A 46,517-nucleotide genomic window follows, 5' to 3' on the forward strand; every position below is an offset into this window, starting at 1 on the left:
GGCGCCAGGACCATCGACGACCTCTGGAAAACCGTTGGCTCTATCTGCAATCTGTATGACCCCGGCGAGTGTCGCAACTACTTCACCGCCGCCGGCTATGCGCTTGATTAAACGCTCGATGCTCTAGCGGCTTTCAACGCCCTTCCTACCGTTTGCTTCGAGCGCAGGTTCGAGCATGTCGAGAACCGAAGTCGAGAAGGGGTTTCCACAAACTACCAAGTTCTCGACCGTCGCTTCTCGACAAGCTCGAAGCTGCTCGAACCGAACGGAGTGAGTGGGGGAGAGGGGACGCAGAAGGGGCGGGGCAAAGCCGTCGTCAGCTCCGCAGCCGCTCGATCGCCTGGGCGAGGACCACGTACAGCTTGCCCATGTCCGACGATAGCAGCGTCACGCCCATCGGCGATCCGTCGCGCAGGCCCAGAATCTGGCGCAGCATCGCTTCGAAATCGTGGATGTAGCGATTGACCTGATCGCGGAAGCCATCGTCCTGATCGTAGAGTGTCGCAATCTCACGGGCCTGTGCGCTGTCGATCAGGCGGACGGCGCGGCGGGTAAAGACCCCGCGATCGCCCTTCAGATACGCCGCCCACGCGGTGTCCGACACGTCGGTCGACAGCGAACGGGCGATGTCGATCGCGGCGGAGTTCATCGCCTCGATCAGGAGCGATACGCGGCGGGAGAACTGGTCGCTGTCGGCGGCCTCGCGTTCGGCACGCGCGGTGGCGATGCGGTCGTCCAGTTGCTTGCTGGTATCGGCAATGTCGAGCATCTGGCGCGACAGTCGCTCCGATGCCTGAATGGCCGAGGCGACCGCGTGATTGGCGATGGTCGACAGCTCGGCGACCTGCGCGGTCACCGCTTGATCGACCGCATTGGCCAGCGCCCGGGCGCCCTGCGTCTCGAGGTCGCGCGCCGCGTCGGGCAGCACCTTCGACAGGGTATCGCGCGCCTGCTGGCTGGCGGCTTCGGCGGTGTCGCGGATGCGCAGCATCGCTTCGGACAGGCGCGGGGCGGCATCCTCGGCAAAGCGGATCGTGGTGGCGATGGTATCGTCAACGACGGTGCGCACGCCCTCGATCCGCTCGGCGCCGCGATCGAGCGTGTCGAGCAACGACTGCTGCACGGTCGACAGCGTGTCGCGCTGCATCTCGACTACGCCGGCGATCGCCTCGATCGCGTCGTGCGTGCTTTCGGCCGCGGTGACGAGTGCCAGCAATTCGGGCTTCGATCCGGCGACGACCGCACGGCTGTCGGCAATGCGGGCATCGAGCCGGTCGAGCGCGCCCGGCAGCGTCTCGTCCATCTCGCGCGCGGCGGCATCCAGCGCGGTCAGCACGTCCTCGGCCGTCGCGATCACGCGGCGGGCGGTGTCGTCGCCATTGGCCAGCGCCTCGGCCAGCGCCTCGGCGACCTGGGTCAGCGCACCGACCGATCCGGCGACCGCCTGTGCGCGTTCGACGCCGGTGGTACGCAGCCGGTCGAACCGGTCGTCGACACCGGCCAGCCCGTCGTTGAGCAGCGCCAGCAGCGCCTCGCTGTCGCGACGGCGGTCGTCGAGCTGGCCGGCGAGGGTACGGATCGCCGTGTCGATCTGGGCGACGCGGGTGGCGAGCAGGTCGGCACCTTCGCGGCCGGCGCGTTCGATCGCCGAGCCATTGGCCTCGATCATGGCGATCGTCGCGTCGCCCTGTGCAGTGATCGCCTTGCGCGATTCGTCGATCGCGGCGGCGGCGCGTTCGAGCACCGCGTCGATCGCACCGGACATGGTGCCGATCACGCTTTCGAGACGGGCGCCGGCGCTCTCGCTGGTCGCCTCCATCCGGTTCATGTGCGCCGCCAGCCGCTGCGCGGCACCGCCGGCCAGTTCGTCGGCCTCGCGTGAGCGCTGGGCGACGACCGCCAGTTGCGCATCGAGCGCGGCGACGCGTTCGCTTGCGGTCAGGCCGGTGGTGTCGAGCAGCGCCGCCATCTCCGCCGTTTCGGCATGGGCACGCGGCAGCGAGGCCAGGACGGTCGCCAGCCGCTGTTCGGTAACGGCGCTCATCCGGTCGAGCGTGGCGGTCGTCTCGCCGATCGCCGTCACCTGATGCCGCATGTCAGTGGCGATGCCGCGCAACCGGTCGGTCGCGGCGTCGCCGAGCATCATCAGCGACGCGCTCTGGTCGACCACCTCGGCGCGCGATTCGGCCAGCGTCCGGCGAACCGATTCGAGTACCTGTTCGAGCGCCAGCGCCTCGCTACGCATCGACTGCGCCGTTGCGGCGAAGCGACGCGCCTCGCTGCGGCTGTTCCAACGCAGCAGCAGCCACAATATGCCGAGCAGCATCGGCGGCACGCACAGCGCGGCGATGAACGACGCCATGCCCACCGGGCCCAGCGCAGGCAGCGACGGCGCGCTCCACGCCAGCATCCCGCCGATCCATGCCGTTACGGCGACCCCGGCCAGTACCGGCGCGATCCAGTTACGGCGCAGCGGTTCGGGTTCGACGACCGCCTCGGCCAGCCAATGCTGTTCGTCGTGCAGATAGTCTTCGGCCGCGATCTGATCGTCGGCCTCGCGGCGGTGCTGATGCAGCCCGGTGATCGAACCCCCGTTCATGGCCCGGGGTCTATCACGATCGAATGGCAAGCGACAGCGCCGTAACGATCCGTTAACCCCGTTCGCGCTAACCGGGTGCCATGGCTTATGATCCCGGTGCGATCGATGCGACGCTGGCGGCTGCGGTAGGCGACGAACCGCAGCTGATCGCCGAACTGCGCGGCGCGTTCGTCGACAGTGCGCGACGGGTGCTGGCGACGATGGAAACGGCCGAGGCCGAACAATGGACCGGCGGGGCGTTCCGGCTGAAGGGACTGGCGGCGAGCTTCGGCGCGGTGCGGCTGATGGCGCTGGCGGCGGAAGCGGCGGCGGCCCCGGCGGGCGATCAGGCGACCTTGCGCAAGCTGCACCGCGCGGTCGACCGCTTCTGATCCTATCGCCGACGCGACAGTTCGCGCATGGCGTCGTCCAGTCCGGCCAGCGTCAGCGGATACATCCGGTCGGCGAACAGGTCGCGCACCAGCCGCGTCGACTGCGTCCACTCCCAATGCTGCTGCGGCACCGGATTGATCCACGCCGCCGAACGCCAGTGCGCCGTCATGCGTTGCAGCCAGACGGCGCCGGCCTCATCGTTATGATGCTCGACCGATCCGCCGGGCTGGACGATTTCATACGGGCTCATCGCCGCATCGCCGACCACGACCAGCCGATAATCGGCGCCATAGGTTCGCAGCAATTCGGTCGTCGCGATGCGTTCGGCGAAGCGGCGGCGATTGTCACGCCAGACGCCTTCGTAGATGCAGTTGTGGAAATAGAAGAATTCAAGCTGCCGGAATTCGGCGGTGGCGGCGGAGAACAGTTCCTCCACCCGCTCGACGAACGGGTCCATCGATCCACCGACGTCGAGGAACAGCAGCAGCTTCACCGCATTGCGCCGCTCCGGCCGCATCGCGATGTCCAGCCAGCCGCGCCGGGCGGTGCCGGCGATGGTCGCGTCGAGGTCCAGTTCATCGGCCAGCCCGTCGCGCGCGAAGCGGCGCAGCCGGCGGAGCGCAACCTTCAGGTTGCGGGTGCCGAGTTCGCGATTGCTGTCGAGGTTGCGGAACTCGCGTGCTTCCCAGACCTTTACCGCGCGCTTGTGGCGGCTCTCTCCGCCGATGCGAATCCCTTCCGGATTGTAGCCGCCATGGCCGAACGGGCTGGTGCCACCGGTACCGATCCATTTCGATCCGCCATGATGCGCCGAGTCCTGTTCGGCCAGCCGCTCGCGCAAGCGGTCCATCAACTGGTTCCAGTCGCCCGCAGCGGCGATCTCGGCCATTTCTTCCGGCGACAGATAACGTTCGGCGACGGCGCGCAGCCAGTCGGCAGGAATCCGCGCAGGCTCGACGCCAGCGGCGGCAGCGATCCCGCCAAAGACTTTGCCGAACGCACGATCGAACCGGTCGACCATCGCCTCGTCCTTGACGAAGGTGGCGCGGGCAAGGTGATAGAAGGCATCGAGCGACGGTTCGATGACGCCGCGATCGATCGCCTCGATCAGCATCAGGTGTTCGCGGATGCTGACCGGCAGTCCGACCCGGCGCAGGGCTTCGACGAACGAATGGAACATGGGAGCCGGTCTAGCGCAGTGCGGCGTACAGGCGCCAGTGCGTTCCCGACAGTCCCGCCGGGTCGCCATGTGCGATCATGCGATAGCCTTGTCCGCATCGGGTCAGCGGCGCGGGGAAGGGAGCGTCGCCATCGCGCTCGACGAAGTGGAAGCGGGCCGGCGGGCATGGGCCGTCGGCAAGGGTCAGGGCATAATGCTGTGACCGGGCGGCCGCGGTCAGGATCGCGGTCGAGCGCGGATGGTCGACCGATACGCTTGCTCCGCGCGGCGCGACGCGGGCCAGTACGGCGACGGCACGGCCGGGATCGCCGCGCAGGTTCGCGATGACCTGTGCGTCGTGCAGCACCGCGCAGAGCAGGAAAACGGCGGCGATCCCCCCGGCGATCCAGCGCCAGACGCCGCCGCGCGCCCATGCGGTCGGCAGGGCGATAGCGGCGCATAGCAGGAGCGGGGGGACGGCGACGGCATAATAGCGGACACCGCCGCTATTGGGCAGCGCGAGCAGGCCGATGGCGATCGGCAGCAGTACGACGGTCAGGAATGCCAGCGTCCACAACCGGTCGCGCCCGATCCGTGCCATCGCCGCGATCGGCAGCAGGAGCAGCGGCGCGCCGAGACTCCAGCGCCAGAGCTGGTCGAGGGCCATGCCCCATTTGCGCCAGTCGTGCGCCTCGCGATTGCCGAACTGGAAGCCGGTAGCGCTGTTCGCCGCCGCGGCCCAGGCGAGCGCGACCAGCAGCGCCGCGATGATCGCGGCGAGTGCGAACACGCGGATCGTCGCGACCGGGCTGCGGGTCCGGTCGAGCAACGCCCATAGCCCAAGGGCGACGAGGCCGAACAGCATCGTCGCCTGTGCAAGGCAGCCGAACAATGCGGCAAGCGCCAGCGCGGTCGCCGGCGACGCTCCATCCTCCGCCAGCCAGCGGTCGACCAGTCCGATCGCGACGACGAAGGCGAGCAGCATCGGCGCATAGCCGCGTGCTTCCGCGCCGTAGATCAGCAGGAAGGGCGAAATGGCGAACGCCACCGCTGCAACGACGGATGCCGCCCGATTGCGCCGTGCGGCGATCGTCGCCGCGACCGGGATCGTCGCGGTACCACTGACGATCGACAATGCGCGTTGCAGCATCGGCGGCGCGTCGGGACCGATCCATTGCAGCCACAGCGTGTTCAGATGGTGGTTGTTGTCGTGGTTGACGTGCAGCAGCACCCCCGCAGGCGTCACGCTGTCATGCGCGAAGATCGCCGACCACGCCTCGTCCAGCCACAGGCCGCCGCGCGCGGCAAGGCAGCGCAGCACCAGTCCAGCCAGCGTGATGATCGCGACGATCGCCCAAGGCGTGCCGCGTGCCCCCGTCCCCATCGCGCCGGTCTAGCCGAGGGAAGCCGACGCGGCCAAGCGCCTAGCGCGCGTAGGCGTCGATCAGCGATCCGACATAGTCGGGCGCGGCGCTGCTGAGTTGGGCGGCCGGGCGTGGGCCATAGATGAAGCCGTGGGTCGGATATTCCGAACTGCCCAGCCCCTGCGAGTCGCGATACCAGACCTTGACCCGCGTCCAGTCGCCCGCGCGCGATACGTCGAACACGGTCACGTCCTGCTCGACCCCGCCGCGCACGCCGTTGATCCGCGACCAGTTTGCGTGGGTGACCATCGCCACGCGCGGTTCGACCACGCGGCTGATTACCAGCACATGGCCAAGCGGCAGGCGCGACGTCTTTTCGAAAGCCAGTACCGCGCCGACCCGCGGCGTATGCCCGCGCGGATAGCGGCCATCGGCCTGGCCCCACCAGGTCCAGGCGTCGCCGTAGATCTGCACCCCCGAGGCGGCCCGCGCGAAGGGGACGCACTGCCCGACATAATCTAGCAGCGACCGCGCCCCGAGCGGGAAGCTGGCGGCACCGGCGAAGAGGAGGAGCAACAGGCCCCGGACAAGCGAACCGAACATGAGGCCGATTGTGGCGACCGATCGTCGCCAACCGGTTGGCGAATACGGCTAACGACCGGTTTGCGCCGGGGTTTGCCGTGTACGCAGAACGGCTTGCCGCGCGTCAGCCGTTCCGGCGGTGGAGGAAGGCGAGCCGTTCGAACAGCATCACGTCGGCCTCGTTCTTCAGCAGCGCGCCGTGCAGCGGCGGTATCGCCTTCGCCGGATCATGCGACGCCAGCACCTCCAGCGGCATGTCGTCATGGAGCAGCAGCTTGAGCCAGTCGATCAACTCGCTGGTCGACGGCTTCTTCTTCAGCCCCGGCGTGTCGCGCACCGCGAAGAACAGGTCGAGCGCGCGGTTGACCAGCAACGTCTGGATCCCCGGAAAATGCACGTCGAGGATTGCCTGCATCGTCGCGCGGTCGGGGAAGCGGATATAGTGAAAGAAACAACGGCGCAGGAACGCGTCGGGCAGTTCCTTTTCGTTGTTCGACGTGATGACCACGATCGGCCGTTCGCGGGCGGTCACCCGTTCGCCGGTTTCGTAGACGTCGAACGCCATGCGATCGAGCTCGTGCAGCAGGTCGTTGGGAAATTCGATATCCGCCTTGTCGACCTCGTCGATCAGCAGCACGGGCAGCGTCGGACTGGCGAATGCATCCCACAATTTGCCGCGCCGGATATAGTTGGCGATGTCGTGGACGCGCGGATCGCCGAGCTGACCGTCGCGCAGCCGCGCCACGGCATCATATTCGTACAGCCCCTGCTGTGCCCGGGTGGTTGATTTGACGTTCCATTCGATCAGCGGCGCACCGACCGCCCGCGCGATCTCCTGCGCCAGCACGGTCTTGCCGGTGCCGGGCTCGCCCTTCACCAGGAGCGGCCGGCGCAGCGTCACCGCGGCATTGACCGCGACCTTCAGGTCGTCGGTCGCGACATATCCATCGGTTCCCTCGAAGCGCATTGCCGTTTTGGTCGTCATGGTTGCGACGATAGGCGGGGACGGCACGGTACGCTAGCCGCGGCTTTCCGCGCGGGCGACCAGCAGGTCCCACAGCCCGCGATGCTGCGCCAGCAACTGCTGCAACCCGAAGGTCATCGCGCGTTCGACCGGGGCCTCGGCGGCGATGGCGTCGACCAGCCGCAGGGTATGGGCAGGGGAGGGCAGGGCATTGGGCAGCGTTTCCAGTCCCAGCCGGACAGCGGCGGCGTCGAGCGGGCGGCGGATCGATGGCCAGTCGAGCGTGACGCCGATCGCCGCACCCAGCGCGCAGCCCGGCCGGACCGAGCGCGATAGCAGGTCGATGGCATGACGCTGCGCCGCCAGCGCGGCTTCGGCGGCGGCCTGTCCCGGCGTGCCGGGCGGCGGGCCGGCGGCGGCCGACACGCGGATCAGATAGGCCCGCTCGTCGGCAAAGGCGGCCGCCGCCTGTTGCAGCCAGTCGCCGGCCGCCGGATGCGGATCGCAGCGCGCGGCATGGTCGACGACGCCCGGATGGCGGCCATGCAGCGAGCAGAGCTGGTGCAACGCGTCGGCGACATCGCGAAGCAGCGCGTCGGCCCGTGCCAGCCGGATCGGCGCATCGTGCCCTGCGCTGCCGTCGGCCAGAACGATCCGCGACAGCCGTTCCGCCGCGCCGCAACCATCCGTCTTCGCAATCGCCACTATCAACCGCCGGCTCCCATGATCGTGCCCGGGCGCCGCCCGTTCGATCATCGGTATGACGGCAATAGATAACCCAAGCGCGTAGGAACAGGGTTGCCGCGGATTTAACCGCGATGACCAAGCAGTTACGCGGTTCGAAACCGTCCCGAAACGAACCGCCCCGGTGCTTTGGTAAGCACCGGGGCGGGCTGGATCACTGGTCGAGGAAGGAGCGCATCTTGCGGCTGCGGCTCGGATGTTTGAGCTTTCGCAACGCCTTCGCCTCGATCTGGCGGATACGTTCGCGCGTCACGCTGAACTGTTGGCCGACCTCTTCCAGCGTGTGATCGGTGTTCATGCCGATGCCGAAGCGCATGCGCAGCACCCGTTCCTCGCGCGGAGTCAGGCTGGCGAGGACGCGGGTGACCGTTTCCTTCAAATTCGCCTGGATCGCGGCGTCGACCGGGATGATCGCGTTCTTGTCCTCGATGAAGTCGCCCAGATGCGAATCCTCCTCGTCGCCGATCGGCGTTTCGAGGCTGATCGGCTCCTTGGCGATCTTCATCACCTTGCGAACCTTCTCCAGCGGCATGGAAAGGCGTTCGGCCATTTCCTCCGGCGTCGGTTCGCGGCCCTGTTCGTGCAGGAACTGGCGGCTGGTGCGGACCAGCTTGTTGATCGTCTCGATCATGTGGACCGGGATACGAATGGTCCGCGCCTGATCGGCGATCGAGCGGGTGATCGCCTGCCGGATCCACCACGTCGCATAGGTGCTGAACTTGTAGCCGCGGCGATACTCGAACTTGTCGACCGCCTTCATCAGGCCGATGTTGCCCTCCTGGATCAGGTCGAGGAACTGCAGCCCGCGGTTGGTGTACTTCTTGGCGATCGAGATGACGAGCCGCAGGTTCGCCTCGACCATTTCCTTCTTGGCGATCCGCGCCTCGCGCTCGCCCTTCTGCACCATGTTGACGATGCGGCGGAACTCGCCCAGCGCCATGCCGGTCTGCTGCGCGATCTCGGCGATTTCGGTGCGGATACGGTCGACGGCGGCGCCTTCGTTCTCGACGAACGCCTTCCACTTCTTGTCGATCGTCGCGACCGACGACAGCCATTGTTCGTCCAGCTCATGGTCGACATAGCTGTCGAGGAACGCCTTGCGCGGTACCTTGTGGCGCTCGGCCAGACGCAGCATCTGACCGCCCAGCGCGGTCAGGCGCCGGTTATAGGCATAGAGCTGGTCGACGAGATACTCGATCTTCGCCTGATGGAACTGGACGCTCTCGACCTCGGCGGTCAGGTCCTCGCGCAGCTTCTGGTACTTGCGTTCCTCGGCAGTACTCAGGCCATCCCCGGTCGCCATGGCGTCGAGCCGCTGCGACTGCATCTTCGAGAATTTCTTGAAGATGGCAGTGATGCTGGCAAACTTCTCCAAAGCCTGCGGCTTGAGCTGTTCTTCCATCTGCGCAAGGCTGAGGGTGTTGTCCTCGTCATCGTCGTCGCTGGGACGCGGAGCACGGCGTTCGCCGCCTTCCTCGTCCTCGTCGACCGACGCTTCCTCGGGCTCTTCCTCTTCCTTGAACGCCGGACCGGCATTCTTGGCGGAAATCTCGCCATTGTCGTCGGCATCCTCGTCGTCGGACAACGACTCAGGCGCCGGGTCCTTCGACAGCATTGCGTCGAGATCGAGAATCTCGCGCAGCTGCATCGTGCCTTCGTTGAGCGCGGTCGACCAGCCGATGATCGCGTTGAACGTGATCGGCGATTCGCACAGGCCGAAAATCATCGTGTCGCGACCGGCCTCGATCCGCTTGGCGATGGCGATCTCGCCCTCGCGGCTCAGCAGCTCGACCGCGCCCATCTCGCGCAGGTACATCCGCACCGGATCGTCGGTGCGGTCGACCGTTTCCTTCTTCTTTACGGGCTCGAACGCGGCGGCGGCATCGTCCTGGTCGGTCGTGGTCTCGTCGTCGCCGTCCTCGTCCTGCTTGGCGCGCTCGTCGCCTTCGCCGTCCTCGCCCGCGTCCTCGTTCTCGACGACGTTGACGCCCATGTCGTTCAGCGCCGACATGATGTCCTCGATCTGCTCCGAGGTCATCTGATCCTGCGGCAGCATCTCGTTCAGCTGGTCAACGGTGATGTAGCCGCGCTTCTTCGCACGGGCGACCAGCTTCTTGATCGACCCTTCGTTCAGGTCGATCAGCGGCGCGTCGCCGGTATCGATCGTGTCGTCGCCGCCACCATTCGCCTTGGCCATCAATAACCCTCAAACAAAATCACGCAGCGCGTCGTTCGCGCCATTTTACCCGTCGTCTTCGTCCGAGCCCGCGCGTTTTGCAAGCCAAGAGCGTGCAATGATCGGGGCGACAATGGATTCGGGGCAATTCTATGGCGGCGATATGGGTAGCACCCGGACGGGGATCAAGCGGCCTCGTCCAGTTCCTCCATCCAGTCGCGGATACGCGCATGGACCGCCGCATGGTCCGAACGCGCCTGCTGATAGGCGGCGAAGGTATGTTCGGTCGTGTCCTGCCGACAGCGTTCCGCTGCCGCGTTTTCGGCACGGCGGCATGCCTGTTCGTCGACCAGGATCTGGATCACGCGCAGCAGGTCGGTTTCGGCGACCGCGGGCTCGACACCACGCATCCAGAAGCTGAAGGCGAGGTCGGTTTCCTTGTTCCGCCGCGCCATGTCGACCAGCTGCCGGTCGGCCGCGATCGTGTCCGTCAGCAGGCTCTCGGTCAGGTCGCTGCGATAGATGGCAAGGTCGATCAGGTGGTTGCGCCAGCGCATCAGCTGCTGGTTCGTGATCGGCAACTGCGCGATCAGCTCGCAGTGGCGGGTCAGCACGTCGACATGCTGCATCAGCCCCATGAGCACCGCGCGCTGGAAGGCGAAGACGAGATCGACCTCCTTGACGTCCGCCGCCGCCGCCATGTCGTTGGCGACGATGCGCAGGCGGCGGTCCTTCGCACCGAACAGCGCGAAGAACTGGTCCTTGAAGGTGCGGAAATATTCGCGGCGGATGCCTTCGTGCGTGATCGTCCCGGCGAGGCGGGCGAGTTCGTGTTCGAACGCGGCGCGTTCGTCGGGGCCGGCGCCCGGCGGCAACGTCGCCAGTTCCAGCCGCCACAGGAAATCGGACAGCGATTCGCGGCGGGCCAGCAAGTCCTCGAACGCCTGCGGCCCTTCGGCGCGTACCAGATCGTCGGGGTCCATGCCGTCGGGAATGGTGACGATCGCGATGCTCTTGCCCGGTTGCAGCAGCGGCAGCGCGCGTTCGGCGGCGCGGCGCGCGGCCTTGATTCCCGCCGCGTCGCCGTCGAAGCACAGGATGGGCACGTCGGCCATCCGCCACAGCCGTTCGAGCTGATGCTCGGTCAGCGCGGTGCCGAGCGGGGCCACGACCTCGTCGAAACCGGCCTGCGCCAGCGCGATGACGTCCATATAGCCTTCGACCGCGATGACCCGCTTCGCCTTGCGCGCGGCGGTCTGTGCCCGATCGATGTTGTAGAGGGTGCGCCCCTTGTCGAACAATGGGGTCTCGGGCGAGTTCAGATACTTGGGCTCGCCATCGCCGAGGATGCGGCCGCCGAAGGCGATGGTGCGGCCGCGGGCGTCGCGGATGGGGATCATCAACCGTCCGCGGAACCGGTCGTAGGGGTCCTTGCCCTCGACCGAGATCAGCATGCCCGATTCGACCAGCATCGGATCGCCATAGGACGCCAACGCCGCCTTCAACCGGCCGCGCGCATCGGGGGCGAAGCCCATGCCGAACGCGCGCGCCGTTTCGGGCTTGATCCCGCGTTTCGCCAGCGCGTCGCGGGCAATGCCGCCTTCGTCGCCCAGCCGGTCGGCGAACCATGTCTGCGCATCCGCCATCAACTCGTGCAGGCCCTTGGCGCGCTCGGCCTGCCGGGCGGAGCGCGCGTCCTGTGCGGGCATTTCCATGCCGGCGGCGGCGGCCAGTTCCTTAACCGCGTCGATGAAGGGCAGGCCACGCTGGTCGGTCATCCAGCGGATGGCATCGCCATGCGCGCCGCAGCCGAAGCAGTGGTAGAAGCCCTTGTCGTCATTGACCCAGAAGCTGGGCGTCTTCTCGGTATGGAACGGGCAGCAGGCCTTGTGCTCGTTGCCCGAGCGCTGGAGCTTGACCGACTTGCCGACCAGCGCCGACAGCGTCGTGCGGGTGCGCAACTCGTCGAGGAACTGGGGGGATAGGGTCATGGCTTCCTGTGTCTCGGGCGCCCGCTACCGGCCGGTCAGCTTAGCGCCGACTTCACCGCGGCGCTAGCCTTGCTCATGTCGAGTTCGCTGCCGTGGCGGCTCTTCAGTTCGGCCATGACGCGGCCCATGTCCTTCATGCCCGAGGCACCCAGATCGGCCTTGATCGCCTCGATCGCGGCGGCGGTGTGCGCATCGTCCATCTGGGCGGGCAGGAAGCGTTCGATGACGGTCACTTCGCGTGCCTCGGCGGCGGCGAGTTCGGGGCGGTTGCCCTTTTCGTACATCTCGATCGATTCCCGGCGCTGCTTGACCATCTTCTGCAGAACTTCGACCACCAGCGCGTCGTCGCTGTCGGGCGCCTTGCCGGTGCGCGCCTCGATATCACGGTTCTTGATCGACGACTGGATCAGGCGGATCGTGGCGGTCGTTTCCTTGTCCCCGCCCTTCATGGCGGTGACCAGCGCGTCCTTGATGGTGTCGCGAATCATGGCGGTTCCGATATCGTTCGTTTGGAGAAGCGAATGGTCATAGCCGCAATCGGCGGGCGATCACAGGATTGACGCAAGCGTCCCATGCCACTAGCCGCCACGGCTTAGCGACATCATCAGATTTACCCAGGAGTGCCCGCCCATCATGGCCGACGCCAAGCCATTCGCCATGCCCGACGGAGCTACGGGTGTTCTGGTCCTTGCCAATGGCGACGTGCTGTGGGGCCGTGGCTTCGGTGCGCAAGGCGCGGCGGTGGGCGAGGTGTGCTTCCACACCGCCATGACCGGCTATCAGGAAATCATGACCGATCCGTCCTTCGCCGGACAGATCATCAACTTCACCTTTCCCCACATCGGCAACACCGGCACCAACGTCGACGATGTCGAGGCCAACGACCCCCATGCGCTGGGCATGATCGTCCGCGAGGACGTGACCGCACCGTCCAACTTCCGCTCCAGCGAGCATCTGGACGCATGGATGGCGCGGCACAACCGGATCGGGCTGGCGGGGATCGATACGCGGGCGCTGACGCGCCGCGTCCGGCAGGGCGGGGCGCCGAACGGGGTGATCGCGCACTCGGCAAGCGGCGAGTTCGATATCCCGGCGTTGCTGGAGCGGGCGCAGGCGTGGCCGGGGCTGGAGGGCATGGATCTGGCCCGGACCGTGTCGTGCGAGACGCATTACGGATGGCAGGGTGGCGCATGGCATCTGGGCAAGGGCTATGACGACAGCACTGGCGCCGAAATTGGCGAAGCTGCCGCGCAAGCTCCATCGCGTCCGCGCGTCGTAGCGATCGATTATGGCAGCAAACGCAATATCTTCCGCAACCTTGTTCACGCGGGTGCCGAAGTAACCGTGCTACCCGCCACCGCGACCTATGACGAGGTCATGGCGGCGAACCCCGACGGCATCTTCCTGTCGAACGGTCCGGGCGATCCCGCCGCGACCGGCGAATATGCGGTGCCGGTGATCCGCAAGCTGCTGGAGACCGGCAAGCCGCTGTTCGGCATCTGTCTGGGCCACCAACTCCTCGGACTCGCGGTGGGAGCGACCACGACCAAGATGCATCAGGGGCATCGCGGCGCGAACCATCCGGTCAAGCGGCTGTCGGACGGCGCGGTCGAGATCACCAGCATGAACCACGGCTTCGCAGTCGAGCGCGACAGCCTGCCGGCGAATGTCCGCGAGACGCATGTGTCGCTGTTCGACGGGTCGAACGCCGGCATCGAAGTTGACGGTGGCCGCGCGTTTTCGGTCCAGTATCACCCCGAGGCATCGCCGGGACCGCAGGACAGCTTCTACCTGTTCGAGCGGTTCGTGGGGATGATGCGGTGAAAGTAGTACTTTCGCTCATGTTGGCTTTCGGGACTGTTGCTTGCTCTCGTGAAGAGACTGCGGACGAAATTTACGAACGGCGTCTCGCCGAGATCCGTAGTAATGCGATGCACGAACGAATTGCAGAAATGGAAGCTCGTGAGAGCGGTAGATTGCCGGTTAATACGGATCAACGGAATGACCCTGAGCACTTGATTTCAACACTATCTACGCAGCAGGCAGAAGATATTGCTCTAGCAGTAAATTTGTCTGGAAACCTGTGCGGAAGGTTCGTTGGTGCAGTACCTGCCGGATCAATGATCTTAGTGGAATGTCAAGAATACCGGAAAAAGCCCGGTCATTACGTCCGCTATTGGGTGCGCGGGTTGGGTGAAAATCAGAATATGCAGATTGAGAAAGCTTTCGTCCTGGACGGAAAAAGCTGGACCTCCGTAAATACGCGAGCAAAGTAACATGCCAAAACGCACTGACATTTCGTCCATCCTCGTCATCGGCGCGGGGCCGATCGTCATCGGGCAGGCTTGCGAGTTCGATTATTCGGGCGTGCAGGCGATCAAGGCGTTGAAGGAGGAGGGCTATCGCATCGTCCTCGTCAATTCCAACCCCGCGACGATCATGACCGATCCGGAACTGGCCGACGCGACCTATGTCGAGCCGATCACGCCCGCGATCGTCGCCAAGATCATCGAGAAGGAGCGGCCCGACGCCGTCCTGCCGACGATGGGCGGGCAGACCGCCCTGAACACCGCGCTGGCGCTGGCCAACGACGGCACGCTCGAAAAGTTCGGCGTGACGATGATCGGTGCGGACGCCGAGGCGATCGACAAGGCCGAGGACCGTCAGAAGTTCAAGGTCGCGATGGACAGGATCGGCCTCGAATCCGCGCGCAGCCATATCGCGCACAGCGAGGCGGAGGCGCTGGCGGGGCTGGCGCATGTCGGGCTGCCCGCGATCATCCGCCCGTCGTTCACGCTGGGCGGGACCGGTGGCGGTGTCGCTTATAATCGCGACGAATTCCTGAAGATCGTCCGTGAAGGGCTGGACGCGTCGCCGACCACCGAGGTGCTGATCGAGGAATCGCTGCTCGGGTGGAAGGAATATGAGATGGAGGTCGTCCGCGATCGCGCGGACAATGCCATCATCGTGTGTTCGATCGAGAATATCGATCCGATGGGGGTCCATACCGGCGATTCGATCACCGTCGCGCCGGCGCTGACGCTGACCGACAAGGAATATCAGATCATGCGTAACGCATCGATCGCGGTCCTGCGCGAAATCGGTGTGGAAACAGGGGGTTCGAACGTACAGTTCGCGGTCAATCCGAAGGACGGCCGCCTGATCGTCATCGAGATGAACCCGCGCGTGTCGCGTTCATCCGCGCTGGCGTCGAAGGCGACGGGCTTCCCGATCGCGAAGGTCGCCGCCAAGCTGGCGGTGGGATATACGCTGGACGAGATCGACAACGACATCACCGGCGCGACGCCGGCATCGTTCGAACCGACGATCGACTATGTCGTCACCAAGATCCCGCGCTTCGCCTTCGAAAAGTTCAAGGGGTCGCAGGCGGTGCTGTCGACCGCGATGAAGTCGGTCGGCGAGGTCATGGCGATTGGCCGCAACATCCACGAATCGATGCAGAAGGCGCTGCGGGGGCTGGAGACGGGCCTGTCGGGCTTCAACAATGTCGAGCGGCTGGCCGGGGCGCCGCGCGCCGAGATCGAGGCGGCGCTGGCCGTCGCGACGCCGGACCGGCTGCTGGTGGCCGCGCAGGCGCTGCGCGAAGGCTTCACCGTCGCCGAAGTCCACGCGATCGCCAAATATGATCCCTGGTTCCTCGAACGGATCGCGGAGATCGTCGCGGCGGAGACCGAAGTCTGCACCAACGGCCTGCCCCAGGACGCGGCCGGCATGCGCAAGCTCAAGTCGATGGGCTTTTCCGACAAGCGGCTGGCGTGGCTGGCGCTGCAATCGGCCAATCTGCGCGGCATGGAGCGCGGCATCGCCCGTGGATCGGGCCTGATTCACGAGGTCGTCAAGATGATGACCGGCGGCGTGACCGAGGACGAGGTGCGCCAGCATCGGCACAAGCTGGGCGTGCGGCCGGTGTTCAAGCGGATCGACACCTGCGCCGCCGAGTTCGAGGCGAAGACGCCCTACATGTATTCGACCTACGAGGCGCCGACCTTCGGCGAGCCCGAGGACGAGAGCGTGCCGTCGGACCGGCGCAAGATCGTCATCCTGGGCGGCGGACCGAACCGGATCGGGCAGGGGATCGAATTCGATTACTGCTGCTGCCATGCCTGCTTCGCGCTGAGTGACGCCGGCTATGAAACGATCATGGTCAACTGCAACCCGGAGACGGTCAGCACCGATTACGACACGTCCGACCGGCTGTATTTCGAGCCGCTGACCGCCGAGGACGTGCTGGAAATCCTGCATGTCGAGGCGTCGAAGGGCGAACTGGTCGGGGTGATCGTGCAGTTCGGCGGGCAGACGCCGCTGAACCTTGCCCGCGCGCTGGAGGCTGCGGGTATCCCGATCCTCGGCACCACGCCGGATTCGATCGACCTCGCCGAGGATCGCGAGCGCTTCGCTGATCTGGTCACTTCGCTGGGGCTGTTGCAGCCGGCCAATGGCCTGGCGCGTAGCCGCGACGAGGCGGCGGTGATCGCCGAGCGGATCGGCTATCCGGTGCTGATGCGGCCCAGCTATGTGCTGGGCGGGCGGGCGATGGAGATCGTCGATTCGCTGCAGCAGCTCGACGACTATATCCAGACCGCGGTGCAGGTGTCGGGGGACAGCCCGGTGCTGATCGACCAGTATCTGCGCGACGCGATCGAGGTCGATGTCGATGCGATCGCCGATGGCGACGACGTCGTCGTGGCGGGCGTGTTGCAGCATATCGAGGAAGCGGGCGTCCATTCGGGCGACAGCGCATGTTCGATGCCGCCGCATTCGCTGTCGGCCGAAACGATCGCCGAGATCGAGCGGCAGACGGTGGCGCTGGCAAGGGCGCTGAACGTCAAGGGCCTGATGAACATCCAGTTCGCGGTCAAGGACGGCAATGTCTACCTGATCGAGGTCAATCCGCGCGCCAGCCGCACGGTGCCGTTCGTCGCCAAGGCGATCGGCACGCCCGTCGCCAAGATCGCGGCGCGGGTGATGGCGGGCGAGAAGCTGGCCACGCTGCCGGTGATCGACCGCAACATCGGCCATGTCGCGGTGAAGGAGGCGGTATTCCCATGGGGGCGCTTTCCCGGGGTCGATCCGGTGCTGTCACCCGAAATGAAGTCGACCGGCGAAGTCATGGGAATCGATAGCGATTTTGCCACCGCGTTCGCTAAGGCGCAGCTGGGCGCCAGCATCGTCCTGCCCGAGAGCGGCACGGTGTTCGTATCGGTGAAGCATGGCGACAAGCCGGTCATCCTGCCGGGCGTACAGCTGCTGGTGGAGATGGGGTTCCGGATCGTCGCGACCAGCGGGACCGCCGATTACCTTGCGGAGAACGGCGTGCCGGTCGAGCGGGTGAACAAGGTGGCGCAGGGGCGGCCGCATATCGTCGACCGGATCTTCGACGGCGACATCGCGATGATCTTCAACACGACCGAGGGGTGGCAGTCGCTCAAGGATTCGGAATCGATCCGCGCGTCGGCCCAGTTGCAGAAGGTGCCGTATTTCACGACGGCCCCGGCCAGCGTCGCGGTGGCGCAGGCCATTCAGGCGCTGGCGGCCCGGTCCCTTGAAGTGCGGCCGTTGCAGTCCTATTATTCGCAATCGCACAACTGATCCCCATCAGCATCATGTTGCGAGCGGGCGGACCGGTGGTCCGTCCGTTCGAAGGGGGCAATGACAAAAGGGACGCGCGGCGCGATGGCGACGGTCGAAAAGATGCCGATGTTGCAGGAGGGCTATGACCGCCTGACGGTGCACCTCAAGCAACTGAAGGTCGAACGACCGCAGATCATCGACGCGATCGAGGAAGCCCGCGCGCACGGCGATCTGTCGGAAAACGCCGAATATCATGCGGCGAAGGAACGGCAGGGCCAGATCGAGGCGTCGATCGCCGATATCGAGGACAAGCTGTCGCGTGCGCAGGTGATCGACCCGCGCGACCTGTCGGGCGACAAGGTCGTGTTCGGCGCGACCGTCACGCTGCTCGACGAGGACGACAAGACGGTGGTCTACCAGATCGTCGGCCAGACCGAGGCGGACGCGAAGTCGGGCCGCATTTCGTACAATTCGCCGATGGGCCGTGCGCTGATCGGGCGCAAGGTCGACGACGATGTCGAGGTGACGGTGCCGTCGGGCGACCGATACTACCAGATATCGAAGATCGAATTCATCTAGGAACCCTCCATGTTCGAACGGCGTCCGTCCCCCGCGATCCTCGCGATCGGCGGACTGATCGCGCTTGTCGGCGCGGTGCTGATCCTGACGGGTTGGGTCGATCTGGCCGCCGGGCTGGGCGGGTTCATTCCGCTGCGCGTCGGGGCCGATGCGGGCGGACCGGACGTGCCGGTCTGGCTGACGCCGCTTACCGCCATGCTGATCCATGACGGGTGGCTGCATCTGGGCTTCAACCTCCTGACCCTCGCCATCGTCGGTACGCCGACGCAGCGCGCGGTGGGACTGCGCGGGGTGCTGGTGCTGCTGCTGGTCGGGGCCTATGCGGCGGTCGCGGCGCAGTGGGCGGTCGACCCGACCTCGCCCGTGCCGATGATCGGGGCGAGCGGGGCGATCTCGGCGCTGATCGGTGCCTATGCGCTGTTGTTCGGCAGCGGACGGGCCAGGGCGATCGGGCCGGTGCCTGCGCATGTCGTCCATGCAGTATGGCTGGGGGTGAGCTGGACGTTGTTCAACATGGCGATCGGTTGGGCGAGCGCCGGGGGCGGCATGCCGATCGCGGGGGCGGCGCATGCCGGCGGGTTTGTCGCGGGTATGGTGCTGCTGCGGCCGCTGTTGCGGTGGCGCTGGGGCGGGGGGCGAGTCGCCGCGGAGTAGGGCGTCTCAGCCTTTTTTATTCCGATCCGTTTGCTTCGAGCGTAGGTTCGAGCCTGTCGAGAACCGTAGTCGAGAAGTGGGTGCCCCAAACGGGACGTTCTCGACGAACGCTTCCCGACTTTCGCTCGAAGCTGCTCGAACCCAACGGGTTGGGCGTGGTCTTTACGCCGCCGGCAGTTCAGGTTCGAGCAGGCGGTGCAGGTGCACCACGACATATTTCATCTCGGCGTCGTCGACCGTCCGCTGGGCGGCGGCGCGCCATGCCTTTTCGGCGCTGGCATAGTCGCCGAACACGCCGACGACGTCGATCGCCTTCAGGTCGGCGAAATCGAGGGTGCGCGGATCGGTGACGCGGCCGCCGAAGACGAGGTGGAGTTTGCTCATGATCGTTCCCGCAGTGCAAAAAAAGATACGCCCCGTCGCATAGCGGACGGAGCGTACCCTTCAACCCTTAAACTGGTTGCGGCGCGGCGATCAGCCCTTGATCGCGCTCTTGCCGCTGTCGGTGGCGGCCTGCACGACGTTGCTGAACACGGTGCGCAGCTGTTCCTTCGCGCCGTCCTTGCTGGGCAGCGCGGCGGTCAGTTGTTCCTTGCCCACGTCACGCGCGGTAGCGGCGGCGGCCGTCGCGGCGGCCGACAGCTTCTTGCCGAGCGGGGCCAGCGCCTTCGTTTCCTGCGCGGTGCGCGGCAGCAGCGCGCCGAGAACGGCGCCCAGCGCAAGGCCGCCGGCCAGCACGGCGAGCGGGCTGGTCTCGATCGTGTCCGACGCAGCCCGGGCGGCATCGTGCGCAGCATCCGAGGCGCGCTTGGCGGCGTCGTGGGCCGCATCGCTGGTCGCGTGGGCGGCGGTCGACGCCTTGTCCCTGATCGTGTCGATCGTGCCGGGGTTGGTGGTGGTCGCCGTCGGGGCGTTCTTGAGTTCGCTCATGATGCTATTCCTTGTTCGGGACGGTCGGGGGCAAGGGCGATGGGGGCGGGGCGTCGCGGTGGAACAGTCGCGCGATCCGCTTGCGGGCGAGCAGCGCGACGATGCCGGTGGCGATGCCGGCGGCGACGCCGGGCCGTTCGCGGACAAGTGCGACACCGTCCTCCGCCTTGTCGCGCAGGTCGTCGGCGACGCCCGACGCGATCGTGGCAGGCGACAGGCGGTGCTTCGCCTCGGCGATACTGGCTTTCAGCCGGGCGCGTTTGACCAGCACGTCGGCCTGCGCGGCGGCAAGGGTGGGCGGGATCATGATCTGTCTCCCAGCGGCGCGAAGACGCGCTTGAACCCGCTGGCCGCCAGCTTGCCGAGTATGCCGGCGATCCCGAACGCGACGACGACGACCAGCAGCGTGGCCCAGCCCGGACCCATGACCGGCCGCAGCGACAGGATCGCGCCGACCAGCAACGCGGTGACCGCCGACAGGGCGATCACCACCGCGCCGACCGCGAGGCCGGCGGCGATGCCCGCCTGCGACCCGCGCGTACCGGCCACCGTCTTCCACAACGTCACCTCCGCCCGGGCATAGGCCCTGGCATCGTCGACGACGCGGGTAACGACCGTTCCCAGCCCCTCATCCCCCATGGTCGGGGTCAGCCCTTGGTCGACGGGATGGCGGGATCGGTGTCGACCCCGGCCTTCACGACGCGGGCCAGCACGAAACCGAGCGCGGCGGCGGTGCCGATCGCGATCGCCGGGCTCTTGCGCACGAATTCGCGTGCGTCGGCCAGCAGGTCTTCGACCTCCTTGCCGCGCAGGCCGTCCGAGAAGCCCGAGATCGCCTGCGCCGCCGAACGGGCGTACTGGCCATACTGCTCGCCCAGCTTTTCATCGACGGTTCCGGCGGCGTCGTCCATCAGCTTGGAGAATTCGTCGAGCGCGCTGGTCGCCCGCGCCTTGCCCTCGTCGACCAACCCGCGAGCCTTGTCGGTCGCCTTTGCCGACAGCCTCGACGCTTCGTCCTTCAGCGTCTGCTTCGCGCCGACCGCGGTTTCGGTCGCGCTGTCGGTCGTCGTGCCCACGGTTCCGGCGGTGGTGCCGGTCACGGGGGCGAGATCGGTGTCGAGGACGACCCCGGTGTCGTTAGTCGTCGGCGAGGTGCCGGGCCGATTGAAGTCGGTCATGACGAATCCTTTCTTCGTTTCGGTAGGAAAACCATGCGGCATCGACGCGGTTCCGTCGGGCGGAGAGGATTTGCGAGGGGCTGCCCGAATGGATAGAGGGACCGCGATCAGGCCGTTCCCACGGCGATAGAAGGAGTCGTTACGTGACCGCAATCATTCAGGTGCATGGCCGCCAGATTCTCGACAGCCGCGGCAACCCGACCGTCGAGGTCGATGTGCTGCTGGAAGATGGCAGCTTCGGCCGTGCCGCGGTCCCGTCGGGCGCGTCGACCGGCGCACACGAAGCGGTCGAGAAGCGCGATGGCGACAAGTCGGTCTATCTGGGCAAGGGCGTGCTGGGCGCGGTCGAGGCGGTGAACGGCGACATCGCCGAAGCGGTGCTGGGCATGGATGCCGAGGACCAGAGCGACATCGACGAGGCGATGATCCAGCTCGACGGGACCGAGAACAAGGGACGTCTGGGCGCGAACGCGATCCTCGGCGTCAGCCTGGCGGTGGCCAAGGCGGCGGCGGATGCCCGCGGCCTGCCGCTGTACCGCTATGTCGGCGGCGTGTCGGCACATCTGCTGCCCGTGCCGATGATGAACATCATCAATGGCGGCGAACATGCCGACAACCCGATCGATTTCCAGGAATTCATGGTGATGCCGGTCGGCGCCGACAGCATCGCCGAGGCGGTCCGCTGTGGTTCGGAAATCTTCCACACGCTCAAGAAGGGCCTGTCGGAAAAGGGCCTGTCGACGTCGGTCGGCGACGAGGGCGGCTTCGCCCCGGCGCTGAACAGCACGATCGACGCGCTTGACTTCATCATGCAGAGCATCGAGCGCGCCGGGTACAAGCCGGGTGAGGACGTGATGCTGGCGCTGGATTGCGCGGCGACCGAATTCTTCAAGGGCGGCCGGTACGAGATGGTCGGCGAGGGCAAGTCGCTTTCCCCGCACGAAATGGCAGATTACCTCGCCGACCTCGCGGCGCGCTACCCGATCCTGTCGATCGAGGACGGCATGGGCGAGGACGATTTCGAAGGCTGGAAGGCGCTGACCGACAAGATCGGCGACAAGGTCCAGCTGGTCGGCGACGACCTGTTCGTCACCAACCCGAAGCGGCTGGCGATGGGTCTGGAGCAGGGCCTCGCCAATTCGCTGCTGGTGAAGGTCAACCAGATCGGCACGCTCAGCGAAACGCTGGAGGCGGTGAACCTCGCGCAGCGCAACCGCTATACCGCGGTCATGTCGCACCGTTCAGGCGAAACCGAGGACGCGACGATCGCCGATCTGGCGGTCGCCACGAACTGCGGCCAGATCAAGACCGGGTCGCTGGCCCGTTCGGACCGGCTCGCCAAGTACAACCAGCTGATCCGCATCGAGGAAGAGCTGGCCGGCGCGGCACGCTATGCGGGGCGGTCGATCCTGCGTTGATTCACGTGCGGGAACGGGGCATTTTGCGCCCCGTTCCCGAACTTGCGATGAGAACGCGGTCGATGCGCATCTGCAATATTCTCTCCCGCAAATGCCTGCCGCTCGACGGGTTCGACGCGGCGGTCGCATTCTACGAGAAATTGATCGGGCAGGATGCGCGACGGCGGTTCGATTATCCCGAAATGCAGCTGAAGCTGGCGCAGGTCGGCAATCTGCTGCTGATCGGTGGCAGCAAGGCTGCACTGGCGCCGTTCGTCGCCACCGAGATGACGTTCCTGGTCGAGGATATCGCCGCCTGGCAGCGCCATCTGCCGACGATCGGCGCCACGGTCGTCGAGCCGGTCAAGGCGGTGCCCTCAGGGCACAACATGCTCGTCCGACACGGGGATGGCATGCTGGTCGAATATGTCGAACATCGCGACAAGCATCCCGACGACCGGATGCAGCGGGAATAGCCGCCGTCCGGATCAGAACAGCCGCCCGCCGTCCGGCACGCGCTGATCGGGCGCGAACAGCACGACCGCGCCGGCCTCGTCCGGAAAGCCCAGCGTCAGCACCTCCGACACGAACTTCCCGATCTGGCGCGGCGGGAAGTTGACCACCGCCGCGACCTGTCGCCCGACCAGCGTTGCGCAATCATAAAGTTCTGTGATCTGTGCGCTGGATCGCTTCACGCCGATGACCGGGCCAAAATCGATCGTCAGCTTGATCGCGGGCTTGCGTGCCTGCGGATAGGGTTCGGCCGACAGGATCGTGCCGACGCGGATGTCGACCTGCAGGAAGGTGTCGAAGTCGGTCGGCGCGGTCGTCTGCGCCGGGTCGTGGAGAAGGTGCATATCGGCTCCGGTCGGTGTCGAGACGGCTTGCGTGGGACGGGGCGATCCCCGACATACGCGGACATGCCGCGTTCTTCTCCCCTGCGCCAGATGCTCAAGCGTGCCGGATGGCCCGCGCTGGTGATCCTAGTGATGGGATTCTTCGCCTATCACGCCGTGCTGGGGCCGAACGGGGTGCTGGCGTATCGCGAATATCAGCGCAAGCTGACGACGCGGAAGGCGCAATATGCCTGCCTCGAAAAGGTGCGTGCCGACCTGCGCAACCGGGTGGAGTTGCTCGACCCGCGCCATGCCGATCCGGACATGGTCGACGAACTGGTCCGGCGGAAGCTGAACGTCGCGCATCCGGATGAATTCATCGTGCCGATCACCGGCGAGGCGGCGGCGCGATCGCGCTGCGGAATCCGGCTGGACGACTGATTCCGGTACGGAAGGCGGTCCCGGTTGGTTGCGCGGGCCGGCAAATCGCGCCATAGGCGGCGCTCCTAACCCATCCTTTCAGGAACGAGGCATCCGAACCGTGGCAAAAGCACCGGCGCAAGGCCGCACCAGCGAACCCGTCATTCCCAATCGCGAACGGCCGGGGGAGCCACAGCGGTACGAAGCGTCGAAAGAGGAACTGCTTTCCTTCTACAAGGAAATGCTGCTGATCCGTCGTTTCGAAGAGAAGGCGGGGCAGTTGTACGGCCTCGGCCTGATCGGTGGTTTCTGCCACCTGTATATCGGTCAGGAAGCGGTCGCGGTCGGCCTGCAGTCGGCGCTGGAATCCGGCAAGGATTCGGTCATCACCGGCTACCGCGACCACGGCCACATGCTGGCCTATGGCATCGATCCCAAGGTCATCATGGCCGAACTGACCGGGCGCGAGGCCGGCATCAGCCGCGGCAAGGGCGGGTCGATGCACATGTTCTCGACCGAGCATAAATTCTATGGCGGCCACGGCATCGTCGGCGCGCAGGTGTCGCTGGGCGCGGGCCTCGCGTTCGGGCACAAGTATGCGAACGATGGCGGCGTGTGCATGGCCTATTTCGGCGATGGCGCCGCGAACCAGGGTCAGGTGTACGAATCGTTCAACATGGCCGAGCTGTGGAAGCTCCCGATCATCTTCGTGATCGAGAACAACCAGTACGCCATGGGCACCAGCGTCAACCGCGCCTCGGCCGAGGACCAGCTGTACAAGCGCGGCGAGAGCTTCCGCATTCCCGGCATCCAGGTCGACGGCATGGACGTGCTGGCATGCCGCGGTGCCGCCGAAACGGCGCTCGAATGGGTGCGCAGCGGCAAGGGGCCGATCATCCTCGAGATGAAGACCTATCGCTATCGCGGGCATTCGATGTCGGACCCGGCCAAGTATCGCAGCCGCGATGAAGTACAGGCGGTGCGCGACAAGTCCGACCCGATCGAGGGGCTGAAGCGCGAGCTGGAAGCCGCCGGCGTGACGGAAGCCGATCTGAAGACCATCGAGCAGGACATCCGCAAGGTGGTGAACGACGCGGCGAACTTCGCCGAGAGCGCGCCCGAACCGAACCCGGAAGAACTGTACACCGACGTGCTGGTGGAGAGCTACTGAGATGCCGATCGAACTGAAGATGCCGGCGCTGTCGCCCACGATGGAAGAAGGCACGCTGGCCAAGTGGCTCGTCAAGGAAGGCGACACGGTCAAGTCGGGCGACATCATGGCCGAGATCGAGACCGACAAGGCGACGATGGAATTCGAGGCGGTCGACGAGGGCACGATCGCCCGGATCGTCGTCGCCGAGGGCACCGATAACGTGAAGGTCGGCGCGGTGATCGCGATCATCGCTGCGGAGGGCGAGGACGTCGACGCCGCCAGATCGGCGCAGCCGACCGAGGCGCGTGCCGGCGAAGCGGCCGCCGCACAGCCCAAGGCCGACGAGAAGAACGACGACAAGGCGCCGCCGGCCCCCGAAGGCACATCGCAGCAGCATGCCGAGACCGGCGCCCGCCAGCTGTTCGACGCCGCCGACCAGGAAGGCGAGACCAGCCCGGAAATCCCGGAAGGGACCGAGATGGTCAAGACCACGGTCCGCGACGCGCTGCGCGACGCGATGGCCGAGGAAATGCGGGCCGACGACCGCGTGTTCGTGATGGGCGAGGAAGTCGCCGAATATCAGGGCGCGTACAAGGTCACTCAAGGGTTGCTGGCCGAATTCGGCGACCGTCGCGTCATCGACACGCCGATCACCGAGTACGGCTTTGCCGGCATCGGCACCGGCGCGGCGATGGGCGGGTTGCGGCCGGTCATCGAGTTCATGACGTTCAACTTCGCCATGCAGGCGATCGACCACATCATCAATTCGGCGGCCAAGACCAATTACATGTCGGGCGGCCAGATGCGTTGCCCGATCGTGTTCCGCGGTCCCAACGGCGCGGCCAGCCGAGTTGGCGCGCAGCATTCGCAGAACTATGGTCCGTGGTACGCCAGCGTTCCCGGCCTGATCGTGATCGCGCCCTATGATGCGGCCGATGCGAAGGGGCTGCTGAAGGCGGCGATCCGTTCGACCGATCCGGTCGTCTTCCTTGAAAACGAGCTTATGTACGGCCGGTCGTTCGACGTGCCCAAGCTCGACGATTTCGTCCTGCCGATCGGCAAGGCGCGGATCATGAAGCCGGGCAAGGACGTGACGATCGTCAGCTACTCGATCGGCGTAGGCCTTGCGCTCGAGGCCGCCGAGAAGCTGGCCGGCGAAGGCATCGACGCGGAGGTCATCGACCTGCGCACGCTGCGTCCGCTCGACACCAGAACTGTGCTGAAGTCGCTGAAGAAGACCAACCGGCTGGTCGTGGTCGAGGAAGGTTGGCCGACCTGCTCGATCGCGTCGGAAATCGCCGCGGTGGTGATGGAGCAGGGCTTCGACGACCTCGACGCGCCGGTGCTGCGCGTCACCAACGAGGACGTGCCGCTGCCCTATGCCGCCAACCTCGAAAAGCTGGCGCTGATTACCAGCGACAAGGTGGTCGAGGCGGTGAAGAAGGTGACCTACAAGTAGGCACCTGTCCGGACGGGCAAACGGAACGGGGCCGGTATCGCGTGATGGCGATGCCGGCCCCTTCTGCGTTCGGGTGGTGGTGCGTCGCCGCTCAGGTCGTGTAGCGATCGCAGGTCATGCGCTCGGGCGCCTGCGGCGTGGGATCGGTCACCCCGGTCGACAGCTCGCGATTGTCGCGCACGATGTAGGAGGCGGTCTGCCGCAGCCGCTTCTGCCCGAGGAAATAGGGCGAGATCAGGGGCTGATAGTCGTAGTTCACCTCGACGAAGATCACCGCCGAGTTGGCCGGGGCGGTGACGGGCTGCGTCGGGTCGCCCATCCCGCGGAACGCCCCGCCCGCCGCCCCGCCAGCGCCCTGTACGCCGTAGCTGGAATCATAGTTCAGCCCCTGCTTCAGTCCGACGCAACGCTGCCAGTGGATCCATTGCGCGCCGTTCTTCACCTCGAGGCTGGAGATGGTGACACGGCCGTTGGTCGTCAGCGCGAGGTTCGCCGTCTGGCGGCGGAGCCCCTCGATCACTTCGTTGATGTCGACCTCGCGCAGTTGCTGCGTCGCCATGGTGGTGTCGACGCCGACGCGCGAAATGTTGTCGGCCAGCGTCAGCGTGGCCTGGCTCAGGCGCAACTGCTGCACGCCGAAATTGGACAGCTCGATCGCGTACAGCCCGATCGGCAGGACGATCGGCAGCGAGAGCGCGAACTCCATCATCGCCACGGCGCGGCGCTCGCGCAGCAGGGCGCGGAAGGGGAAGGGGTGCCGCATCATCCGCACCGCGTCTCGGGCGCGCTGGACGCCTGCGACCCATAGGGCTGGTTCTTCAGCCGGGTACTGGCGCTGATGAACTGCTTGTCGGGCAGGCCCATCATCGCGGTCAGCGGAAACAGCCGGGGATAGGTGACCGTCATCGTATAGACGGTGATGTCGTTGGCGCCGCCCTGTCCGCTGCTGCCCGGATCGGCGTCCCACCGGATGTTGTTGTTGACGTCGGTATAGCATTCGCCCGGATCATACCGGTTGTTGTGGTTCGCATCGTCGAACGGTTCCGCGCTGATGGTCGAATAGCTGCGGTAATATTTGCGGTCGCTCTGCCATTGGAGGTTCCGGGCGATCGGGCGCACCTGCGCGATGACCGCCGCATCGAGCGTCGCGGTGGCCGCGGTCGACGCGTTCCCTTCCAGCGTTCCGCGCCGTCCCGCCGCCTGCACCGCGCCGGTCAGCACCGCCTGCATATAGGCGCGGTAGCACAGGTCGAACAGACCCATGAGCAACAGCATCATCACCGGCGCGACGAGCGCGAATTCGACCAGCGTCGCACCGCGGGCGTCGCGGGCGAACCGCTTCACCGCGACACCCGCAGCTTGGCGATCTGGGCGGCGATATTGCTGAAGGCATTGTTGAGCTGGGCGGTATTGCTCGCCTCGAACGCGCGGCCGTCCGACGCGCAATTGCTGAGCATCGGCGACAGGGTAGTGCCGAAGGCAATGACCCAGACGGTGATGTTCTTGCGACGCGCGACGTCGCACAGCGCGGACAGGCGATTGGCGACGATCGTGTTCTGTTGCGTGTCGGTCGGCATCCCGCTGGTCCGGCGCTGATCGAGCGCCGACAAGCCATAGGCTTCGTAGACCTGACGGCTGGTATCGGTCTGGCCATCGGTCATGAAGATCAGGTGGCGCGAGATCTGGCTGCCGCCGGGTGCCACGTTGTCGCTGGCGAACAGCCCGGTCGGCGACATGAGGCGCAGTCCCCACAGAAAGCCGATGTCATGGTGCGTGGCACCGCCGACCGTCAGGGTATTCACGAAGCTGACCAGATTGCCGCGATTGACCATCTGCATTCGCTGTGCCGGGCTGGGGCAATATGCCAGGCGGTTGCCGTTGGCGTTGTAATCGCCGATGTTCGTGTAGTTCGCACTCGTCGTTATGGTCTGGGTCTGCCAGTTGTTTATGTCTTGCCGGGCATAGACCAGCTCCGGCAGCCACGGTTTCCACTGGGTCGCCGGGTCCGAGGTCGGAATCATGTCGACGTCAAGGTCGTACGCCGCTGTCGGAATGGTGGGATAGGTGTCCTGCTTGACGGTCTGTCGTTCTTCGATGCACGCGGAAACGGCGTTCCACGATACGTCGCGGAACTTGTGGTTGTCGCCAACCTGTACGCTGATCTTGCCGCCGCTGACCGTTTGCCCGTTGCCCTTCAACGGCCGGACATCATATTCCACCGGACGATATTGCCAGTTGTAGACAGTAGTGGTGGTGGTGGTCTTCTTGCCCTTGTTCGGGTTTCGCTTGTAATAATCGGTCCGGGTCTGGACGACATTGTCATACCAGTTTTCGTAGATGGTGCAGACACCATTCGAAATGCTTGCCCAATAGGTGCTGCCGTTCGCGCGTGCCGTGGTGTATTGGGTATATTCGTTGTTGGGCGCGGGCTGCCACGGATCGCTTTTCCACTGTTCCCCGTAGGTGTTGGCAGGCGCCACACAGTTTTCGTTCGATCCCCGCCAGTTGCGCTGGCCCGAGTTCCCGCTCTGCCGTGTCCATCCGCTCCATTTGTACCAGACATAGTCGGCATTGTCGGTCGTCGTGGAAGTGGACGTGGTCGTGCCATCGGGAATACGCGACTGGTAGGTCCATTTGTCGGCGACCCATTCGGGCTTGAGCAGCAGCCCGACATTGACGTTGGACGAATACGGGACCGCGCCATAGCGGACCTGCGTCCCCGACTTCTTGGCGGATTCCACCGTGTCGTAGAAATTGATGACGGCATTGCGCAGCCCGGTGATCTTGTTCGCGCTGTCCCCCGGGTTGGTGTCGGCCATCGATCCGGTGGTATCGAGCACGAACATGATGTCGAGATTCGGAATCTCGAGCTTGGCTTCGCACGCGACCGAGACGGTCACCGGCGCGAAGCCGGCCATCTTCATCAACGTCATCGGCACCGTTGCGCTGGCGGTACCCGCCACCTGGTTTTCGACCGTCCGTACGGGAACGAAGGACGGGGACTGCGATCCCATCATGCCGGTCTTGAAGTTGTTCGCGAAGAACGCCTGCGCTTGTCGCTGCGCGTTCGTGTTGAAATCGGTGCCGTCCATGAACTTGCGGCCGGCCAGCACGCCCGCATCACAGGCCTGTTGCAGACGCACCTTCACATAATAGACGCGCGCGGTGTCGATCGCCGATCCGGCCATGCCGACCAGCGGGATGAGCGCGATCGCCATCATCGCCAGCGTGTTGCCGCGGCGGTCGCGGGCCAGCCGGCCGAGGATGCCCCCCGGCTGTCTTTCCGCAACCACGCCCGTCGATCCGTTCATTCCCGCCTGTCCCCAGTCGCGCCGGGGCGGACCCCGCGCATTTCACAGGCTTTCATGCACCATCGGGGTTGACGGATGTTTAAGAGGCGGGCTCACCGGGCCGATGCAAAATGACTCGGAACGTACGCTGGCCCTGGCCTATGCCCCCGATGACGGGCGCCGTGCCGCGCTGGCGGCGCTGCTGATGCTCGACGCCGCGCTGGGGGAGGTCGTCGCATCCACCACGCAGCCCGCGCTGGGCCAAATCCGTCTGGCATGGTGGCGTGAACAACTCGTCAAGCTCGATACCCACGCGCCGCCGGCGATGTCCGAGCTGGTGACGCTGGCCGACAGGGTGCTGCCACGCGGGGTACGCGGGACGGAACTGGCGGAGATGGTTGCCGGCTGGGACGTGCTGATCGAGGAGGAGGCGCTGGACGATGTCGCGCTCGGGCGGTTCGCGGCGGAACGGGGCGGGCGGCTGTTCACGCTCGCCGCGCGGGTGCTGGGCGGCGAGCCGATGCGGGCGGAGCGGCCGGGGCGCGGCTGGGCGCTGGCCGACCTGTCGCACCGCGTGGAGGATGCGACGGCGCGCGGGCGGGCCGAGGCGATGGCACGCGACGCGCTGGCCGGCCCGCTGACAGGCGTGGCGAAACCGCTGGGGCTGATGGCGCTGTCGGCGCGGATGGACCTGGCGGGGGTGCCGGCGGGCGGGCCGAAGCGGGCGGCGCGGCTGTTGTGGTTCGGGCTTGCCGGGCGCTGAGCCTTGCGGTGTAACGTTGCGGGCAGGTGACGGGGGACAGGGCGATGGGGCGATTCTTGGCAGGCGTAGGGGCGGCACTGGCGCTGGTCGCCGCCGGATTGTTCCTGTTCCGCAGCAACGCGGCGACCGAAACGCTGCCGCCGCCGCCCGCGGCCGTCGCCGCGGCGCCCGGGCAAGCTGGCGAAGCCGATCCGGGCGATCCGCCGGCGGCGACCGCGCGAACCCGCGAGCAGAAGCGGTTCGACCGTTATGACAAGGATCGCGACGGGCGCGTCACCCGCGACGAATATCTGGCGTCGCGACGCAAGGCCTATGCGAAGCTCGACACCAATGGCGACGGGCGGCTGAGCTTCGACGAATGGGCGGCCAAGACGACCACGAAGTTCGCGACCGCCGACAAGGGCCGCGACGGTGCGCTGGACGCGGCCGAGTTCGCGACGACCGCGGTCAGGCGCAAGCAGCCGAGGCGGGTCGAGTGTCCGCCCGCGACCACTTCGGCGGAGGAAATTTGACGTTCACGTCAACGTAAACTAGCGTTTGCGGTATGGTGGTTACCCTGACCGACAGCGCCGAGTCGAGCGAGACCGATCGTTTCTCGATCACCGACCTGTGCAACGACTTCGGCGTCACCGCGCGGGCGCTGCGCTTCTACGAGGACGAAGGCCTGATCGCGCCCGAACGCCGCGGGCTGGCGCGCATCTATTCGCAGCGCGACCGGGTGCGGCTGGCGTGGATCCTGCGCGGCAAGCGGGTGGGGTTCAGCCTCGCCGATATCCGCGAGATGATCGACCTGTACGACATCGGCGACGGTCGCGTCGTGCAGCGGCAGGTGACGGTGCAGAAATGCCGCGACCGCATCGCCTTCCTCGAAAACCAGCGCCGCGACATCGACGCGGCGATCGCCGAACTCGGCGACTTCGTATCCACGATCGAAGCGCTCCCCCATTCCACCGCCCCGACAGAGGGCGCGTCCCCGGAGAAGGATTGACCCGATGCCCAGCTATACCCCGCCCGTCCGCGACACCCGTTTCATCCTCGACCATGTCCTGAAGATCGGCGACCATGCCGCGCTGCCGGGCTTTGCCAATGCGACCCCCGACACGGTCGAGGCGGTGCTGGAAGAGGGTGGCCGCTTCGTGGCGGAGGTGCTGTTCCCGCTGAACGCGTCGGGCGACCAGCAGGGCTGCACCCGTCATGCCGATGGCAGCGTGACGACCCCCGACGGGTTCAAGGACGCGTACCGCCAGTTCGTCGAAGCGGGCTGGGGCACGCTGTCGGCGCCCGAGCAGTTCGGCGGGCAGGCGATGCCGCATGTCGTGGCGACCGCGTTCGAGGAATATCTGATCTCCGCCAACATGGCGTTTGCGATGTATCCGGGCCTTACCCACGGCGCGATCGCCGCGCTGCTGGTGAAGGGTTCGCCCGAGCAGCAGCAACGGTACGTCCCGAAGATGGTGTCGGGCGAATGGGGCGGCACCATGAACCTGACCGAGTCGCAATGCGGCACCGACCTCGGCCTCATCAAGACGCGCGCGGTGCCCAACGACGACGGGTCATGGGCGATCACGGGCACGAAGATATTCATCTCGTCGGGCGAGCATGACCTGACCGACAACATCATTCACCTCGTCCTCGCCAAGACGCCGGGCGCGCCGGAAAGCTCGAAGGGGATTTCGCTGTTCGTCGTGCCGAAGTTCCTGGTGAACGACGACGGATCGCTGGGCGACCGGAACCCGGTGACCTGCGGCTCGATCGAGCACAAGATGGGCATCCACGCCAATTCGACCTGCGTCCTGAACTATGACGGGGCGAAGGGCTGGCTGGTCGGCGACGAGATGAAGGGGCTGGCGGCGATGTTCATCATGATGAACGCGGCGCGGCTGGGCGTGGGGTTGCAGGGGCTGGGCGTGGCGGAAACCGCATATCAGAATGCGGTGATCTATGCCGGCGACCGGCGGCAGGGACGGGCGCTGACCGGACCGGCGGAACCGGAGGAAAAGGCCGATGCGCTGTTCGTCCATCCCGACGTCCGCCGGATGCTGATGGAGGGCAAGGCGCTGACCGAGGGCCTCCGTGCGCTGTGCCTGTGGGGTGCGTTGCAGGTCGACCTCGCGCATATGAGCACCGATGCGGCCGAGCGAGAGCTGGCCGACGACCTCGTCTCGCTGCTGACCCCGGTCATCAAGGGCTATGGCACCGACAAGGGTTATGACATCGCGACCAACGCGCAGCAGGTCTATGGCGGGCACGGCTACATCGCCGAATGGGGCATGGAGCAATATGTCCGCGATGCCCGGATCGCGATGATCTACGAAGGCACCAACGGCGTGCAGGCGATGGACCTCGTCGGGCGCAAGCTGGCGCAGAACGGCGGCCGCGCGGTCCAGCACTTCTTCCGCATCGTCGGCGAGGAGATCGCCACCGCCAAGGGTTCGGACGCGACGCGCGACTTCGCCGAACGGCTGGAGCGGGGCCTCAAGGACCTGCAGGCGGCGACGATGTGGTTCATGGGCAACGGCATGCAGAATCCCGACCATGTCGGCGCGGGCGCGCATTCGTACATGCACGTCATGGGCATCGTCGCGACGGGTCTGATGTGGCTGCGCATGCTGACCGCGGCGGAAGCGCTGGCGGCGTCGGGCAAGGGCGATCCGAAATTCGTCGAGGGCAAGCGGGTGACCGCACGCTTCTATGCCGAGCGGGTCCTTCCGGACACCGGGGCGCTCCGGCGCAAGATCGAGGGCGGGGCCGATGCGGTAATGGCGCTCGATCCGGCGCTGTTCGCGCGGGGCTGAGGGTTCGGCGTGGCATATCGCCAAATTGGGCGAGATGCCACACCGACTACCGCGTCACCCCAGCCTGCGCCGGGGTGACGCTATTGGTCGAATCCGCCCCTACTTCTCGCGCTTCTTGCGATGCGTTTCGAGGTCGAGCACAGCCGAGTCCGCGCCTTCGGGCATCAGGCCCAGGCGGCGGGCGACTTCCTGATAGGCCTCGACCTCGCCGCCGAGGTCGCGGCGGAATCGGTCCTTGTCGAGCTTTTCGTTGGTGGTCATGTCCCACAGGCGGCAACCGTCCGGGCTGATTTCGTCCGCAAGGATGATGCGGCTGAAGTCGTTGTCCCAGATGCGGCCGAATTCGAGTTTGAAGTCAACCAGCCGGATGTTGATCCCGGCGAACAGTCCCGACAGGAAGTCGTTCACCCGGATCGCCATGTCGGCCATCTCGTGTAATTCGTCCTGCGCCGCCCAGCCGAAGCACAGGATATGTTCGTCCGACACCATCGGATCGCCGAGTGCGTCGTCCTTGTAATAATATTCGATGATCGTGCGGGGCAGCTGCTGCCCTTCCTCGATCCCCAGCCGCTTGCTGATCGAACCGGCGGCGACGTTGCGTACCACGACCTCGATCGGCACGATCTCCACCTGCCGGATCAGCTGCTCGCGCATGTTGAGGCGGCGGATGAAGTGCGTCGGCACGCCGATATTGCCGAGCATGGTGAAGACATGCTCGGAAATCCGGTTGTTCAACACGCCCTTGCCGTTGATCGTACCCTTTTTCTGGGCGTTGAAGGCGGTAGCGTCGTCCTTGAAATACTGGATGAGCGTGCCAGGCTCCGGACCCTCGTACAGGATCTTTGCCTTGCCTTCGTAGATCTGGCGGCGGCGAGCCATGCGATTCCCTTCGAAAACGGCGTGGGGTCCCGACGCGTGGTCCGGCCCGTGCGGAAAGCCGCCGCATAGCGGATGGGGCGGCCCCACGCAATCAGGTGGCGGGGGCGACCTGTCCCGGCAGGAAGCGGCGGGCACGGCGCCATGCCCAAAGTCCCAGCAGCACCAGCAGCACCAGCAGCAACGGCGGCAGCGCGAGGCCGAACAGCGCCAACGCGGTGCCGATCGTCCAGCGCGCCGAGGCCAGCGACAGGTCAGCGGCGCGGGTGAAGGGGGATGCCGGATCGAAGCCGCGGATCGCCTCGCCCGAGCGATATTCGAACGTCACCGGCGTCGCGGCCAGCGCCGCGCGCTGTTCGGCGATCGCGGCCGCGGCGTCGCGTTCCGATCCCGTCGCGGACGCGCGCTGCCGTTCGAGTTCGGCGCGTGCCTCCCGCGTGGTGGCGTTGCTGCGCGCGTCGATCGCGGCGCGATCGGCGACCGCGGCGTCGCGCGCCTGCGCCAGCTGGTCGATCTTTGCCCCCGCATCCTCGCCGGTGATCTCGGAATCGAGCAGCATGCCCTCCGCCGCCTCGACCCCGCGAATGCCGTCGCGGCCGAAGGTGCGGGCGAGGTCGGGGGCGAGCGAGAAGCCGAGCAGCGCCGAGATGTCGTTATCCTCGCTGCGGGTATAGCGCATCGCCGTGATCCGGCAGCGCGCGATGCCCAGTCGTTCGCACGCCGCGGCATGGGCCTCCTGCACCGCCGCGATCCGTCCGGCGGGCAGGCGAAAGCCGTAGCGATAGGTGAAGGCGACGCCCGGGGCGGCGGTGACGTCGACGCCGGGGGCGGTCGGTTCCCCATGATCGCCGGGCGCCTTGCTGCATCCGGCAAGGAGCAGCACCGTCAGAACGAAAGCCCGGTTACGCATACGCCACCTCTGCCTTAATTGAGGCTGAAATGTGGCGCAAATGGGGCAGATCGTCAAGCGTGTGGCAGAGCGGGCGGTCGAGCAGCTGGAACGAGAGCCTTACGCACCAGTTCGACCGCCTTGGTCCAGGCGGGCGTGCCGGGCGAGATCAGTTCGACATGGCCGGTATTGCCGACCGCGTGCAGCGCCACCCGGTCGCCGGCGGCGCGGGCCGCGGCGGCATAGGCGGGGGCCATGCGTGCCGGTACGATCCGGTCCTCGCGTCCGTTCAGCAGGTCGGCGGGCACGCCGATCGGCAGCAGGCGGGGGACCGAGGTGTCGGCGAAGCGATCCGGGCCGTCGCCGACGAGCCGTGCGATCACGTCGGTGCCGCACCCATTGTCCGGGCTCGCCGCGACCGCCGCGAGGTCGGGCAGGCCACCCAGACTGACGACATGGGCGATCGGCAGGGGATCGGGCGTGACGAGCGGGCTGGCGGCGGGCAGGCGGGGCCGCGCCGCCAGCCACAGCGCGAGATGGCCGCCCGCCGAATGACCGACCGCGACGATCCGCGACAGGTCGAGGCGAAGGTCGTCGGCATGGACGCGCAACAGGTCGCTCGCGGCGGCGGCGTCGCGGAACGTGCCGGGATAGCCGCCGCCGTCGCGGTCGACCCCGCGATACTCGATGTTCCACACCGCGATCCCGGCGTCGCGCAGGTCGGCGCAGGCCCAGTCCATCAGCCGGCGGTCGGCGATCGAACTCTGCCAGCACCCGCCATGCACCATCAATACCGTCGGCCAGCGGTCCGCCGGCTGCCCTGACGGCAGCCACAGGTCGACGGTCTGCAACCGGTCCGGTCCGTAGGCGAAGCCGCGATCGGGTTCGGGGCGCGGCCGGCCGGTCAGGTCCGGCCATTGCATCGGGACCCGGGGCGAGGGGGTCTGGCGGGGTGGTGTCATGCCGCCATCCTTGCAACATTCCGGACGGACACGACAATCGGGTGTAATATCGTATAATCAATTTGTGCGCTTTCCGTGCGCGGGGTAAGGACGGAACGGGGATGGCAAGGCTACCGGTCGGTGGCCCCGAGGGGGTATGACGTGGGACGCATTCGTACGATCGAACGAGACAAGCTGCTGGACTCCGCCGAGGCGGTAACGATGGAGAAGGGACCTGCCGGACTGACCATCGCCGCGGTGGCCGAGCAGATGGGCATTACCAACGGCGGCGTGCAATACAGCTTTCGCAGCAAGGAATCGCTGATCGCGGCGATGTTCGAACGATGGCAGCAGGATTATGCCGCGCACATGATCGATCTGGGCGCAACGGCGGACGATGACGCTTCGCGGGTCCGGGCGCATATCGCCTATGCCGCCGACTATGACAACCGCTCGCGGCGTCGTGCCCCCAGCCTGCTGGTGTCGCTGCTCAATTCGCCGCAGCACATGCTCCAGATCCGCAGGTGGTATCGCAACCGGGTCGATGCGATCGACCTGTCGACGCCCGAGGGGCGCTGGCTGCGCCTCGCCTTTCTGGCGATGGAGGGAGCGTTCCTGATGCGGCTGTTCGGGCTGATCGAGATGGAGGATGCCGAATGGCAGTCGATCGTCGCCGACGTCCTCGAACTGTGCGACGGCAAGCTGCCGTGCGCGGCGGGACAGGGGTTGCAGGCGGCCTGATCCCGGTTCGTTCCAATTCGCCTCTCGCGGGGGGCGGCAACCCCTGCTATCGCATCGCCGATGGCAAGTGATCTGACCGACCCGATAACGCCGATCGGCGTGTTCGATGCACCGTTCGACAGCGCGTTGTCCGAACGATACCTCGTCTACGCGCTGTCGACGATCACCGCGCGGTCGTTGCCCGATGTGCGCGACGGGTTGAAGCCAGTACATCGTCGCCTGCTGTGGGCGATGCGGTTGCTCAAGCTCGACCCGGCGTCGGGGTACAAGAAATGCGCGCGCGTCGTCGGCGACGTGATCGGCAAATACCATCCGCATGGCGACCAGTCGGTCTATGACGCGATGGTCCGGTTGGCGCAGGACTTCGCGCTGCGCTATCCGCTGGTCGACGGGCAGGGCAATTTCGGCAACATCGACGGCGATAACGCCGCGGCGTACCGCTATACCGAGGCGCGGCTGACGCAGGTCGCGATCGACCTGATGGCCGGCCTCGACGAGGATGCGACCGATTTCCGCCCGACCTATAATGGCGAGGAGCAGGAGCCCGAGCTGTTCCCCGGCATGTTCCCGAACCTGCTGGCCAACGGCGCCAGCGGGATCGCGGTCGGCATGGCGACCAGCGTGCCGCCGCACAACGCCGCCGAACTGTTCGATGCCGCGATCGTGCTGGTCGATCAGCCCGAGGCGGACGACGCGGCGGTGCTGGCGCATGTCCGCGGCCCCGATTTCCCGACGGGGGGCATCGTCGTCGATCCCCCCGCCGCGATCCGGGAAGCCTATGCCACCGGCCGCGGCGGGTTTCGCGTGCGCGCGCGGCACGAGATCGAGCGCGAGAAGGGCGGCGGCTGGCAGATCGTCGTGACGCAAATCCCGTACGGGGTGCAGAAGGGCAAGCTGATCGAACAGATCGCCGCCCTCATCAACGACAGGAAGCTGCCGATCCTGACCGACGTCCGCGACGAATCGGATGCCGAGATCCGCATCGTCCTCGAACCGCGCAGCCGTACCGTGGACGCGGGCGTGCTGATGGACGGACTATTCCGGCTGACCGATCTGGAAACGCGGGTGCCGCTGAACCTCAACGTGCTCGACAAGGATCGCACGCCGCGGGTCATGTCGCTGCGCGAGGCGCTGAAGGCGTGGGTCGACCATCAGTTCGTCGTGCTGCGCCGGCGCAGCGAGCATCGGCTGGCGAAGATCGCCGACCGGATCGAACTGCTCGACGGCTATCTGGCTGCCTATCTCAATCTCGACCGGGTGATCGCGATCATCCGCACCGAGGACGAGCCGAAGCCGGTGTTGATCGCCGAATTCGACCTGACCGACCGGCAGGCGGAGGCGATCCTGAACATGCGGCTGCGCAGTTTGCGCAAGCTGGAGGAAATGGAAATCCGCGGCGAGCGGTCGAAGCTGGAGAAGGAGCAGGCCGACCTGACGCTGCTGCTGTCGAGCGAGGCACGGCAGCGGACGCGGATGAAGCGCGACCTGACGAAGATGCGCGACCGCTATGGCAGCGAAACGACGCTCGGCCGGCGGCGCACCACGATCGAGGAAGCCGCCCCCGCGCGCGAGATTCCGGCGGAGGCGATGATCGAGCGCGAGCCGCTGACCGTCATCCTGTCGCAGCGCGGCTGGGTGCGGGCGCTGCGCGGGCATGTCGACCTCGCCTCTGCCGACACCGCACGGTTCAAGGAAGGCGACGGCCCCGCCTTCGCCTTTCACGGGCACACCACCGACAAGCTGTTGCTGACGACCGATGGCGGGCGATTCTATACGCTGGGCGCGGACAAGCTGCCCGGCGGGCGCGGCTTCGGCGAGCCGGTGCGGGCGATGATCGACCTCGACGGCGATGCGCGGATCGTCGGCCTGTGGCGCGCGGCGTCGTCGGACCGGCTGCTGCTGGCGGCTACCGACGGACGGGGTTTTGCGGTGCGCGTGGCGGATGTGCTGGCGGAGACGCGCAAGGGCAAGCAGGTGATGTCGCCGCGTCCAGGCGCGAAGCTGAAAGTCGTGCGGCCGATCGGCGCGCAGGACGATTACGTCGCGTCGATCGGCGACAACCGGAAACTGGTGCTGTTTCCCTTGAGCGAACTGGCCGAGATGGCACGCGGGCAGGGCGTGCAGTTGCAGCGGTTCCGCGACGGCGGCCTGTCCGACGCGCGTACGCTGCGCTTCGCCGACGGGCTGCACTGGACGATGGGCGGCGAGACGGGGCGGATGCGCACCGAAAGCGACCTGTCGCCATGGCGCGCGGCGCGCGGGGCGGCCGGACGGATGCCGCCCAACGGATTTCCGCGCGACAATCGCTTCTGATAACGATCGCAATCATAGCGTATTCGATTTCAGAAGCTTTTAACTTCCATGCGCCATACCGCGGTCAATGGCTTTCGGTCGGCAGATCCTTTCGGCGTTCAGGTCGCAACCGCTTTCCGGTGAGATTCCGGCTGGCACGTGCGCGCCCGCCGATGTCGTGCCGCTGGCTGTCGACCCGCGCGAACCGATCCTCGATCTGTTACCCGTGCCGACGGCGGTCATCGCGCTGGCCGACGATGACCTGGTGCGGTTCGAGCTGGTGAACGCCGCCTTCCGTGCCGCCGGGTTTTCGACGGCGCAGGGGCGCGCCGCGCTGCTCGACGAACTGGCGGAGCGGATCGGCGCGTTCCTGCAATCGTCCGACCTGCGGCGGCGCATGGCGTTGCGAATCGGCGATGCGGTGGACAGCCGGCATTACGACGTGACGCTGGCGCGGCGCCCCGAATCGGTCGGGGTCCGACGGTGCATCATGTCGCTGGTCGACCAGACGCCCGAACAACGCACCGAAACCAGCCTGCGGCGCGAGATGAGCACCGACTCGCTCACCGGCCTGCCCAACCGCACCGGCTTCGCCGACATGGTCGAGGACATGATCGTGGCGGTGGACCGCGCGCGATATGCGGTGCTGGTCGTCAACCTCGACCGGTTCAGCCGCGTCAATGCGTGCATGGGATCGCTATCGGGCGACGAACTGCTGATATCGGTCGCGCGGCGGTTGAAGGGTGTGCTGCGCGGCTGCGACGTGCTGGCCCGCACCGGTGGCGACGAGTTCGCCGTTCTGCTGGGGCTGCGCGAGGGAACCGGGGACGCGCTGCTGGTCGCCGGGCGGCTGCAACAGGCACTTGTCCAGCCGTTCCAGCTGTCGGACTTCAGCATCCGCGTCGAATGTTCGATCGGCATCGCGCTCGGCGAAGATGCGGACGACGAGGCGGAGGACATGATCCGCCACGCGCAGTTCGCGGTGAAACGGTCGAAGCGCACCGGGCTGACCGAGGTCTATCGCCCGCATCTGTTCGATATCGTGCGTAGCCAGTTCTCGATCGAGACCCGGTTGCGCCATGCGCTGGAGGAGGGGCAACTGCGCCTCGCCTTCCAGCCGATCTGCGACCTGTCGAACGGGCGGATCAGCAGTTTCGAGGCGCTGGCACGCTGGCGGACGCCGGAAGGCGAGGAGATTACGCCGACCGCGTTCATTCCCGTGGCCGAGGAATCGGGGCTGATCGTGCCGCTGGGGCGCTGGGCGATGGACGAGGCGGCGCGGACGCTGGCCGAATGGGACCGCCGCCTGGGCGGGCACGGCGACGCGCGGATGGCGGTGAACCTGTCGGCGGTCCAGTTGCAGCGCGACAATGTCGAGGCGATGGTCGCCGACGTGCTGGCGCGACACGGTCTCACCGGCGACCGCTTCACGCTCGAACTGACCGAGAGCGCGTTCATCGTCGATCCCGACCGGACGCTGCACACCATGCTGGCGCTCAAGGAGCTGGGCGCCAGCATCGCGATGGACGATTTCGGCACGGGCTATTCGAACCTCGCCTATCTGCAGAAGCTGCCGATCGACAAGCTGAAGATCGACCGCAGCTTCATCACGGGGATGCTGGCCGACCGCGACAAGGTGGCGATCGTCCGCGCGATCCTGAGCCTTGCGCAGGCGCTGGGAATGCGCACCACGGCGGAGGGGATCGAGACGCAGGAGCTGGAGCATACGCTGGTGGCGCTCGGCTGTGCGTTCGGACAGGGCTATTTCTATTCGCGGCCGGTCGATGCCGACGCGGCGTATCAGCTGCTGCTCGACCGCAACGCCTGAGCCACGACCGCATCGGCGATCGCGGCGGTGCGCGTCGCGTCGGGAAAGCCTTCCGCGATCCACCGGTCCTCGACCTGCCGCAGCGCGCGCGCCACATCGGGACCGCGCGCGAGGCCGCGTTCGACCAGCGCGCCGCCCGACAGCGGCAGGACGGGGCGCTGCCACCCACCGACCCCGGCCGCCGCGTCCGCATCGCCGGCCAGCAGCAGCCGATCGACCGCACCCTCGATGCCCAGTCGATAGCCGAGCTCGAACGGGGTGCCCGCATCGTGGCCCAGCGCGGTGGCAATCCGCTTGCGCTGGGCGTTCGACAGTTTCAGGCGCGCGGTCACGCCCTCGGCATTGCCCGCATCGAGCAGCGCGGCCAGCCGGCGGACCGGATCGGGGGCGATGCCCGCCGCCGCCTCCGCCGCGACCAGCGTCGCCAGCCGATCGATCCCCGCTAGGTCGATCTCGGGCAGGACCGGTCGCCAGATCGTATGGCTGGTCATCAGCCGCAGCACCGCCACCGCACCCTGCGCCAGCAGCAGCTTCAGCAGTTCATCGGCGATCCGTTCGCGCGACAGGGCCATCAGGTCGTTGGCGCGGGCGATACACGCCGACAACCCTTCGGGATCGGGCGTGTCGCCGAAGCGGGCGAGGAAGCGGAAGAAGCGCAGGATGCGCAGGTGATCCTCGGCGATCCGGCGCAGCGGGTCGCCGATGAAGCGCACCCGCCCGGCCCGCAGGTCGGCGACGCCGCCGAAATAGTCGTGCAGCCGGTAACCGCCCATATCGGCATAGAGCGCGTTCATCGTGAAGTCGCGGCGCGCGGCATCGGCCTGCCAGTCGTCGGTGAACGCCACCTCGGCATGGCGGCCGTCGGTGGTGACGTCGTGACGCAGCGTCGTCACCTCGACGACCGTGCCGTCGGCGACGGCGGTGATCGTGCCGTGCGCGATGCCGGTCGGCACCGCCCTGATCCCCGCCGCCTGCAACCGGCGGACGACCTCCTGCGGCGGGTGGACCGTCGCGACGTCGATGTCGGAAACCGGCAACCCCAGCAGCGTGTCGCGCACCGCCCCGCCGACATAGCGCGCCGCCCCCCCATCCGCGCCCAGCGCGATGGCGAGCCGGTCGAGCCCCGGGCGTGTCATCCAGTCGGCGGGGGGCAGGGTAGCGGGTTCGGTCACGGCCATCTCAATCGTTGCGCCAGGTTGACGATCATCGCCGCGGTCGCACCCCAGATGCGCCGTTCGCCGAAAACCAGTTCGTAATAATGCCGTTCGCGCCCCTCGAACCACCGGCTGCCCAGCCCGTGGTTGGCGGCGTCGAGCAGGAAGGCGAGCGGCACTTCGAAGATCGCATCGACCTCCAGCGGGGCCGGCGCCAGCGGCAGGTCGGGCGGCACGACGGCCAGCACCGGCGTCACCTCGAACCCGGTGACGGTATGATAGCGATCGAGCGTCGCGACGATCTCCGCGCTGTCGGCGGGCAGCGCGATCTCCTCCGCCGCCTCGCGCAGCGCCGCACCGACCGCGCCGTCATCGGTCGGATCGATGCTGCCGCCGGGAAACGCCACCTGTCCGGCATGGGTGCGCAGCGCGCCGGTCCGCTGGGTCAGCAGCACACCCGGATCGGTCCGGTCGGTCACCGCGATCAGCACCGCCGCCGGTCGCCAGCCATGCTCCGGCATCGGCACCTCGCCGTTCAGGTCGCCGATCAGCAGCGGCCCCGCCGGCGCGCCCAGCCGCTCGCGCAGCCGTTGGCCAAGCATCATGCCGCGGCGAAGGGGAAGAACGCGCCGTCGCTCCAGAGCCCTTGCGCCCCGTCGGGGCCGGCGACCAGCCGGTCGACGAGTTCGTAGAAGACGGCGCGGGCGATCAGCGCGTCCATGCCGCCACGCGCACGCAGGTACGGGCGGGGAGCATCGGGCGTGCCCTCGATCCGGATCGGATGCTCGGCATCGGCGACGATCACTTCGTCGGTGTTCAGCCGGAACGCGATCCGGCTCTGCTCGCCCTCGCCCGACAGCTTCGCCTCGACCGCGACGAACGGCGCGTCGTCGACGACGATCGACAGCTTCTCGACCGGGGTCACTAGCACGTGCGATCCGTCGGGCTCGCGCCGCAGGATCGTCGAGAACAGCCGCACCATTTCCGCGCGCGTGATCGGGCTGCCCTGATGGAACCAGCTGCCATCGGCGGCGATCCGCATCTCGCTGTCGCCGCAATGCGTCGGGTTCCAGCGCTCGACCGGCGGCAGTTTCGCCTCGGCGGCGAGGCGGGCGACCTCGGCAAGCGACATCGACGCGAAATCATTGGGGGGCTGCATGGACATGGGATGCCGTTAGCTCGGCCGCGCCGCCCCCGACAAGGGGTCACGCGGTCAGGGCGACACGCGGCGCGAGAATGCCCGATACGATCGGCACGCCGCCGCGGGCGAGGACGCGATGCGCATCATAGGGGCCGGGCATCCGCCAGCCGCCGGTCCGATCGGCGGTGAAGCCGAAGCGGGTATAATAATCGGGGTCGCCCACCAGCATCAGCAGGGCGTCGTCCCCCGCCGCCGCGATCGATTCCGCCATCAGCGCGCGGCCGATGCCCGAACCCTGCCGGTCGGGCGCGACCGCCACCGGGCCGACCATCACCAGCGGCAGTGCCACCCCGTCGTCGCCATCGAGCTGCACCGGCCAGCACTGGATCGCGCCGACCAGCCGTCCGTCATCGACCATCGCGAAGCTCAGCGCGGTGATCGGACTCAGCCCGGCGCGCACCCGATACGCCGTACGCCGATGGCGATCCGTGCCGAACGCCGCGTCGAGCAGCGCTTCGACCTCGTGCGGGGCGATCCGGGAAAGCGGCGACAGGTCGGGCAAGGCTGGTCCATTCGGTATGCGGTTCCCGCGCCTGTACCGCGCGGCGGGGCGGGTACAAGCACGAAGATGCGGGCAGCTTACGTGTCCGCCGCCTTCTGCTATCGCGCGTCCATTCCCTTATTGTGACAGGTGCCGTTTGCGCGATTCGCTCCAGCTCGAAGTTCATGATGTCGAGGTGCATGTCCTGACGGGCATCTATTCCGAGGAAACCCATCTGCCGCAGCCGTTGCGGATCTCGATGACGGTCGACCTCGACTGCCCCGAACGCTTCACCCCCGACACGCCGCTGTCGGCGTCGAAAAGCTATATGGACCTGAAGGAAGCGGCGACGACCTCGCTGCCGCAGGGCGTGCACTTCACGCTGATCGAGGGCGTGGCCGATCATATCGCCGACACGCTGTTCCTCTCCGACCCGCGGGTGCAGCGGGTGCAGATCCGCATCGTGAAGCTCGCCATTGCCGAGGCCGGCGAATCGATCGGCGTCACTATGGTCCGGCATCGGCGGTGAGCCGCCCGCTGGCATTGGTCACCGGCAGCTTCCGCCGGCTGGGCGGCGTGATCGCGGTGCGGCTGGCGCAGGCGGGGCATGACGTGGCGTTGCACGCGACGGCGGACGGCGATCCCGATGCGACCGTCGTGGCGGGGATCGCGGCGGCGGGCGCCTGGTGCGAACGCTTCGCCGCCGACCTGAGCGACGGCGCGGCGACGGCCGGGCTGATCCCGGCGGTGGCGGCCCGTTTCGGCCGGAGGGTCGACCTGCTGGTGAACAACGCATCGTGCTTTCGTGCCGACGACGACGCGCTGCCGTCGCCCGAATCGCTGGTCGCGCATTTCGCGGTGAACGCCGCAGCGCCGTTCGTGCTGGCGACGGCGCTGGCCGGACAGGGCGGGCGGGCGGTGGTCAACATCCTCGACCAGCGGATCGCGCACCCACACCGCGACCAGCTGGCCTACACCCTGTCGAAACAGGCGCTGGCCGAAGCGACGCGGACGCTGGCGCTGGCATTGGCCCCCGCGGTGCGGGTCAATGGCGTCGCTCCCGGACTGACGCTCGCGACGGGCGACTATACGGCGGGGCAGCTCGACCGGCTGGCAGCGATGATGCCGCTCGAACGGCTGCCCACGGCGGGGCAGGTCGCCGATGCGGTGCTGTTCCTTGCCGGGGCGGGGGCGTCGACGGGGCAGCTGTTGTTCGTCGACGGCGGCGCCGGGCTGGTGCGATACGAGCGCGATTTCGTGCATCTGGCGCGATAGGCCGCCGCTCTACCGTGCGCCGCGCGACCGAGGGTAGATCGACAGTCAGTCGGTCAGTCGGTCCGGCCGGGCGATGGGCGTTTCCGGTTGAACGATCCCCCTTCCGTCACCCCTGGAGTTTGATTCATTCGCATGGAATCGTCACCCCAGCGAAGGCTGGGGTCTCCCTCGGCGCCTGCTGCGCGCTACCGCCCGGCGATCCCGGCCTTCGCCGGAATGACGCCTGTTTCAATATGAGCGGATCAAACGCTGGGGCTGATCGACATTTGGCGATGACCAAAGGATTTCGTCCTTCCCGCGCAGGCGGGAATCCATAGACGCTGACGTTTCGGCTGGATTCGCGACGCTGGCGGATGATGGACTCCCGCCTGCGCGGGAGTGACGAAAGGGGATGGAACGGTATTCCTGCGTCCGGCGAACTGAATGTCGATCGGCTCCAGGTCGAGCCCGGGTGACGATCCGCCCGTGAATGGCGAGCGGCTCCGGAATGACGAAGCAGGTGTCCGGTCGAGTCCGCGACGCCGAATGTCCCCCGGTCAGGTCGCGGCGTCCGCCCGCGCGGCGTATCTATCCCGCGCGCCCGTCCTCGCACCGCCCGAGCGATTCGCGCACGAACGCATAATCCTCGCGCGCGATCGCCGCGTTGGCGTCTTCCTGCGACGCCAGGCTCGCTTCGGGCAGCGTCTCGGGCAGCCCGCACGCGAGGCGATACCATGCCAGCGTGTCCGGCTTCGGCGCGCCGCCGGCTTCGTCGATGATGTCGCCCAGCGACAGCGCCCAGCGCCGTTCCTCGCCCGGTCGGCGCAGGACCAGCAGCGACACCGGATTGCCGGTCGCGGTCTTGAGGAAGATCTGCGTCTCGCCTTCGCCCGGTAGCGTACCGGGAACGTGGAAGGCGTTGCCGACGCCGGCGATCGCGGGAGGCGCATCGGGGGCGATCACCTCGCGCACGACATCGCGCACGCGCTGGTCGAGCGCCGGGCTCCACATGAATTGTGCGTCGGGCGTCACCAACTGTACCTGATCGGGACGCCCGGCAACGGCGCGGGCGAAGGCGATGGCCCGCTGCCGCTTAAGGTTCGGCGCACGCCCGCGCGGGTCGAACGGCATGTCGACGAGGTAGCCGATCCGCGCGGGCAGGGGGCCGCCCGCCCGAATCAGCGCACCGACATCGGCGGTGACATAGAAGCGGACATGCCCCGCCGCGAGCCCCGGTGCCTCGGCCGGCGCGATCCGTGCGACCGAGCGAATCGTTACATCCAGCACGATATCGCTCTCCAGCGCGAGCCGGGCGATCGTGGCGTACGGAACGACCGAATCATCGGTAGCGGTAACAGGTGCCGGGGCGTTCTGCCGGGCCAGAACCGGCGCGCACGCCATCAAACCGAGGGTCAGGACAAATGCGGCGGTGGGATTGCGCTTCATGCAACTGCTCTTAACCGGCGGAAAACCGTGGTTACAGACTTATTTCGGTAATGCCGCGATTGTACGAATGTTTCGTCCGACAAAGCGTTTGCGTCGTTTAAAAGGCCGCGATAGACAATCGCGTCCGGAATGCCGCGTTAGCCCCGGACACGACGGTCGTTGCGTGCCGGTTTCCGCCGGACGGACCGACCCAATGTACCGGGCTAGAGGAGTTTGGTTGCTGAATGGCTTACGCTGACCAAAAAGCAGGTAGTGGCCGGATCGTCGCGCTGATCATCGTGGGGATTCTCCACGTCGTGATCGGTTATGCGTTCATTTCCGGCCTTGCCTACAAATATGTGAAGAAGGTGACTGAGGATACCGAGACGTTCGACGTCGAGGAGCCGCCACCCCCGCCGGAGGAAATCCCTCCTCCCC

46 protein-coding genes and 1 pseudogene are annotated in these 46,517 nt (G+C 66.8%); 21 read left to right on the forward strand and 26 right to left on the reverse strand.

The window, feature by feature from the left end; translation table 11 throughout:
• Positions 1-316: 316 nt before the first annotated feature.
• A complete protein-coding gene (locus QLH51_RS14850; protein ID WP_125660745.1) occupies positions 317-2,599 on the reverse strand; it encodes a hypothetical protein in 2,283 nt (760 codons plus the stop codon).
• Between the two features lie 80 nt (positions 2,600-2,679).
• Between QLH51_RS14850 and QLH51_RS14855 the strand changes: the two genes are divergently transcribed.
• Positions 2,680-2,970 carry an Hpt domain-containing protein gene (locus QLH51_RS14855; RefSeq protein ID WP_125660748.1) on the forward strand — a complete coding sequence of 97 codons (291 nt, stop codon included), beginning with the start codon at positions 2,680-2,682 and terminating at the stop codon, positions 2,968-2,970.
• 2 nt (positions 2,971-2,972) lie between these two features.
• Here QLH51_RS14855 and QLH51_RS14860 read toward each other — a convergent pair whose 3' ends face one another.
• The 8 genes from QLH51_RS14860 to QLH51_RS14895 form a co-directional block, all read right to left on the reverse strand.
• Positions 2,973-4,151 carry a vWA domain-containing protein gene (locus tag QLH51_RS14860; RefSeq protein ID WP_125660751.1) on the reverse strand — a complete coding sequence of 393 codons (1,179 nt, stop codon included), beginning with the start codon at positions 4,149-4,151 and terminating at the stop codon, positions 2,973-2,975.
• A 10-nt stretch (positions 4,152-4,161) separates the two neighbouring features.
• On the reverse strand, positions 4,162-5,514 hold the full coding sequence (locus QLH51_RS14865; protein ID WP_125660755.1) for a hypothetical protein: 1,353 nt from the start codon (positions 5,512-5,514) through the stop codon (positions 4,162-4,164).
• 40 nt (positions 5,515-5,554) lie between these two features.
• Positions 5,555-6,097, reverse strand: coding sequence for a CHAP domain-containing protein (locus QLH51_RS14870; RefSeq protein WP_125660758.1), 543 nt, complete (start codon positions 6,095-6,097; stop codon positions 5,555-5,557).
• A 103-nt stretch (positions 6,098-6,200) separates the two neighbouring features.
• Positions 6,201-7,043, reverse strand: coding sequence for an AAA family ATPase (locus QLH51_RS14875; protein WP_125660855.1), 843 nt, complete (start codon positions 7,041-7,043; stop codon positions 6,201-6,203).
• A 51-nt stretch (positions 7,044-7,094) separates the two neighbouring features.
• Positions 7,095-7,745, reverse strand: a complete 651-nt coding sequence (locus QLH51_RS14880; protein WP_283514633.1) for a DUF6975 family protein — start codon at positions 7,743-7,745, stop codon at positions 7,095-7,097.
• Between the two features lie 193 nt (positions 7,746-7,938).
• The gene (gene rpoD, locus QLH51_RS14885; protein WP_125660765.1) at positions 7,939-9,981 is read right to left on the reverse strand and encodes an RNA polymerase sigma factor RpoD; all 2,043 of its coding nucleotides are present in this window, start codon (positions 9,979-9,981) and stop codon (positions 7,939-7,941) included.
• 164 nt (positions 9,982-10,145) lie between these two features.
• Complete coding sequence (dnaG, locus tag QLH51_RS14890; protein ID WP_125660767.1) at positions 10,146-11,951, reverse strand: DNA primase; 1,806 nt, start codon at positions 11,949-11,951, stop codon at positions 10,146-10,148.
• A gap of 35 nt (positions 11,952-11,986) precedes the next feature.
• Positions 11,987-12,439 (reverse strand): GatB/YqeY domain-containing protein, encoded by a 453-nt coding sequence (locus tag QLH51_RS14895; protein ID WP_125660770.1) that lies wholly within the window; start codon positions 12,437-12,439, stop codon positions 11,987-11,989.
• Positions 12,440-12,584: 145 nt separating this feature from the next.
• Between QLH51_RS14895 and carA the strand changes: the two genes are divergently transcribed.
• The 5 genes from carA to QLH51_RS14920 all read left to right on the forward strand — a co-directional run bounded on the left by carA (position 12,585) and on the right by QLH51_RS14920 (position 18,776).
• Positions 12,585-13,775 (forward strand): glutamine-hydrolyzing carbamoyl-phosphate synthase small subunit, encoded by a 1,191-nt coding sequence (carA, locus tag QLH51_RS14900; RefSeq protein ID WP_125660773.1) that lies wholly within the window; start codon positions 12,585-12,587, stop codon positions 13,773-13,775.
• The gene (locus tag QLH51_RS14905; RefSeq protein WP_125660776.1) at positions 13,772-14,227 is read left to right on the forward strand and encodes a hypothetical protein; all 456 of its coding nucleotides are present in this window, start codon (positions 13,772-13,774) and stop codon (positions 14,225-14,227) included. Before carA ends, QLH51_RS14905 begins: the two co-directional genes overlap by 4 nt.
• Before the next feature lies 1 nt (position 14,228).
• The gene (gene carB / locus QLH51_RS14910; protein ID WP_125660779.1) at positions 14,229-17,561 is read left to right on the forward strand and encodes a carbamoyl-phosphate synthase large subunit; all 3,333 of its coding nucleotides are present in this window, start codon (positions 14,229-14,231) and stop codon (positions 17,559-17,561) included.
• 84 nt (positions 17,562-17,645) lie between these two features.
• Positions 17,646-18,122 (forward strand): transcription elongation factor GreA, encoded by a 477-nt coding sequence (gene greA / locus QLH51_RS14915; protein WP_125660859.1) that lies wholly within the window; start codon positions 17,646-17,648, stop codon positions 18,120-18,122.
• Positions 18,123-18,131: 9 nt separating this feature from the next.
• Complete coding sequence (locus QLH51_RS14920; RefSeq protein WP_125660782.1) at positions 18,132-18,776, forward strand: rhomboid family intramembrane serine protease; 645 nt, start codon at positions 18,132-18,134, stop codon at positions 18,774-18,776.
• Positions 18,777-18,938: 162 nt separating this feature from the next.
• Here QLH51_RS14920 and QLH51_RS14925 read toward each other — a convergent pair whose 3' ends face one another.
• From QLH51_RS14925 to QLH51_RS14945, 5 genes are all read right to left on the reverse strand, one after another.
• Positions 18,939-19,160 (reverse strand): DUF4170 domain-containing protein, encoded by a 222-nt coding sequence (locus QLH51_RS14925; protein WP_125660786.1) that lies wholly within the window; start codon positions 19,158-19,160, stop codon positions 18,939-18,941.
• A 90-nt stretch (positions 19,161-19,250) separates the two neighbouring features.
• Entirely contained in the window at positions 19,251-19,706 is a 456-nt protein-coding gene (locus tag QLH51_RS14930; protein ID WP_125660789.1) for a DUF883 family protein, read from the reverse strand.
• Between the two features lie 4 nt (positions 19,707-19,710).
• Positions 19,711-20,013: a hypothetical protein gene (locus tag QLH51_RS14935; RefSeq protein ID WP_125660793.1), complete on the reverse strand. Its 303-nt coding sequence runs from the start codon at positions 20,011-20,013 to the stop codon at positions 19,711-19,713.
• Positions 20,010-20,345: a phage holin family protein gene (locus tag QLH51_RS14940; protein WP_125660796.1), complete on the reverse strand. Its 336-nt coding sequence runs from the start codon at positions 20,343-20,345 to the stop codon at positions 20,010-20,012. Before QLH51_RS14940 ends, QLH51_RS14935 begins: the two co-directional genes overlap by 4 nt.
• Positions 20,346-20,353: 8 nt before the next feature.
• Positions 20,354-20,884 (reverse strand): hypothetical protein, encoded by a 531-nt coding sequence (locus tag QLH51_RS14945; protein WP_206429206.1) that lies wholly within the window; start codon positions 20,882-20,884, stop codon positions 20,354-20,356.
• A gap of 143 nt (positions 20,885-21,027) precedes the next feature.
• Here QLH51_RS14945 and eno point away from each other — a divergent pair, with 143 nt between their 5' ends.
• Together eno and QLH51_RS14955 are read left to right on the forward strand one after the other, a co-directional pair.
• Positions 21,028-22,302 carry a phosphopyruvate hydratase gene (eno, locus tag QLH51_RS14950; protein WP_125660799.1) on the forward strand — a complete coding sequence of 425 codons (1,275 nt, stop codon included), beginning with the start codon at positions 21,028-21,030 and terminating at the stop codon, positions 22,300-22,302.
• A gap of 62 nt (positions 22,303-22,364) precedes the next feature.
• Positions 22,365-22,757: a VOC family protein gene (locus QLH51_RS14955; protein WP_125660801.1), complete on the forward strand. Its 393-nt coding sequence runs from the start codon at positions 22,365-22,367 to the stop codon at positions 22,755-22,757.
• A gap of 12 nt (positions 22,758-22,769) precedes the next feature.
• On the opposite strand, the gene QLH51_RS14960 is transcribed toward QLH51_RS14955, so the two are convergent.
• Complete coding sequence (locus QLH51_RS14960) at positions 22,770-23,138, reverse strand: tRNA-binding protein (RefSeq protein ID WP_125660804.1); 369 nt, start codon at positions 23,136-23,138, stop codon at positions 22,770-22,772.
• A 63-nt stretch (positions 23,139-23,201) separates the two neighbouring features.
• Here QLH51_RS14960 and QLH51_RS14965 point away from each other — a divergent pair, with 63 nt between their 5' ends.
• The 3 genes from QLH51_RS14965 (at position 23,202) to QLH51_RS14975 (ending at position 26,149) form a co-directional block, all read left to right on the forward strand.
• Entirely contained in the window at positions 23,202-23,558 is a 357-nt protein-coding gene (locus QLH51_RS14965) for an FtsB family cell division protein (RefSeq protein ID WP_125660806.1), read from the forward strand.
• Positions 23,559-23,658: 100 nt separating this feature from the next.
• Positions 23,659-24,708, forward strand: a complete 1,050-nt coding sequence (gene pdhA, locus QLH51_RS14970) for a pyruvate dehydrogenase (acetyl-transferring) E1 component subunit alpha (protein WP_125660809.1) — start codon at positions 23,659-23,661, stop codon at positions 24,706-24,708.
• Position 24,709: 1 nt separating this feature from the next.
• Positions 24,710-26,149 (forward strand): pyruvate dehydrogenase complex E1 component subunit beta, encoded by a 1,440-nt coding sequence (locus QLH51_RS14975; RefSeq protein WP_125660813.1) that lies wholly within the window; start codon positions 24,710-24,712, stop codon positions 26,147-26,149.
• Between the two features lie 91 nt (positions 26,150-26,240).
• Here QLH51_RS14975 and QLH51_RS14980 read toward each other — a convergent pair whose 3' ends face one another.
• Genes QLH51_RS14980 through QLH51_RS14990 form a run of 3 tightly spaced genes read right to left on the reverse strand, consistent with a single transcriptional unit; the run spans position 26,241 to position 29,460 of the window.
• Positions 26,241-26,915: a TadE/TadG family type IV pilus assembly protein gene (locus tag QLH51_RS14980; protein ID WP_206429207.1), complete on the reverse strand. Its 675-nt coding sequence runs from the start codon at positions 26,913-26,915 to the stop codon at positions 26,241-26,243.
• Positions 26,912-27,493 carry a TadE/TadG family type IV pilus assembly protein gene (locus tag QLH51_RS14985; protein WP_206429208.1) on the reverse strand — a complete coding sequence of 194 codons (582 nt, stop codon included), beginning with the start codon at positions 27,491-27,493 and terminating at the stop codon, positions 26,912-26,914. Before QLH51_RS14985 ends, QLH51_RS14980 begins: the two co-directional genes overlap by 4 nt.
• On the reverse strand, positions 27,490-29,460 hold the full coding sequence (locus tag QLH51_RS14990) for a TadE/TadG family type IV pilus assembly protein (RefSeq protein ID WP_206429209.1): 1,971 nt from the start codon (positions 29,458-29,460) through the stop codon (positions 27,490-27,492). The genes QLH51_RS14985 and QLH51_RS14990 overlap by 4 nt, the downstream gene beginning before the upstream one ends.
• A 103-nt stretch (positions 29,461-29,563) precedes the next feature.
• Here QLH51_RS14990 and QLH51_RS14995 point away from each other — a divergent pair, with 103 nt between their 5' ends.
• Genes QLH51_RS14995 through QLH51_RS15010 form a run of 4 tightly spaced genes read left to right on the forward strand, consistent with a single transcriptional unit; the run spans position 29,564 to position 32,997 of the window.
• Positions 29,564-30,202 (forward strand): hypothetical protein, encoded by a 639-nt coding sequence (locus tag QLH51_RS14995; RefSeq protein WP_125660815.1) that lies wholly within the window; start codon positions 29,564-29,566, stop codon positions 30,200-30,202.
• Positions 30,203-30,246: 44 nt separating this feature from the next.
• On the forward strand, positions 30,247-30,714 hold the full coding sequence (locus tag QLH51_RS15000; protein WP_125660818.1) for an EF-hand domain-containing protein: 468 nt from the start codon (positions 30,247-30,249) through the stop codon (positions 30,712-30,714).
• A gap of 32 nt (positions 30,715-30,746) precedes the next feature.
• Positions 30,747-31,190, forward strand: coding sequence for a MerR family transcriptional regulator (locus QLH51_RS15005; protein WP_125660821.1), 444 nt, complete (start codon positions 30,747-30,749; stop codon positions 31,188-31,190).
• 4 nt (positions 31,191-31,194) lie between these two features.
• Positions 31,195-32,997: an acyl-CoA dehydrogenase C-terminal domain-containing protein gene (locus QLH51_RS15010; protein WP_125660824.1), complete on the forward strand. Its 1,803-nt coding sequence runs from the start codon at positions 31,195-31,197 to the stop codon at positions 32,995-32,997.
• 99 nt (positions 32,998-33,096) lie between these two features.
• Here QLH51_RS15010 and purC read toward each other — a convergent pair whose 3' ends face one another.
• The 3 genes from purC to QLH51_RS15025 form a co-directional block, all read right to left on the reverse strand.
• Complete coding sequence (gene purC / locus QLH51_RS15015; RefSeq protein WP_125660827.1) at positions 33,097-33,876, reverse strand: phosphoribosylaminoimidazolesuccinocarboxamide synthase; 780 nt, start codon at positions 33,874-33,876, stop codon at positions 33,097-33,099.
• 91 nt (positions 33,877-33,967) lie between these two features.
• Positions 33,968-34,783, reverse strand: coding sequence for a hypothetical protein (locus QLH51_RS15020; protein ID WP_125660829.1), 816 nt, complete (start codon positions 34,781-34,783; stop codon positions 33,968-33,970).
• Positions 34,784-34,836: 53 nt separating this feature from the next.
• Positions 34,837-35,724, reverse strand: coding sequence for an alpha/beta hydrolase (locus QLH51_RS15025; protein WP_206429211.1), 888 nt, complete (start codon positions 35,722-35,724; stop codon positions 34,837-34,839).
• 141 nt (positions 35,725-35,865) lie between these two features.
• Between QLH51_RS15025 and QLH51_RS15030 the strand changes: the two genes are divergently transcribed.
• The 3 genes from QLH51_RS15030 to QLH51_RS15040 all read left to right on the forward strand — a co-directional run bounded on the left by QLH51_RS15030 (position 35,866) and on the right by QLH51_RS15040 (position 40,564).
• Positions 35,866-36,444, forward strand: a complete 579-nt coding sequence (locus QLH51_RS15030) for a TetR/AcrR family transcriptional regulator (RefSeq protein ID WP_125660832.1) — start codon at positions 35,866-35,868, stop codon at positions 36,442-36,444.
• 60 nt (positions 36,445-36,504) lie between these two features.
• Positions 36,505-38,757 (forward strand): DNA topoisomerase IV subunit A, encoded by a 2,253-nt coding sequence (parC, locus tag QLH51_RS15035; RefSeq protein WP_125660835.1) that lies wholly within the window; start codon positions 36,505-36,507, stop codon positions 38,755-38,757.
• Between the two features lie 205 nt (positions 38,758-38,962).
• Positions 38,963-40,564, forward strand: a complete 1,602-nt coding sequence (locus tag QLH51_RS15040; protein ID WP_206429212.1) for a putative bifunctional diguanylate cyclase/phosphodiesterase — start codon at positions 38,963-38,965, stop codon at positions 40,562-40,564.
• Here the strand turns inward: QLH51_RS15040 and QLH51_RS15045 are convergent.
• Genes QLH51_RS15045 through QLH51_RS15060 form a run of 4 tightly spaced genes read right to left on the reverse strand, consistent with a single transcriptional unit; the run spans position 40,537 to position 43,421 of the window.
• On the reverse strand, positions 40,537-41,700 hold the full coding sequence (locus QLH51_RS15045) for a CCA tRNA nucleotidyltransferase (protein WP_125660875.1): 1,164 nt from the start codon (positions 41,698-41,700) through the stop codon (positions 40,537-40,539). The genes QLH51_RS15040 and QLH51_RS15045 overlap by 28 nt on opposite strands.
• A gap of 32 nt (positions 41,701-41,732) precedes the next feature.
• Positions 41,733-42,323, reverse strand: coding sequence for a CoA pyrophosphatase (locus QLH51_RS15050; protein ID WP_125660842.1), 591 nt, complete (start codon positions 42,321-42,323; stop codon positions 41,733-41,735).
• Positions 42,320-42,883 carry a DUF1285 domain-containing protein gene (locus tag QLH51_RS15055; protein ID WP_125660845.1) on the reverse strand — a complete coding sequence of 188 codons (564 nt, stop codon included), beginning with the start codon at positions 42,881-42,883 and terminating at the stop codon, positions 42,320-42,322. The genes QLH51_RS15050 and QLH51_RS15055 overlap by 4 nt, the downstream gene beginning before the upstream one ends.
• 40 nt (positions 42,884-42,923) lie before the next feature.
• Positions 42,924-43,421, reverse strand: coding sequence for a GNAT family N-acetyltransferase (locus QLH51_RS15060; RefSeq protein WP_125660848.1), 498 nt, complete (start codon positions 43,419-43,421; stop codon positions 42,924-42,926).
• Positions 43,422-43,557: 136 nt separating this feature from the next.
• Between QLH51_RS15060 and QLH51_RS15065 the strand changes: the two genes are divergently transcribed.
• Entirely contained in the window at positions 43,558-43,929 is a 372-nt protein-coding gene (locus QLH51_RS15065; protein ID WP_125660850.1) for a dihydroneopterin aldolase, read from the forward strand.
• Complete coding sequence (locus tag QLH51_RS15070) at positions 43,926-44,675, forward strand: SDR family oxidoreductase (protein ID WP_125660853.1); 750 nt, start codon at positions 43,926-43,928, stop codon at positions 44,673-44,675. Before QLH51_RS15065 ends, QLH51_RS15070 begins: the two co-directional genes overlap by 4 nt.
• Before the next feature lie 567 nt (positions 44,676-45,242).
• On the opposite strand, the gene QLH51_RS15075 is transcribed toward QLH51_RS15070, so the two are convergent.
• On the reverse strand, positions 45,243-46,100 hold the full coding sequence (locus tag QLH51_RS15075; protein ID WP_206429214.1) for a hypothetical protein: 858 nt from the start codon (positions 46,098-46,100) through the stop codon (positions 45,243-45,245).
• Positions 46,101-46,324: 224 nt separating this feature from the next.
• Between QLH51_RS15075 and QLH51_RS15080 the strand changes: the two are divergent.
• Positions 46,325-46,517 (forward strand): annotated as a pseudogene (locus QLH51_RS15080) (energy transducer TonB); the annotation flags it as partial.

It is taken from the genome of Sphingomonas sp. 2R-10, assembly GCF_030062225.1.
Classification (GTDB): Bacteria; Pseudomonadota; Alphaproteobacteria; order Sphingomonadales; family Sphingomonadaceae; genus Sphingomonas.

Bases quoted from the DNA above. Each gene is read 5' to 3' on its own strand.
- QLH51_RS15075 (WP_206429214.1), bottom strand. From the start codon at position 46,100: ATGAAGCGCAATCCCACCGCCGCATTTGTCCTGACCCTCGGTTTGATG.
- QLH51_RS14920 (WP_125660782.1), top strand. From the start codon at position 18,132: ATGTTCGAACGGCGTCCGTCCCCCGCGATCCTCGCGATCGGCGGACTG.
- QLH51_RS15010 (WP_125660824.1), top strand. From the start codon at position 31,195: ATGCCCAGCTATACCCCGCCCGTCCGCGACACCCGTTTCATCCTCGAC.
- rpoD (WP_125660765.1), bottom strand. From the start codon at position 9,981: ATGGCCAAGGCGAATGGTGGCGGCGACGACACGATCGATACCGGCGAC.
- QLH51_RS15000 (WP_125660818.1), top strand. From the start codon at position 30,247: ATGGGGCGATTCTTGGCAGGCGTAGGGGCGGCACTGGCGCTGGTCGCC.
- carA (WP_125660773.1), top strand. From the start codon at position 12,585: ATGGCCGACGCCAAGCCATTCGCCATGCCCGACGGAGCTACGGGTGTT.
- QLH51_RS14935 (WP_125660793.1), bottom strand. From the start codon at position 20,013: ATGATCCCGCCCACCCTTGCCGCCGCGCAGGCCGACGTGCTGGTCAAA.
- QLH51_RS14990 (WP_206429209.1), bottom strand. From the start codon at position 29,460: ATGAACGGATCGACGGGCGTGGTTGCGGAAAGACAGCCGGGGGGCATC.
- QLH51_RS14875 (WP_125660855.1), bottom strand. From the start codon at position 7,043: ATGCGCTTCGAGGGAACCGATGGATATGTCGCGACCGACGACCTGAAG.
- QLH51_RS14930 (WP_125660789.1), bottom strand. From the start codon at position 19,706: ATGAGCGAACTCAAGAACGCCCCGACGGCGACCACCACCAACCCCGGC.
- QLH51_RS14960 (WP_125660804.1), bottom strand. From the start codon at position 23,138: ATGCACCTTCTCCACGACCCGGCGCAGACGACCGCGCCGACCGACTTC.
- QLH51_RS14850 (WP_125660745.1), bottom strand. From the start codon at position 2,599: ATGAACGGGGGTTCGATCACCGGGCTGCATCAGCACCGCCGCGAGGCC.
- QLH51_RS14860 (WP_125660751.1), bottom strand. From the start codon at position 4,151: ATGTTCCATTCGTTCGTCGAAGCCCTGCGCCGGGTCGGACTGCCGGTC.
- QLH51_RS14870 (WP_125660758.1), bottom strand. From the start codon at position 6,097: ATGTTCGGTTCGCTTGTCCGGGGCCTGTTGCTCCTCCTCTTCGCCGGT.
- dnaG (WP_125660767.1), bottom strand. From the start codon at position 11,951: ATGACCCTATCCCCCCAGTTCCTCGACGAGTTGCGCACCCGCACGACG.
- QLH51_RS15020 (WP_125660829.1), bottom strand. From the start codon at position 34,783: ATGCGTAACCGGGCTTTCGTTCTGACGGTGCTGCTCCTTGCCGGATGC.
- purC (WP_125660827.1), bottom strand. From the start codon at position 33,876: ATGGCTCGCCGCCGCCAGATCTACGAAGGCAAGGCAAAGATCCTGTAC.
- QLH51_RS14955 (WP_125660801.1), top strand. From the start codon at position 22,365: ATGCGCATCTGCAATATTCTCTCCCGCAAATGCCTGCCGCTCGACGGG.
- parC (WP_125660835.1), top strand. From the start codon at position 36,505: ATGGCAAGTGATCTGACCGACCCGATAACGCCGATCGGCGTGTTCGAT.
- QLH51_RS14995 (WP_125660815.1), top strand. From the start codon at position 29,564: ATGCAAAATGACTCGGAACGTACGCTGGCCCTGGCCTATGCCCCCGAT.
- QLH51_RS14975 (WP_125660813.1), top strand. From the start codon at position 24,710: ATGCCGATCGAACTGAAGATGCCGGCGCTGTCGCCCACGATGGAAGAA.
- QLH51_RS15055 (WP_125660845.1), bottom strand. From the start codon at position 42,883: ATGTCCATGCAGCCCCCCAATGATTTCGCGTCGATGTCGCTTGCCGAG.
- QLH51_RS15005 (WP_125660821.1), top strand. From the start codon at position 30,747: ATGGTGGTTACCCTGACCGACAGCGCCGAGTCGAGCGAGACCGATCGT.
- QLH51_RS14925 (WP_125660786.1), bottom strand. From the start codon at position 19,160: ATGAGCAAACTCCACCTCGTCTTCGGCGGCCGCGTCACCGATCCGCGC.
- QLH51_RS14940 (WP_125660796.1), bottom strand. From the start codon at position 20,345: ATGGGGGATGAGGGGCTGGGAACGGTCGTTACCCGCGTCGTCGACGAT.
- QLH51_RS14865 (WP_125660755.1), bottom strand. From the start codon at position 5,514: ATGGGGACGGGGGCACGCGGCACGCCTTGGGCGATCGTCGCGATCATC.
- QLH51_RS14945 (WP_206429206.1), bottom strand. From the start codon at position 20,884: ATGACCGACTTCAATCGGCCCGGCACCTCGCCGACGACTAACGACACC.
- QLH51_RS14965 (WP_125660806.1), top strand. From the start codon at position 23,202: ATGCCGCGTTCTTCTCCCCTGCGCCAGATGCTCAAGCGTGCCGGATGG.
- QLH51_RS14895 (WP_125660770.1), bottom strand. From the start codon at position 12,439: ATGATTCGCGACACCATCAAGGACGCGCTGGTCACCGCCATGAAGGGC.
- carB (WP_125660779.1), top strand. From the start codon at position 14,229: ATGCCAAAACGCACTGACATTTCGTCCATCCTCGTCATCGGCGCGGGG.
- QLH51_RS15045 (WP_125660875.1), bottom strand. From the start codon at position 41,700: ATGACACGCCCGGGGCTCGACCGGCTCGCCATCGCGCTGGGCGCGGAT.
- greA (WP_125660859.1), top strand. From the start codon at position 17,646: ATGGCGACGGTCGAAAAGATGCCGATGTTGCAGGAGGGCTATGACCGC.
- QLH51_RS14980 (WP_206429207.1), bottom strand. From the start codon at position 26,915: ATGATGCGGCACCCCTTCCCCTTCCGCGCCCTGCTGCGCGAGCGCCGC.
- QLH51_RS15025 (WP_206429211.1), bottom strand. From the start codon at position 35,724: ATGACACCACCCCGCCAGACCCCCTCGCCCCGGGTCCCGATGCAATGG.
- QLH51_RS14855 (WP_125660748.1), top strand. From the start codon at position 2,680: ATGGCTTATGATCCCGGTGCGATCGATGCGACGCTGGCGGCTGCGGTA.
- QLH51_RS15050 (WP_125660842.1), bottom strand. From the start codon at position 42,323: ATGATGCTTGGCCAACGGCTGCGCGAGCGGCTGGGCGCGCCGGCGGGG.